Consider the following 57,022-nt stretch of genomic DNA (forward strand, 5'->3'; position numbering starts at 1 on the left):
GCATCAGCGAGGCCAGCTCGTAGGAAAACGTGATGAAGCCGGCCGGCTCGGTTGCGCCTTCGGGAATGACGGGGGCCGCTACGATGACGCCGATCGGCCCGTTCCCACGCAACAGCGGTATCGGGTCGGAGGCAACCGACCGCTTCTCGACCCTGGCCCGGGTCAGCATCGCACTGCGAACCGGCTCGTCATCGTAGCTGCGGCCTGGCAGCGTCTTGGTCTCGTCGCTGCGCGGCTCCAGATCCATCAGCACGTCGATGGGCTGCGTCAGGCTTGCCGAATCGATCGGCTTGTCGTTGTAATCTCGGATCTGTGGCTTCGGGAAGCCGGCGGCCGCGATGGCGTTCTGCGCCGCGGCGAGCTCGCCTGGCCGAAGCCGGGCCACCCAGCCAGCCACCACGAAGTCGGTCTTGAAGGCGTAGATCGCCGAGCGCAGCGGCTCCAGCATGTTGGGCTTCAGCACCGATGGCGCGCGGAACAGGCCTGAGGCGACACGCGCCAGCAGCTCACGTTCTGTTGACCGATCCTGGACGAGGCTCGCATGAACGTCGATCGCGCGCGCCAGCGCGATCCGGTCCAGCGCCAGCTCCTGATCGTGCACACGATAGGCCGCAAGCCCCGAGAGCAAGGCCCCGAGCAGTGCGATGAAGCCGATGATGAAACCCAGCCGGACCACGCGAATACTCAGGCTAAAGCGGGAGGTCGGCAATAAAAACGGAGCATATCAACGCCGCTCGAACGGCCATGTGCCGAAACAGGGTGAGCCCAGTGGCAGGGGATAATGACGGAGGAGGCATCTGTACGCAACTTGGGTCGCCCAAAAAGCTTAATCCGCCCGGCCGATCGTCTGGCCATCTGTGGCTTTGCCCCGGGCACCGGAGGTAGGTAATCGCCGTGTCCGAAATTTGTTCCGTTGGCCCCGCTTTGCCTTAGGCGTTAACGGCGGAAAAGGCTGCGCCACGTCGCCGCGGCCCGTCCGCTTCAATCCGCTTGTTTCAGTCCACCTTTGGTCTCGATGAAACTGACGATGCGGTCGAGCCCGTCGCTCTTTTTCAGATTGGTCATGACAAAGGGGCGCTCGCCGCGCATGCGTTTGGCATCCGTGTTCATCTTCTCCAGGGACGCACCGACATGGGGCGCGAGGTCGATCTTGTTGATGACCAGAAGGTCAGAACGGGTGATGCCCGGGCCGCCCTTGGACGGGATCTTGTCGCCGGCGGCAACGTCGATCACGTAGATGGTGAGGTCGGCAAGCTCCGGGGAAAAGGTGGCAGCGAGATTGTCGCCGCCGGATTCGATCAGCACGAGATCGAGCCCGGGGAATTTCGCGCGCATGTCGGCGACCGCCGCGAGGTTCATCGAGGCGTCCTCCCGGATCGCGGTGTGCGGGCAGCCGCCGGTCTCGACGCCGGCGATGCGGTCCGGCGTCAGCGAGCCCGAGCGCACAAGGAATTCCGCATCCCATTTGGTGTAGATGTCGTTGGTGATCGCTGCGATGTCGTAACGCTCGCGCATGGTCTTGCAGAGCAGGTCCATCAGCGCGGTCTTGCCCGACCCGACGGGACCGCCGACGCCGACACGCAAAGGGCCGTGAGATTTCGACATACTTTCTCCTAGTGTCGTCCCGGCGAAGGCCGGGACCCATAGCCAACGAACTCAGTTGATGGGATGGGCTGTGGGCGCATCCTTCTATAACCACGCACATTTGTGGTTATGGGTCCCGGCCTTCGCCGGGACGACGATCGGTTGGATCTCGTCCTCATGACCGAAACAGCCGCGTATATTGCGTCTCGTGCCGCAGGCTGGCGAGATCGGCGCGAAAGGTCGCGCTGCCGAGGTCATCCAGGGTCGCGTTCAGCGCCCGACTCGCGGTCGCGGCGACGGCGGTTTCCAGCCTCACCAGCACGCGCTGGCTGTCGGTCTGGCCGAGCGGAATCAGCCGGCTTGCCGCGGAAATCCAGTTCGAGACCAGCGCATGCAGGAAGGCGTGCAGCGTCGGCGCAAGCGGCACGCCGTGCGTTGCGGCGACGACGCCGACGGCGACGGGATAGACCATTGGCGTACAGCATGCCGCGACCATGGCATCGAGGCCCTTGGCATTCCACGCCGCGCGCGAGATATCGATGAAGGCGCGGCCTTGCGAGGTGGTTTCGAGTTGCCGCTCGCGCGACGGTACGAAGGCGGCAGCGAGCTCGGCGATGTCGCTCAAAGAAGCATCTTCGCCAGCCTCAGCGGCACGATAGGCCTGCACCAGGAAAGTCGCATCGCAAAAGCCGGAACCTTCACCGAGCATCGCGTCGAGCCAATCGGCCAGCGTCACAATGTCGGTGATATCTCCTACTTCGACCGCCCATTCGATACCGCTGGAATAGGAGAAGCCGCCAACGGGAAACGCCGGCGATAGCCAGGTCATCAGCCGGTACAGCGCCGCTGCCTCGCGTTCGGCGAGGTCGTCGGCACCGTCAGGCTCATTTGTGGTCATGAGCATGCTTGTGGCCGTGATGATGGTCGGGATGGTCGCAATGCTCGTCGTGGTGATGGTGGTCATCATGCCCGTGCTCATGAGCGGCATGATCATGATGATGATCGTGGCCGTGATGATCATGACCATGATCGTGATGAGCATGGTCGTGGTGACCGTGATCGTGGTGCGCGTGATCATCATGCCCGTGCGCATGACCGGCATCGGCGTAAGCGCCGCCTTCGGGATCGAACGGCGCCTCGATCTCGACCACTTTCGCGCCCAGCCCCTTCACCATCGCCTCGATCACGTGATCGCGGCGAATGCGTAAGGCTTTGGTCATCAGCTGCGTCGGCAGATGCCGGTTGCCGAGATGCCAGGCGACGCGGACGAGGTGGTGCGGATCGCGGCCGCGAATCTCGAGCAGCGGCTCGGGCGCCGCCACCACTTCGACAAGCCTTCCGTCCTCCAGCACCAGCGCATCGCCGCCACGCAGCGCGACCGCATTCTCCAGGTCGAGCAGGAATTCGAGTCCTCGCGTCCCGGTCATCGCCATGCGGCGCCGGTGCCGATCGTCGAAATCGAGCACGACCGTATCGGCCGGCGTTTCCGTGAAGCGGTGTTGTCCCTTAACCTGCGTCGCCCGGATCATGCGCTGTTACCTCGTCTCGACCTTCTCGGGCGTGATCACTTCGATCTTCGGTGGCGCGGTAAAGCACTTCACCGCGACACGGCCGAACGTCTTCATATGCTCCTGGCCCCGATGCGGCACCAGCGCCTCGGCATTCTCCCACTGCTCGACGAACACCATCTTGCTGGGATCAGTCACGCTCTCGTGCAGATCGTAGGCGATATTGCCCGGCTCCTTCCGCGTCTCCTTGATGCAGGCGGTGGCGGCCGCGATGAATTCGGCGCGCGTTTCGGGCTTGATGGTCAAGGTGGCAACGACGTAGATCACGAGAAATCCTCCCGGCTTTTCTTTTGAGGGGTTTGATACCGGGCGGGACATTAGACCAGCCGGGATCGAACGCAAAACCGGAAAAGCCGTCCCGGGACATGCAATCGGCATGCGCCGGGGACATGCGTTGAGGCGCTATTTCAGTACATGAAATATCGCTGTGCCATCGGCAGCACCTCTGCAGGCGGACAGGTCAGCAGCTCGCCATCTGCGCGCACCTCGTAGGTCTCCGGATCGACCTCGATATTGGGCGTGGCGTCGTTGTGGATCATGCTCTTCTTCGAGATCTTGCTGCGGGTGTTCTGGACCGCATAGAGCTTCTTCTCGATGCCGAGTTTTCGCGCGAGGCCACCGGTGACGGCTGCTTTCGAGGTGAACACCACTGAAGACGCCGTGCGCGCCTTGCCGAAGGCGCCGAACATCGGCTGGTAGTGCACCGGCTGCGGCGTCGGGATCGAGGCGTTGGGATCGCCCATGGGCGCTGCGACGATGGTGCCGCCCTTGACGATGCAATCAGGCTTGACGCCGAAGAAGGCCGGCGACCACAGCACGAGATCGGCGAGCTTGCCCTTCTCGACCGACCCAATCAGCTTCGACACGCCATGCGCGATCGCAGGGTTGATCGTGTACTTGGCGATGTAGCGCTTGACGCGGAAATTATCGTTGTCCTTGCCCTTGTCCTGCGGCAGCGATCCGCGCTGCTTCTTCATCTTGTCCGCGGTCTGCCAGGTGCGGATGATCACTTCGCCGAGACGGCCCATGGCCTGCGAATCCGAGGACATCATCGAGAGCGCGCCGAGATCGTGCAGAATGTCCTCGGCCGCGATGGTCTCCTTGCGGATGCGGCTTTCCGCGAACGCGAGGTCCTCCGCGATCGAGGGATCGAGGTGGTGACACACCATCAGCATGTCCAGATGCTCGTCGATGGTGTTGCGGGTGAGGGGACGCGTCGGATTGGTCGAGGACGGCAACACGTTCTTCAGGCCCGCGACCTTGATGATGTCGGGGGCATGACCGCCGCCGGCGCCTTCAGTATGGAACGCATGGATGGTGCGGCCCTTGAAGGCCTTGATGGTGTCCTCGACGAAGCCGGATTCGTTCAGCGTGTCGGAATGCAGCATGACCTGGATATCGTGGTCATCGGCCACCGACAGGCAATTGTCGATCGCGGCCGGCGTCGTGCCCCAATCCTCGTGCAGTTTCAGCGCGCAGGCACCGGCCTTGATCATCTCGATCAGTGCGGCGGGGCGCGATGCGTTGCCTTTGCCTGATATGCCGAGATTGACCGGGAAAGCATCGAAGGACTGGATCATCCGTGCGATGTGCCAGGGGCCCGGCGTGCAGGTGGTGGCGAAGGTGCCGTGCGAGGGACCGGTGCCGCCGCCGAGCATCGAGGTGACGCCCGACATCAGCGCATGCTCGATCTGCTGCGGACAGATGAAATGGATGTGGCTGTCGAAGCCGCCCGCGGTGAGGATTTTGCCCTCACCCGCGATTACGTCGGTGCCGGGGCCGATGATGATGGTGACGCCCGGTTGGATGTCGGGATTGCCGGCCTTGCCTATGCCTGCGATCATGCCGTCCTTGATGGCGACGTCGGCCTTGACGATGCCCCAGTGGTCGACGATCAGCGCATTGGTGATGACCGTATCGGCCGCGCCCTGCTTGTTGGTGACCTGTGACTGCCCCATGCCGTCGCGGATCACCTTGCCGCCACCGAACTTCACCTCTTCGCCGTAGGTGGTGAAATCCTTCTCCACCTCGATGATGAGATCGGTGTCGGCCAGCCGCACCTTGTCGCCGGTGGTCGGGCCGAACATGTCGGCGTAGACGGAACGTTTCATCTTGACGGACATCACAAGCCCCGTTTGCGTTTGAATTCCTGGTCAGTGCTCACAGCGAAGCCTTCGCTTTTCGCACCATGTCGTCGAACGTCATATCGAGCCAGACGCTGCCGCCGCGGCAGCCGGCGACGACCCGCTCGGCCCAGCCGGTGTAATCGACGAGGTCGTCACGCTCTTCCCCGGTCGGATCGGAATGAATGCGCGCGCCGATATTGCTGACCTTGTCGGCAATCTTGATCAGTTTTGCGCTTGGCGACTTCTTCGGCGCATCGATCACCTGCCGTCGTCGCCGCTCGGCCTTCGGCAGGCTCATGTCGTCGGTGCATTCGACGACGAGCGCAGCGACACGCTCGGAGAATTTTTGCGCGAGCTCTTCGCGCGTGGTCTCGGTGTCCTCGATCGTATCGTGCAGCCAACCGGCCGCAACGAGTTCAGCATCGGCGCCATCAGTCGCCGTTGCCAGCAGGTTCGCGACTTCCGCGAGATGATTGATGTAAGGCTCATTCCCCCGCCCCTTGCGCGCCATGCCGTTGTGCCGGCGCGCGGCCAGCTCAGCAGCTTGGGAGACGAGGCGGACCGGGGGGATCACCACAACACTCCTGGTCAGTGCAACGCCGGCAGCAGGCCGCGGGCCTTGAACACTTCGTCGAGCTTCACCTGGGCAAGCCGATAGCCGGCCTTGCGGCGTCGCTCGATGCCCCCTGCGGAAAAATCGCGAAAGGCTCCGGAGTCCTCGGCTTCCTCCAACAGGCCGGCGGCCTTGACCAGATCGGAATCGGCAAGGTCGATGTTGGTGATCGCGCCCAGCGTCTTGAAGCGCTGCGCCTGCGTCACCCGCCGGTCGAGGTCCGGCGTCCGCGCCGCTTCGGGAACGGCTGCGGAAAGGGCCTCGATGGTCTGAAGCAGTTCGTTGATGACAGCGGCATTGGCGCCATCCTGGCGAAGCCGATTGCCATAGCGCAGCTCGCTCAGGCGGTCGTTCACTTCGATCATGTTCTTCGGCGCGGCGCGCTTGTTTCGAAAGAGGTTCATCACCACGAGAATGCGATCGACATCTGCCGCCCCTGAAAACGCCTCGATCGCATCGCCGAGCGGTGTATTGTCGACGATACCGCCGTCCCAGAACGTCCTATTATCGATCGGGGTCGCCGGAAATCCGGGTGGAAGGCTCCCGCTGGCCAGGACGTGTTGAGGCTTGATCGCGATCTGCTGCTCATCCTTGCGCGGATGGTTGCGGAAGCGCGTCAGCTCGCCGGAGGCCACATCGACCGCGGTCACGACGAAGGCGGTCGGACTGGCATTCAGCGCCGCAAAATCCACGTGGTTCTTCAGCGTCTCGAGCATAGGCGAGGTATCGTAGAAGTTCTTCCAGTTTAGGACATCCCAATAGTCGTAGCGCTGCTTGTAGAAGCCATGCACGCCGAACAGCGCGAGATCATGATCGGCAATGCCCCACCAATGGTTTCCCAGCGAAAGCTCGGACCAAAGGCCATTCAAACGCAGCTTGGCGTCGGCCCGACCAGCGGCGCCAACAACGCAGGCCGCATTGATCGCGCCGATGGACACACCCGTGACCGCCGCCAGCGTGATCGTCCGGCCCGCACGATCGACCGTATCCATCAATTCCAGCAGCGCCTCGATCGCACCGAACTCATAGGCGCCGAGTGCACCGCCGCCCTGGAGCACGAGTCCAACCTCGACCTTGTCCTTCGCGAGCGCATCCATGGCGAACCTTCCTGTAGATTCCCTGCCTATAGTTTCCCCATCACGTCGCCGCGAAAACCGTAGATCGTCTTCTTGCCCGCGAGCGCGACGAGCTGGACCTCGCGGGTCTGGCCGGGTTCGAAGCGGACGGCGGTGCCGGCGGCGATGTCGAGGCGCATGCCGCGGGACTTCTTGCGGTCGAATTTCAGCGCAGGATTGGTCTCGAAGAAATGATAGTGCGAGCCGACCTGGATCGGACGGTCGCCGGTATTGGCCACCGTCAGCGTCACGGTCTTGCGGCCGGCATTGAGCTCGATCTCGCCGCCCTGGATGAAGAGTTCGCCGGGGATCATGTCTATCTTCCTTTGTCATTCCGGGGCGCGCAAAGCGAGAACCCGGAATCTCGATCAACAATCTCTGGATTCCGGGTTCGCCCTGCGGGCGCCCCGGAATGACGAATTGAAAGCTACCTGATCGGTTCGTGCACGGTGACGAGCTTGGTGCCGTCGGGGAACGTCGCCTCGACCTGGATGTCGTGGATCATCTCGGGGATGCCGGGCATCACCTGGTCGCGGGTGAGCACCTGCGCGCCCGACTGCATCAGCTCTGCGACGGTGCGGCCGTCGCGCGCGCCCTCGAGGATGTAATCGGAGATGATCGCGATCGCCTCGGGATGGTTGAGCTTGACGCCGCGATCCAGCCTGCGGCGCGCCACGATGGCGGCCATCGAGATCAGAAGCTTGTCCTTTTCGCGGGGAGACAGGTTCATGCGAAATCTCTTCGGTTCAACACTTCAATTCACCCGGTCGTCAATTCAGCCAGAGTCGCGGCAAGGCCGCACCGGTGCGCGCCAGCACGGCCATCATGTCGGCACGCAAACGCGCCGCATCTTGGGCACAGAACCGTGCCATTGCAAAGCCATTCCAGGCGGATATCCCGACCTCGCCGGCGAAAGAGTCCGACGCCTCGCGGAGGCGCTCGACCAATGCCTCGTCGCCCGGCACGATCAGGGCCGTGCCGATCGCCGCAGCGCCCCTCGCGACTGCCGACCGCGCCAATTTCGCACCGATATCGCCGTCCAGCCTGACGGTCTCCGCAAAGACAAGCTTGCCGCCACGGGAGAGCCGCCAGCGGTCGACAAATTCGCCCTGCTCCATGCGCTCGCCCATGGCCGTGCGGCCAAATACGACAATTTCACACAACAGCAGCGAGGCGGCTTCATCGAGCTCGATGTCGAAGCGGCGATGGACCCGCGCGCGGTTGAACAGGATCGTCTCCTGGGGCAGCCAGCCGAGATGGGCCCCAGCGCCAACCTTCAGGGAAATGCTGAGCTGCGCTGCGGCCCCCGGCGCGCGGTAGACCTTTTCCGCGGCCGCCGTGGTCAGCGTCAGGCGGGCAGAATCGATGGCCGAGATCTCGATGTCGAACCGGTCACCGCCAGCGACGCCGCCGGCCGTGTTCACGAACACGCCGGACAGGCCCTCATCCTCCGGCGAAGGAAAGCGCACACGGAGCGAGCCGGATTCATGCAAGGCGCCGCGTCGCGTCACGCCGTCGCGGGCGTGGACGTCGAAACGCACGGCACCGCGCGCGCGATTGGCTTCGAACACCGAAGATGTCGTCAAAGATGTGACCAAGGCGTCGCTGCGCATCCGTCTCCCCCAGCCGGCCGCGGCAGGATTTCGCTAGCCTACAGTGCCCCGACTTACAGCGCCATCTGGCGGCTAATCTCGCCTGGGTCGAGATTGGAGCGGTCGCAGGTGAACTTCACCGCACCACGATCCATCACCGCAAAGCTGTCGCCGAGCTCGCAGGCAAAGTCGAGATATTGTTCGACCAGCACGATGGCGATGTTGCCGAGGTTGCGCAAGTAAGAGATGGCGCGGCCGATGTCCTTGATGATCGAGGGCTGGATGCCCTCGGTCGGCTCGTCCAGCAGCAGCAGTTTTGGCCGCATCACCAGCGCGCGCCCGATCGCGAGCTGCTGCTGCTGGCCGCCGGAGAGGTCGCCGCCGCGCCGGCCGAGCATGGATTGCAGCACCGGAAACAGCGAGAACACATCGTCCGGAATGTTCTTGTCCTGACGCTTGAGCGGACCGAAGCCGGTCTTGAGATTTTCCTCGACCGTCAGCAGCGGAAAGATCTCGCGGCCCTGCGGCACAAAGCCGATCCCTTTGCGCGCCCGCTCATAGGGCTTCAGCCCGGTGATGTCGCTGCCGTCGAACAGGATCGCGCCCGAGGAGATCGGATACTGCCCGACCATGGCGCGCAGAAGCGACGTCTTGCCGACGCCGTTACGTCCGAGCACGCAGGTGACCTTGCCCGGCTCGGCCGCGATCGAGACGCCGCGCAGCGCCTGCGCCGCGCCGTAGAACAGGTTGATGTCCTTGACCTCAAGCATCGCTCAGCGTCCCAGATAGACTTCAATGACCCGCTCGTTGGACGAGACCTGGTCGATGGTTCCTTCGGCGAGCACGGTGCCTTCATGCAGGCAGGTGACCTTGACCCCGAGCTCGCGCACGAACGTCATGTCGTGCTCGACCACCATGACGGTGTGGGTCTTGTTGATCTCCTTGAGCAGCTCGGCGGTGAGGTGCGTTTCCACGTCGGTCATGCCGGCGACCGGCTCATCGACGAGGAGCAGCTTCGGGTCCTGCGCCAGCAGCATGCCGATCTCGAGCCATTGCTTCTGGCCGTGGCTGAGACTGCCGGCGAGGCGGTTGCGGGCGTCGGTGAGGCGGATCGTCTCCAGCACCTTGTCGATGCGCTCGGATTCGGCCCTGCTGCCGCGCCAGAACAGCGTGCCCTTGACGCTGTGGTCGACATTGAGCGCCAGCAGTAGATTGTCCTGAACCGTCTGGCTCTCGAACACCGTCGGCTTCTGAAATTTGCGGCCAATGCCGAGCTCGGCGATGCGGGTCTCGTCGAGACGCGTCAAATCGGTGACGCCATCGAACAGCACCGTGCCCTCGTCCGGCTTGGTCTTGCCGGTGATGATGTCCATCATCGTGGTCTTGCCGGCGCCGTTCGGACCGATGATGGCGCGCATTTCGCCGGGCGCAAGCGTCAGCGACAGGTTGTTGATGGCGTGGAAGCCGTCGAACGAGACGTGCACGCCGTCGAGATAGAGCATCGCGGAGGTCGCGCGGGTATCCATGACGTTCATGACCGCTACTCCGCCATCTTTGGTTCGGTGATGCCGTCTTCGGCCGCCGCGCTCGCAGTCGTCGCGGCCGGGCGCCTCTCCCTCGCCTGTTCCCGCCAGGCGCTGAAGGTACCGACGATGCCCTTGGGCAACAGCAGCGTCACCAGGATGAACAGCGCGCCCAGCATGAACAGCCAGTACGGCGCCAGCACGCCTGAGGTGAAGAACGTCTTGGCGTAGTTGACGACGATGGCACCGAGCGCAGCACCGACCAGCGTGCCGCGCCCACCGACCGCGACCCAGATCACCGCCTCGATCGAGTTGCCCGGCGCGAACTCGCTCGGATTGATGATGCCGACCTGCGGCACATAGAGCGCGCCGGCGACGCCGGCCATGCAGGCCGACAGCGTGAACACGAACAGCTTGTAGGATTCGACGCGGTAGCCGAGGAAGCGGCTGCGCGATTCCGCGTCGCGGATTGCAATCAACACCTTGCCGAGCTTGGAGGACACGACCGAGCGGCAGATCAGGAAGGCGAGGATCAACGCCAGACAGCTCAGCGCGAACAGTGCCGCGCGGGTGCCTTCGGCCTGGACATTGAAGCCCAGAATGTCCTTGAAGTCGGTCAGGCCGTTATTGCCGCCAAAACCAAAGTCGTTGCGGAAGAAGGCGAGCAGCAGCGCGTAGGTCATCGCCTGGGTGATGATCGACAGATACACGCCGGTGACGCGGGAGCGGAAGGCTAGCCAGCCGAAGCAGAAGGCGAGCAGGCCCGGCACGAACAGCACCATCAGCGCGGCGAACCAGAACATGTCGAAGCCGTACCAGGTCCAGGGCAGCTTCGAGTAGTTCAGGAACACCATGAAGTCGGGCAGGATCGGATTGCCGTAGACGCCGCGGGTACCGATCTGCCGCATCAGATACATGCCCATGGCGTAGCCGCCGAGCGCGAAGAAGGCGCCGTGGCCGAGCGAGAGAATGCCGCAATAGCCCCAGATCAGGTCGATCGAGAGCGCCAGGATGGCGTAGCAGACATATTTGCCCCACAGCGCGACCAGATAGGTCGGCACCTGCAGGAACGAGCCTGCAGGCAGCAGCAGGTTGGACAGCGGGATCAGCACGCCCAGCGCGGCAACAACCAACAGGAATATGGTCGCGCCGCGGTCCAGCGATCGCGTCAGCATGTGAGGGGTCATGCTTCCACCGCACGGCCCTTGAGCGCGAACAGGCCGCGCGGCCGCTTTTGAATGAACAGGATGATCAGGACCAGGATCGCGATCTTGCCGAGCACGGCGCCGGCGACCGGCTCCAGGAACTTGTTGGCGACGCCGAGCGTGAAGGCGCCGACCAGTGTGCCCCAGAGATTGCCGACCCCTCCGAACACCACGACCATGAAACTGTCGATGATGTAGCTCTGGCCGAGATTGGGACTGACATTGTCGATCTGCGACAGCGCAACGCCGGCGATGCCGGCAATGCCCGAGCCGAGCCCGAAGGTCAGCGCATCGACGCGAGACGTGGCGATGCCCATCGAGGCCGCCATGCGCCTGTTTTGCGTCACGGCACGCATCTCGAGGCCCAGCGCCGTGTAGCGCAGCATTGCGAGCAGGATCACGAATACCGCCAGCGTGAAGCACAGGATCCAGAGCCGGTTATAGGTGATGGTGATCTGGCCGAGCTCAAACGCACCGCTCATCCAGGAAGGATTGCCGACCTCGCGGTTGGTCGGACCGAACATGGTGCGCACCGCCTGCTGCAGCACCAGCGACAGGCCCCAGGTCGCGAGCAGCGTCTCCAGCGGCCGGCCATAGAGGAAGCGGATGATGCTGCGCTCGATCAGCACGCCGATGCCACCGGCGACGAGGAAGGCGAGCGGCACGGCGATCAGCAGCGAATAGTCGAACAAAGCGGGATAGCGTGTGCGGATCACCTCCTGCACCACGAAGGTGGTGTAGGCGCCGATCATCACCATCTCGCCATGGGCCATGTTGATGACGCCCATCACGCCGAAGGTGATGGCAAGCCCGATCGCGGCGAGCAGCAGCACCGAGCCGAGCGACAGCCCGTACCAGGCATTCTGCACCGAAGACCAGACCGCCAGCGAGCTCTGGATCGAGCCGATCGCACTCGTCGCAGCCTTTGCGACGGAGGCCGGCTGATCGGTGCCGATGTCGGAGAGCAGCGCCAGCGCGTCCTGATCGCCACGCGCCTTGATGGTCGCGACCGCCTCGAGCTTCTGCACTTCGGTCGCGTCGGACTTGAACAGCAGGATCGCCGCACGCGCTTCGCCGAGTGCGGTCTTGACCGATTTATTGGTTTCCTTGGCAAGCGCGCCTTCGACCGGATCCAGCGCGGTCTCTTCATGCGATTTGAATACGGATTGCGCGGCCTGCAGGCGCGCAACGAGATCGGGCGACTGCAGCGTCAGGCTGCCGAGCGCAGCATCGACGCTGCGGCGCAGACGGTTGTTGAGGCGGACGGCGCTGGCGCTGTCAGGCACGCTAGCGACGGCCTCGCCGGTCGCGGCGTCGATCGACTTGCCGTCGGTGCCGGTGACGTAAACTTTCTTGGTGTCAGGATCGGCCATGAGACGGCCGTCCTGGAGCGCGCTGATGATCGGAAAGGCGAGCTTGTTGCCGCTGCCTGCGACCACGCCGATTGCCTCATCCGTGTCGGAAAAATCGTCGTTTGCGAATTTGGCGACCGCATCCTCGAACGGACCGGCAAAGGCCGGCAGTGCGAACGCGATCAGAAACAGCGAAAGGACAAAGCTGCAGAAACGGGCGGACAATTTGGTTGGCACTGTGGATCACCCCGGCAGAAGTGGGGAGAAGACGGCGGAATAACCGTCTTCTCCCGTCGTGCAGTCGAACGTCAGATCCGGATCAGGAGCCGGAGCCGAGGCACTTGTTGGTCTTGGTGTTGAAGTTGCCGCACTTCTTGCCGACCCAGTCGCCGATCAGGTCCTTGGAGCCATCGAGCTCCTTCGACCAGGCGTCGCCCGCCACGAGACCCGGGGTCTTCCAGACCACGTCGAACTGGCCGTTGCCCTTGATCTCGCCGATGAACACCGGCTTGGTGATGTGGTGGTTCGGCAGCATCTTCGAGGTGCCACCAGTCAGGTTCGCAGCCTCGATGCCGGGAAGCGCGTCGATCACCTTGTCCGGATCGGTCGACTTCACCTTCTCGACGGCCTTGACCCACATGTTGAAGCCGATCACGTGGGCTTCCATCGGATCGTTGGTCGTGCGCTTCGGGTTTTTGGTGTAGGCCTGCCAGTCCTTGATGAACTTCTCGTTCGCCGGGGTCTTGATCGACTCGAAGTAGTTCCAGGCGGCGAGATGGCCGACCAGCGGCTTGGTATCGATGCCGGCGAGCTCTTCTTCACCCACCGAGAACGCGACCACCGGGATGTCCTTCGCCTTGATGCCCTGGTTGCCGAGCTCCTTGTAGAAGGGGACGTTGGCGTCGCCGTTGATGGTCGAGACCACCGCGGTCTTCTTGCCGGCCGAGCCGAACTTCTTGATGTCGGCCACGATCGTCTGCCAGTCGGAGTGACCGAACGGCGTGTAGTTGATCATGATGTCTTCCTGGGCGACACCCTTCGACTTCAGGTAGGCTTCCAGGATCTTGTTGGTGGTGCGCGGATAGACGTAGTCGGTGCCCGCGAGCACCCAGCGCTTCACCTTCTCTTCCTTCATCAGGTAGTCGACGGCAGGGATCGCCTGCTGGTTCGGCGCAGCACCGGTGTAGAACACGTTGCGCTCGGACTCTTCACCCTCGTACTGGACGGGGTAGAACAGGATGTTGTTGAGCTCCTTGAATACCGGGAGCACCGACTTGCGCGACACCGAGGTCCAGCAGCCGAACACGACCGCGACCTTGTCCTTGGTGATCAGCTCGCGCGCCTTTTCGGCGAACAGCGGCCAGTTCGAGGCGGGATCGACGACGACGGCCTCGAGCTTCTTGCCGAGCACGCCGCCCTTCTTGTTCTGCTCGTCGATGAGGAAGAGGATGGTGTCCTTCAGCGTGGTTTCGCTGATGGCCATGGTGCCGGAGAGGGAGTGCAGGACGCCGACCTTGATGGTGTCGTCCGCGGCCTTCGCGCCGGAAATGGACGCCAGACCGAGCAACAGTCCGGTGGTCGCGGCGAGCACGCCGCGGCGGCTAAATGATGCCGCTATATCGTGAATGGATTTGGTAGGCATGGATCTATCATCTCCCTGACGCAGACGTGAAAAACGCTGCGAAACGGCCCCACGGCCGCCTGCGATTAACGGAATCGCAAGAACCGTGCCATGGCTTGGGCACCTGCCAAGTGTTTGCTCAGTCTAGATAATTTTGCCGCAATCAAACTTTAGCCGCAGTCCGGCTGCTCAAAATTTGAGCGAATAAAATGTATGCTTATGCGGCAATCAGTCCATTTTTTGAGCAAGATAGGGCCGCTGGCTAAAATTCCGGCATAACTATTTTTGCACCGCAATCGACGCCAGTAGACGGTCCGCCTTGAAAGCGCCCCGTCAATGTTCCATATAGGTGACGAGATCGCTCGCGAATCGAGCGGTCGTTGCGAGCCGCGTGTTCTTAAGCCCCCTCCGGGCCTCTGGCTTGCCCCATATCATCCAAGCCATCCGACACCCCAAACACGCAGGTGTCTTCTCGACACCCTTATGCGCGCGCCCCGCTGATTGCGTCGGGCCGACCGCATTTGACATGGAAAGAACCCATCTTTTGACTTCGTTTCAGGACTTCGGCCTCGCCGAACCCATCGCACGTGCTCTCGCCGAAGAGAATTACGTCACCCCCACCCCCATCCAGGCCCAGACGATCCCGACGGCGCTGACCGGCCGCGATGTCGTCGGCATCGCCCAGACCGGCACCGGCAAGACCGCGTCCTTCGCGCTGCCAATCCTGCACCGCCTGCTCGAGAACCGCATCAAGCCGCAGCCCAAGACCTGCCGCGTGCTGGTGCTGTCGCCCACCCGCGAGCTTTCGGGGCAGATCCTCGACAGCTTCAACGCCTATGGCCGCCACATCCGCCTGTCCTCGACGCTCGCCATCGGCGGCGTGCCGATGGGCCGCCAGGTCCGCGCCCTGATGCAGGGCGTCGACGTGCTGGTTGCCACCCCAGGCCGCCTGCTCGACCTCGTGCAGAGCAACGGACTGAAGCTTGGCAGCGTCGAGTTCCTCGTGCTCGACGAAGCCGATCGCATGCTGGACATGGGCTTCATCAACGACATCCGCAAAATCGTTGCGAAACTCCCGATCAAGCGGCAGACGCTGTTCTTCTCCGCCACCATGCCGAAGGACATCGCCGAGCTCGCCGATTCCATGCTGCGTGATCCCGCGCGCGTCGCTGTGACCCCGGTCTCCTCGACTGCCGAGCGCATCAACCAGCGCATCATCCAGGTCGATTTCTCGGCCAAGGCCACCTTCCTGACCAAGCTGCTGAAGGACGAGCCGATCAACCGCGCGCTGGTCTTTACCCGCACCAAGCACGGCGCCGACAAGGTGGTGAAGACATTGGAGCGGGCCGGCATCCCCGCCAGCGCCATCCATGGCAACAAGTCGCAGAACCATCGCGAGCGCACGCTCGCGCAGTTCCGCTCCGGCGAAATCCGCACCCTGGTCGCCACCGACATCGCCGCTCGCGGCATCGACGTCGATGGCATCAGCCACGTCATCAACTACGACCTGCCCAACGTCCCGGAGACCTATGTGCACCGGATCGGCCGCACCGCGCGCGCCGGCGCCGACGGCACCGCGATCTCGCTGGTCGCCGGCGGCGAGGAACTCAGCTATCTCCGTGACATCGAACGGCTGATCAAGGTGGCGCTGCCGCGCGAGGATCTCCGCACAGATGCCGGCCGCCGCGACGCGGGCGCTCCTCCACCCCAGCAACAACGTCAGGGCCGGCCGGGCGGCCGCCCGGGCCAGCGTCCGCAAGGCGCACGGCATGGCGACGGACGGCGTAGCGATGAGAGACATGCCGACGGACGCCATCACAGCTCCGGCAAGCCGAGCGACGGGCGGCCCGGCGAAGGCCGTCACGGCGAGGCGCGGCATGTGGACGGAAGGCCCGGAAACGGCTCGAAGGGGTCCCGCCGTCGCCGCTCCGGTGGTAAGGTGCATTCTTCGCCAAACGAACGCCCGGAACAGCGTTCCGCGCATAGCGCGGGAGCGTCCGATGGGATACAAGGCGTGGCCTTTTTGCGCCGTGAGAGTCGGCCGAACGGCCACCCGAACCGCAAACCCCATTCGCACTAGCCGTCCACGACCTGGAGAAATTCATGGCTAAGGAAGAGCTGATCCAGTTCGAAGGACTGGTCACCGAAATCCTCCCCGACGCGCGCTACCGCGTGCAGCTCGACGCCGGGCACGAGATCGTCGCCTACACTGCCGGCAAGATGAAGAAGAACCGCATCAAGACGCTGGCGGGCGACCGCGTGACGGTGGAAATGTCGCCCTACGACCTCGAAAAGGGCCGGCTGATTTTCCGCCACAAGGACGAACGGCCGGCAACCGCCGGTGGACCGCCGCGCGGCGGCCCCCAGCGCGGCGGCCAGTTCCGCCGCCGCTGATCGGCCTCGCCCGCCTGGGCGCGGAATTAAAATGCTGACCTGTATGCTGATCCGCCGTGGACATCACGGCGGATCAAAAAATCGTGCACGTCCGGATTGTTTTGAGGCCTTGATTCCAATAAAATGAATTAATCGATTTTCGGCCGGACGACATTAGCATCCACCGGTACAGCCGGTTCAGACACGCTGACGACCCTTCCAAAAATTCGATCTAACCTGCCTGCGTGAGCGGGCTCGACCATTGTGTATCTGAGAAGGGACTACCCCCGTGAGCATGGGAACCGTGAAGTGGTTTAACGCGACCAAGGGCTATGGCTTCATCCAGCCCGACGACGGCGGCAAGGACGTGTTCGTTCACATCAGCGCCGTCGAGCGTGCCGGCCTCGGCTCGCTGCGCGAAGGCCAGAAGGTCTCCTACGAGATCGTCGCCGATCGCCGGTCCGGCAAGTCGGCTGCCGACAATCTCCGCGATGCAGGCTGACATCCAACGCGTGCCCTGAGGGGCGCGCTACCGGATCAGCTTGAACGCAAGCAAACAACGGAAAAGGCCGTGCGGACTGCACGGCCTTTTTTCATGCCCGAAGAACAGATGAGCTCAATAGGTCGTGCAGGACGTGTCCGGGCTGTAATAGACGCAGGCGGACCGCCGCGGGCGCGTGTAGGCGACGTCGCTCAGGGTGATCAAATTCTTGAGCACGTAGCCGACCGACGGCGTGTAGGTGTAGCTGACCTCGCCGAAGATCAGATAGGTGCCGGCGATCGCGAGTGTCGTGGGAATCGAGACGGTGAATCTCTGCGCCCGCGGAGCCGACCCCTTGCTCCACTGCACATGCGCCGTCTGCGTCGAATCCACGTACAGTTCGGTGATCGTCGCGGACACGGGAGTCGCGTCATAAGGCGTCATGATAGCGGTCGAGGCCGCGAAGAAATTGGTCATGTCGGTGTCGGCGACAGTCGTCGACTGCGAGGTGAGGTCCGACAGCGTCCGCGCCATCAGCGTCACCTTGCGATCGATCGCTATGGCTGACGAGAATTCGACGGTACCGAAGAGCATTACCAGCATCAGCGGAACGATCACCGCGAATTCGGTCGCGGCAAGACCTCTGCCGTCGACCAGGAATTCGTACGCGGAGAAGCGGGCCGTCCGCCAGAATCCTGCAATCGCCCGCATCGCCCTGCCCGATCCGTTGTCCTAGTAAGGCTCGTTCTTGAACGCGGCGGTTGCCACGAGCAGCCGCTTCTTCGTGCCGCCGCAGCCGATGTTGTAGCTGAGCCCGGTCACGAACAGCGGCCACTGATAGAACAGCCGGACCACCACGATATCGCCGGCGTTGCCGGCGCTGTAGCTCATGTTGGTGTCGAAATTGCACGCCGCATCGAGATGCGTCGGCAGCGTTACCGCCGAGAAGGACGAGGAGCTCGTGACGTCGACATACAGGCTGTTGCAGTCGAACAGCGCCGGGATCTGGCTGCAGACGTAGGTCTTGAACGTCGCCTGCGTGCAAGGCGAAGCGACGCCGCTCACCGCGCAGGCGCCACCGAACCCGACTGCGCCTGACCGGTCAGCACCACGCGCGCGGAATTCTGCGTGATGGTCTCGAGCACTTGGCTCGAGAAGAACACCAGCGCCGCCTCGATGATGGCAAACAGCAGCCCGAAGAAGATCGGTGCGATCAGCGCGAACTCGACCGCCGCCGATCCACCGCGGTTGCCGCGAAACCGTCGCAGTGCAGTCCGGAACGCGAATCTCGAAGCTACGGGCGATGGCATCGCGTTGAATTCCCCGGCGGCAGCGATCAACCGCTTCGATCAATATCGGAAGCTGATTGTCTAAATGTTTCTGATATTCGAGCCGAACGGGACCGGGTCGTTAACATCTGGTTAACCACGCCGGGAGCGCGGAGAGGGGGAAAGCAGAAAGTACGTCGCCGACGACGGCGGGCGGGACCGGATGGTCCCGTCCGTGGTGTCAGTCGCCGTATTAGGTCGTCTTGTTAATTTGTCTTGGCAGCCGCAGCCGCGCTGGCGTTTCCGCTGGCATTGCTGCTCAGCGTGCCGGCCTGGTTCATCGTGGTGTTGAAGTATTGGTCGCTGTCGCCGAGCGTGACGCGGCGCTGGCAGAGCGGCATGCAGCTATAGGACTCCCGCTCGATCCCGCGATAGACGGTGACGAGCCGGTCGCTCGGGCCTTCGACCTGGATCTGCCGGTCGACCAAGATCTCGCCGCCGCGATCGAGGGCGATGAAGTTGGTGGCGCCGTAACCCTTACCGGTTACCACGATCATCCCGCCAGCCTGCAGCGTCACGTCGGCGATCAGGGGATTGCCGACCACGATCGTGGCGACCTTGCCGGGCAAGCGCACCAGCTTGGCCTGGTCGACATTGACGGCGATGGTGTCGACGGTGGGCTCGGCGAGGCCGATCGCCGGCGATGCCAGCATCGCAGCCGCAGCCAGGAAACAGACGCGCGCATGGCGGCGCAGAAACTCTTTACGCATACTCTTACCCCGGGACGTCACAAACCGGCAGAATCGATCAGAGAGCGGAGCCGGCGCCCGACCCGGTTAACCTGCCTGTAATTCGTGAACGTTCCGCAAATTCGCCGACTATTGTTCTAACGGACTTGCGTTTTATCGCCAGCCTAGTGGCGGAACGGATAGGCGAGCTGGCCGGCGATCTCCTTCGGCATGGTCGCTTCGTCCTTGCCATAATCCTGCGGGAGCTCGCCCTTCGGCATGCGGAAGGTGCCGAACAGCACGTCCCAGATCGGGAAGGTGCCGGCAAAATTAGTGTCACCGCCCTCTTCGAGCGCCGTATGGTGCCAGCGGTGGAACACCGGCGTCGCCAGCACGTATCGGAACGGACCGAAGGTCCAGTTCAGATTGGCGTGCACGAAGGCCGAGTGGAAGGTCGTGAACGGGCCGACCCAGATCATCACGTTCGGCGATATGCCGGCCATCAGCAGCACAACGTCGACGCCGATCGTTCCGAGCATCAGATTCACCGGATGAAAGCGGGCCGCCGAAATCCAGCTGATTTCTTCCGAGGAGTGGTGGATCGCATGGTATTTCCAGAACCCACCGTCATGAAACAGCCGGTGCAGCCAGTACAGCATGAAGTCGGACGCGACCAGGAACAGCACGCCCTGCAGCCAGAGCGGCAGTTGCGACAGCGGGCCGTGGCCGTTGTCGTAGAAGGCGATCAGTTCGTCCGCATCGTGGATGTTGAAGACGACGCCGGCGGTGACGATCAGGAGACCAATCCGCATAGTGCGGGCGAACACCGGAACGAAGAACCAGTAGCAGATATCGGTCACGATCTCGCGCTTGCGCCACCATGCCGGACCGGGATTGCACGCCCAGAAATGCTCGAGCACCGTGAAGACCACCGCGAGCATGAAGGTGACCGGGATCACCTTCTCTATGGTCTCGCCGAGCATCAAGGCGACTTGCATGGGCAGGCTCGACATCATCGCGTCTCTTCCGGGCTGCTGATCCACTTATGACTACGCCGCGAAATTTAAAGGAGGGTGAAGTTGACGCCGCGTTCGGAACTGGAACGAATTACAGCGAGCGCCTTAAGGTGAAATTCACTCTGGCCAAAAGCATCGCGCACGCGACGGGTTTGAGCGATTGAATTAACCCCGCCGAAAGAGCTCGGCTCACATGGTCGGTGCGTCAAGACAGCGCCGAACGAGGCGACCTCAACCAGATGGAGTTTAGTTCATGAAGAACCTGATTGCGCGTTTCGCCAAGGATGAATCCGGCGCCACCGCCATCGAATACGGTCTGATCGCCGCCGGCATCGCGCTGGCCATCATCACCGTCGTCAACAACCTCGGCAGCACGCTGAACACCAAGTTCGGCTCGATCAGCACCTCGCTGAAGTAAGCCGAGCGACGAACGACGGCAAAAGCCCCGGTCTTCCGGGGCCTTTGTTTTTTAAGGACACGGCGAGTTCCAGTGGCGTTGCGTAAACACAGAACCGATGCCGCAATTGCGGCGACCGAGACGGGCACGGCGCGCGGCGATGCCTCGGCCTATTGGGTCTGCCTTGCACTGCTGCTCGCCACGGTCATGCTGGCGATGCGCGTCGCCAGCATATGGTGAGACCGCCGGCACGCGGTTGTCGTTCCGAGGCTTCCGCGCCTGTTGTCGGTTTGTTTAACACTGCCTTTTAGCATGCGCCGACGCCCGATCCGGCGAAGGACCCAGGCCTCCAGACGCAGCCCATGACACTCGACCTCGCGCGCCTCCTGCTCTTCCCGGCCCTGATGGCGTTCGCGGCCGCCAGCGATCTTTTCACGATGACGATCTCGAACCGGGTGTCGCTGACGCTGGTCGCGGGCTTCTTCATGCTCGCCTTCGCCGGTGGCATGGCACCTTACGAGATGCTGAGCCATGTCGGCGCCGGCGCGCTGCTCCTCGTCGTGGCGTTTACCTGCTTTGCGTTGGGCTGGATGGGCGGGGGCGATGCCAAGGTCGCAGCTGCCGTGGCGCTGTGGTTCGGCTTCGCCCAATTGATGGACTTCCTGCTCTACGCCTCGCTGTTCGGCGGGGCGCTGACACTGCTCCTGCTTCAGTTCCGGCAATGGCCACTCCCTTACGGACTTGCCGGCCAGGCCTGGCTCGCACGGCTCCACGACAAGCAGACCGGCATTCCCTACGGCATCGCGCTCGCGCTTGGCGCGCTGTTGGTCTACCCCGAGACCGAATGGGTGAGAGCGATCGACCTCGCTCACCTCGCACTGCGCTGAACGCCGCGATAACCCGGCGTTAAGGCGATTTAGATACGCCTCATTAACCATGCTTTGACGAATAGCTGGTCAACTGCCGATTACGGCGGCGGCAGCGTCGCAGCGTTTTGTGGAAAGTGAAGCGTATGAATAGGGCACGCATAGTCGTCCTGACGGTCGCCATCTGCGCCGGCGGCATCGCTGCGTACCTGGCGAGCGGCTCGGACTCTGCCCCGCCTCCGGCGGCTCCGGTCGCGCAGCTTCCCACCACCGACGTATTGGTCGCCAAGAACGACATCGGCCTCGGACAGACCCTGAAGCCGGACGACGTGCAGTGGCAGACTTGGCCGACGGCGACCGCCAGCGCCACTTTCATTCGCCGCAACGAGCGCCCCGACGGCGCGACCCAAGTCACTGGTTCGATTGCGCGCGCCCCTTTCATCCAGGGTGAACCGATCCGCGACCAGAAGCTGGTCAAAGCCGATGGTTCCGGCTTCATGGCTGCGATCCTGCCGACCGGCATGCGCGCCATCTCGACCGAAATCTCACCGGAGACCGGCGCCGGCGGCTTCATCCTGCCCAACGATCGCGTTGACGTGCTGCTCACGCGCCGCCTCAAGAACCCGGACCCGGGCGGACAGGACATCGTCACGTCCGAGATCCTCCTGACCAATGTCCGCGTGCTGGCCATTGACCAGGCGCCGAAGGAGAAAGACGGCCAGAACGCGGTGGTCGGCAAGACCGTGACCCTGGAACTCGATTCCGCGCAGACCAAGGTGCTGTCCTCCGGACGCCAGGCCGGGACACTGTCGCTGGCGCTGCGCAGCATTGCCGACGTCAAGACGACCGAGATCACGCTTGATGAATCCGCGCAGCAGCGCGACGGCGTTTCGATCATTCGCTACGGCATTCAAAGTCAGGCTGCGAAGGCACGATGAGGACAGTCGATATGAAATGCAGGGCAAATCTGGCGACGATGCGGACCTCCATGGTCCGCGCCCTGTCGTTCTCGGCCGCTCTCGCGCTGACGCTCAACCCCGCGCTGACGCCCGTGATCGCCGCGGACTACCGTCCGGCGGCACAGGTTGCGGCCGATGACCAGATGAACGCGCGCTTCCTTTCGCTCGGCGTCGGCAAGTCGATCGTGATCGACCTGCCCCGCGACATCAAGGACGTGCTCGTCGCTGATCCCAAGATCGCCAATGCGGTGGTCCGCTCGTCCCAGCGCGCCTACATCATCGGCGCCACGGTCGGCCAGACCAACATCGTGTTCTTCGATTCCGCCGGTCAGCAGATCGCCGCCTATGACATCGCGGTCAAGCGCGACCTTAACGGCGTACGCGCAGCGCTGAAGCAGATCCTGCCCAATTCCGACATCCAGATCGACGGCCTCGGCGACGGCGTGGTCCTGAGCGGCTCCGCGGCCAACCCGGTCGAAGCACAGCAGGCCAACGACCTCGCCGCGCGCCTTGCCGGGGGCGCCGACAAGGTGGTGAACTCAATCATTGTCCGCGGCCGCGACCAAGTCATGCTGAAGGTGACCGTTGCGGAAGTCGCGCGAACCATCGTCAAGCAGCTCGGCATCGATCTCACCGCGAACCTCAACTACGGCACCTCGGTGGTGAGCTTCACCAACTCGAACCCGTTCACCGCGCTTGGCCACAATCTCGTGGACGGCAACAGCCTGAGCGCAAAGTTCGGCGGAGGCCCCTCCGTGCAGGCCACCCTGCGTGCGATGGAAACCGCAGGCGTGATCCGTACGCTGGCCGAGCCGAACCTGACCGCGATCTCCGGCGAGTCCGCGACGTTCATCGCCGGCGGCGAATTCCCGGTGCCGGCAGGCTATGCTTGCGATCCCACCACGCATGTCTGTACCACCCAGATCAGCTTCAAGAAGTTCGGCATCTCGCTCAATTTCACGCCCGTGGTGCTGACCGAAGGCAAGATCAGCCTGCGGGTGATGACCGAGGTGTCGGAACTCTCCAACGACAACGCGATCACGCTGTCGCAGGCCGTCACCTCGACCTCGGTGAACTCGGTGACCGTCCCCTCGATCAGGACCCGCCGCGCCGAGACCTCGCTCGAAATTCCCTCCGGCGGCGCCATGGCGATGGCCGGCCTGATTCAGCAGCAGACCAAGCAGGCGGTCAGCGGATTGCCCGGTTTGATGCAGCTGCCAATTCTCGGCACGCTGTTCCGCAGCCGCGACTTCGTCAACAACTCGACCGAGCTGGTCGTGATCGTGACGCCCTACATCGTGCGCGCGACGTCGCCAAAAGACCTCTCGCGGCCGGATGACGGTTTCTCGGCGCCAGCCGATCCGCAGGCCGAGTTGATCGGCAATATCAACCGCATCTATGGCGTGCCGGGCCGGACCGAGCCGGCCAAGAACTACCGCGGCACTTACGGCTTCATCACCGACTGAGGCGGAACGGGGACTTAAGTCATGATCACAACACGACCCCAGAACCGCCGCCGCACCGCCGGCCTCGGCGGCGTGCTCGTCGGTATCGCGCTTGCGCTCGGCGGCTGCCAGCATGACGAGGTGGCAACGGCGTCCATTCCCGACGACTACAAGCAACGTCACCCTATCGCGATCGAGGAGCAGAACCGCTCGATCGTCGTTTTCGTCGGTCACGCCCGCGGCGGCTTGACCGCGGCCCAGCGCGCCGACGTGATGGGCCTGGCGTCGACCTGGATGCACGAGGGTACCGGCGCCATTCATATCGACGTGCCCACGGGAACGCCCAATGCGCGCCCGGTCGCAGAATCCATGCGTGAGATTCAGGCGATGCTGGCGGCCGGGGGCGTCCCCCCGCGCGGCATCATCGCCCGCCCCTACCAGCCCGAAGACAAGCGCTTCCTGCCGCCGATCCGACTGACTTATTCGAAGGTTGCGGCGGTCGCAGGCCCGTGTGGCCTTTGGCCAGAGGACATCGGCCCCTCGATGAAGAACAAGAGCTGGTTCGAGAACAAGGACTATTACAATTTCGGCTGCGCCTATCAGCGCAACATGGCGGCCATGGTCGACAATCCGTCGGACCTCGAGCAGCCGCGGCCTGAAACTCCTGTTTACACCGCGCGACGCACTGCCGCCTTCGAGAAATACCGCAAGGGCACGCCGACGGCGATCTCCTATCCCGAGGCCGAAAAGGCCAAACTCAGCGACACCGGCAAATGATCAACTACGCGCGCCAGACTCAGGAAGAGCAGCCGGAGATCCCACCGCCGGTCGAGGAGCATATTGCGCCTGCGCCGCGCGTCTCGGTCCAGGCCTTTTGCGAAACCGTCGAGACCGCCGCAGCCGTGCAATCGGCCGGCGAGGATCGCCGCCTCGGCAAGGCCCATCTGAAGATCCAGATGGGCGGTATGGCGGCTGCAATCGAAGCTTACCGCTCGGCACCCACGCCGAATGTAATTGTGCTCGAGAGCGACGCCCGCAACGATCTGTTGGCCGGGCTGGACCAGCTCGCCACCGTCTGCGACGCCGGTACCCGCGTCGTCGTCATCGGCCGCATCAACGACGTCATGCTCTATCGCGAGCTGGTGCGCCGCGGCGTCAGCGACTACGTGCTCGCGCCGGTCGGCGCGATCGACGTCGTGCGCTCGATCTGCAATCTGTTCTCGGCGCCGGAAGCCAAGGCGGTCGGCCGCATCATCGCCGTGGTCGGCGCCAAGGGCGGCGTCGGCGCCTCCACCATTTCCCACAACGTCGCCTGGGCCATCGCTCGCGACCTCGCGATGGACGCCGTGGTCGCCGATCTCGACCTTGCTTTCGGCACAGCCGGGCTCGACTATAACCAGGATCCGCCGCAGGGCATCGCGGATGCCGTGTTCTCGCCGGATCGCGTCGATACCGCCTTCATCGACCGCCTGCTGTCGAAATGCACGGACCATCTCAGCCTGCTGGCGGCGCCGGCGACGCTCGACCGGGTCTATGATTTCGGCACCGACGCTTTCGACGCCGTGTTCGACACGCTGCGCTCGACCATGCCCTGCATCGTGCTGGACATCCCGCATCAATGGTCGGGCTGGACCAAGCGCGCCCTCATCGGCGCCGATGACATCCTGATCGTGGCGGCGCCCGATCTCGCCAATCTGCGCAATACCAAGAACCTGTTCGATCTCTTGAAGGCCGCCCGTCCCAACGACCGCCCGCCGCTGTACTGCCTCAACCAGGTCGGCGTTCCCAAGCGGCCGGAGATCGCCGCCACCGAATTCGCCAAGGCGATCGAGAGCCAGCCGGTCGTCTCGATCCCGTTCGAGCCGCAAATCTTCGGCGCAGCCGCCAACAACGGCCAGATGATCGCGGAAATCTCCGCGAACCATAAGTCTATCGAGATGTTCCTCCAGATCGCCCAGCGCCTGACCGGCCGGAGCGAGACGAAGAAACAAAAGTCGTCCTTGCTTTCACCGCTGATTGAGAAGTTGCGGGGAAGATAAGCCGCCGCATGGAGTTGTTAAGTGTTCGGTAAGCGTAGCGGAACAGACACCGACTTTCGGGCTCCCAAGCCCGGCGCCGTGTCGCCAGAGCCTGCCTCGGCTCCGGCGCCGACGGTGTCGCGCGCGCCGCCCCCGCCGGTGGTCGCGTCCCCGCCGCTCGCCCCCTCCCGGCCTCCGCCGGTGATGGAAACCCGCCGCTCGGACAATTATTACGAAGTCAAGGCGACCATCTTTGGCGCGCTGATCGAGGCCATCGACCTCGCCCAGCTCGCCAAGCTCGATTCCGAATCGGCGCGTGAGGAAATCCGCGACATCGTCAACGAGATCATCGCGATCAAGAACATCGTGATGTCGATCGCCGAACAGGAAGAGCTGCTCGACGACATCTGCAACGACGTGCTCGGCTACGGCCCGCTCGAGCCGCTGCTCGCCCGCGACGACATCGCCGACATCATGGTGAACGGCGCCGGTACGGTCTTCATCGAAGTCAGCGGCAAGATCCAGCGGACCGGTATCCGCTTCCGCGACAACCAGCAGCTCCTCAACATCTGCCAACGCATCGTCAGCCAGGTCGGCCGGCGCGTCGACGAATCCTCGCCGATCTGCGACGCGCGCCTTGCCGACGGCTCCCGCGTCAACGCCATCGTGCCGCCGCTCGCAATCGACGGCCCCGCGCTCACCATCCGCAAGTTCAAGAAGGACAAGCTGACGCTGGATCAGCTGGTCAAATTCGGCGCGATCTCGCCTGAGGGCGCGGAGATCCTCCAGATCATCGGGCGCGTCCGCTGCAACGTGCTGATCTCGGGCGGTACCGGCTCGGGCAAGACCACCCTGCTCAACTGTCTCACCAACTACATCGAGCATGACGAGCGCGTCATCACCTGCGAGGACGCGGCCGAACTGCAACTGCAGCAGCCCCATGTGGTGCGGCTCGAAACCCGCCCGCCCAACATCGAGGGCGAAGGCCAGGTCACGATGCGTGAGCTGGTGCGAAACTGCCTGCGTATGCGGCCCGAACGCATCATCGTCGGCGAAGTCCGCGGCCCGGAGGCCTTCGACCTCCTCCAGGCCATGAACACCGGCCACGACGGCTCGATGGGAACGCTGCACGCCAACAATCCCCGCGAAGCGCTGTCACGCTGCGAATCCATGATCACGATGGGCGGCTTTTCGCTGCCGTCGCGGACGATCCGCGAGATGATCTGCGCCTCGATCGACGTCATCGTCCAGGCCGCGCGTCTGCGCGACGGCTCGCGCCGCATCACCCACATCACCGAGGTGATGGGCATGGAAGGCGACACCATCATCACCCAGGACATCTTCCTCTACGACCTGATCGGCGAGGACGCCAACGGCAAGATCATTGGCCAGCATCGCTCGACCGGCATTGGTCGCCCGAAATTCTGGGAACGCGCCCGCTACTACGGCGAAGAGAAACGCCTTGCCGCTGCGCTCGACGCCGCGGAAAAGAAACCGAACACGTGAGCAGGCCGGCGCAGCCATGAACATTCAGGTCCTCGCCCTCGCCTTCCTCGCCACCGCCGCTGTCGGCGGCATCGCCTGGGTCTTCCTCTATCCGCTGCTGTCTGGCGAGCGAAAGGCCGAAGGTCGGCGCGCCTCGATCGCGCGCGCCGATGCGCCCGCTGCCAAGCAGGCGGAGAAGAGCCAGCGCTCACGCCGCGAGCAGGTCGAGAGCTCGCTCAAGGACCTCGAGGCGAGGCGGGCGCAGGAGAAGAGCGTCCCGCTCAACATTCGCCTGTCGCAGGCGGGGCTCGACTGGACCACACAGAAATTCTGGATCGTATCCGGCGTCGTGGCGGGTGTGTTTTTCTTCGGCGCGCTGTTTGGTGGCGGCGGCCTGCTCGGCGCGGCCGGACTTGCCTTTGCCGGCGGCTTGGGCCTGCCGCGCTGGGCGCTGGGCTTCCTGAAGAAGCGTCGCGAGAACAAGTTCCTGGCGGCGCTTCCCGACGCCGTCGACGTCATCGTCCGCGGCATCAAGGCCGGACTGCCGCTGTTCGAGTCCATCAAGGTCGTCGCGGCTGACGCGCCGGAGCCGCTACGCAGCGAGTTCCTGGCCATCATCGAGACACAGGCGATCGGCATGCCGCTCGGCGAGGCCTGCTCGCGGCTCTACGATCGCATGCCGCTGCCGGAGGCCAACTTCTTCGGCATCGTGGTGTCGATCCAGCAGAAGTCGGGCGGCAACCTCTCCGAAGCGCTGGGCAACCTCTCCAAGGTGCTGCGCGACCGCAAGAAGATGAAGGAAAAGATCCAGGCGATGTCGATGGAGGCCAAGGCCTCGGCCGGCATCATCGGCTCGCTGCCGCCGATCGTGATGTTCCTCGTCTACCTCACGACCCCCGGTTACATCTCCCTGCTGTGGACCCATCCCACCGGCCAGCTCATGCTGGTCGGCTGCGTCGTCTGGATGTCTGTCGGCATCATGGTGATGAAGAAGATGATCAACTTCGATTTCTAACGGTGCCGCATGGTCGAGTTCCTCGTTACGAAACTGCATGACGCCCACTTCATGACCATGCTCCTGGCAGCCATCGCTGCCAGCGCCACCGTTTACACGCTGGTGATGCCGATGTTCGCCGGCGAGGGCCTTGCCAAGCGCATGAAGGCGGTGGCGAGCGAACGCGAGCGCATCCGGCAGCGCGAGCGCGAACGCCTCAACAAGAGCGAGAAGGTCTCGCTACGCCAGACCCCCAAGCAGCTCGTCTCGAAGGTGGTCGAGGATTTCAATCTCACCAAATGGCTGGCGCAGGAGGCCGCGCGCGACAAGCTGATCATGGCCGGCTATCGCGGCCATGCGCCCTATGTCACGTTCCTGTTCGCCCGCCTGGTCGCCCCTATCGTGCTGTTCGTCGGCTCGATCGTCTATGTCTTCCTGATCGCCCATATGGACCGCCCGATGCCGATCAAGATCGGCATCTGCGTCGGCGCGGCCTATCTCGGCCTCCAGGCGCCAATGCTGTTCCTGAAGAATGCGATCTCCAAGCGCCAGCTCTCGATCAAGCGCGCCTTTCCCGATGCGCTCGACCTGCTGCTGATCTGTATCGAATCCGGCATGTCGGTGGAAATGGCGTTTCGCAAGGTCGCCACCGAAATCGTGGGCCAGTCGATCGCGCTGTCCGAGGAGTTCACCCTGACCACGGCCGAGCTGTCCTATTTGCAGGACCGCAAGGTCGCCTACGAAAACCTGGCCAAGCGCACCGGGCTGGAAGGCGTCAAGTCGGTCTGTCTGGCGCTTCAGCAGGCGGAACGCTACGGCACCCCGCTCGGGCAATCCCTGCGCGTCATGGCGCAGGAAAACCGCGACATGCGCATGAACGAAGCCGAGAAGAAGGCCGCCGCGCTGCCGCCGAAACTGACGGTGCCGATGATCCTGTTCTTCCTGCCGGTGCTGTTCGTCGTCATTCTCGGACCGACCGGCATCAAGATCTCCGAATTGCACTGACGCGGAAACAAAACTGCGAAAACAACCCCATGCACAGTAGCCGGCCAATCGCCGGCTCGGTGGCATGCGGGTTGCGGCAAACGTCTGAATTATCGGATGAAATTCACATCATCGCGCCAAAGGCGGCGAATCAGCCGGGCTGGCTGAGGGAAGCGACCGGCGTCCGCTTCGGCGCGCCGCGCGGATTGTCGTTGCGCCTCAGCATCTCCTTCAGATAGGCGACATTGGCCGCGGCCTGGTCCGGCGGCAGGTCCGCCTTCACGATGGTCTCGGCTTCCGCGAAGCGGCCCTGGAGGCCGACCACCAGGCCGAGATTCTGCCGCACCCGCGAACTCGCCCGCGGCGAGGCATAAGCCTGCCGCAGCGCCTCCTCCGCCTTGGGCAGATCGCGCGACAGCATGTAGGACAGGCCGAGATTGGAGAGCACGCCGGGATCGTCAGGCGCGATTTTGAGCGCGCTCGCATAATAGGCGCGCGCCTCGTCGTGACGGCCCAGCTGGTCGAGGCAGGTGCCCTGCACCGAGAGCAGGCGCCAGTCCGGATTGTCGGGCGAATGTGCCTTCGACAGCACGTCGAAGGCCTGCTGGAAATTGCCGACGTCGGAGAGCGCGCGACCGTATTGCGCCAGCAGCGCCTTGTTGCCGGGATTGGCGAGAGTCGCCTGTTCCAGCACGGCCGCGGCCTGGGCGTGCTGGCCGTTGGCGCGCAGCGCCTGGCCATAGGCCAGCGCCGTGTCGGCATCCTTCGGATTGGCACGATAGCGCTCGCCATAGACCTCGACGGCGCGCGCAGGATCGGCCGGCGCAGCAGCCTCCGCCTTCGGCCCGATCGAGCCGGTGACGTCGGAAAGCTTGGACATTGCCGTGCAGCCGCCGAGGCTGGCGGCCACCAGCGCGATCAGCGAGGCTGACGCAAGAAGCCGGACAGGACGGAACCGTTGACGCATGACGCCTTGACTCTCGAGCGGATTGATCGAGCCGAACGCGCCAGCAATAGACTGTTAACCCTAATGGCCGGTTAACGCGGTATGCTGGCCTGCGGCGGCGCCTCACCGCCGAGGTCCAGATCGAGACCGAGCAGCTTCACCTGGTCGTTCAAGCTCCGCAGCACTTGCAGCCGCTGCCGCGCCCTCTCCTCGACGTCGCCATCCTCGCGCGGCAGCGCCGGCCATCGGCGCTTGAGGTCATCACGATTGATCAGCCTGACGGCCCGGAGCTCGTCGAGCGTGGCGGGGTCGATGTCGAGCATGTCGGCGGATAATCCGATCAGTTCGCGAAGCAAAGCTCTGGCTTCTGCCAGCGCCGCGACATGGCGCCTCTGGACAGACCTGTCGAGCTTGCGATCGAGGTCGGCCAAGGCATGGGACGTCACGAGGTAGGTATAGAGACAATCCGTCCAGCCCTGCCCTCCGTCATCATAGAAGGCAGAGCGCGACAGCAATCGGCGTGCGAGCAGCAGAACCTGATCCCAATCCAGCGACGCCCACGAGGCAATCTCGATCGCCGACTGAATGGCGGGGTCTCGGGACAGATCTCGCCCGACCGGAAGGCTGATGAGCCCATCCGGCATGTTCGAATCGAGCGGGCTGAAGGCGCTATCGTTGCGCGGCCGCGAATAGCGGGCGATCGAGATCAGGTAGTCGGGCCGGTCCGCCGCGGGCGCCGCGCCGAAATGGATGATGTTGAAGCCGGCATCGTCGCCACCCTGCCCGGTCGAGGACGGACAGGACAGCACGTAGATCGTGCGCCAGAAATCCTCGCTGCCCCTTCGCGTCGCACGCGGATCGGGAATCGAATAGCGGGTAAGCCCCTCGACATGCCGGTGCCCGTGCAGCACCATGGTGACATTGAGCGAGGTCGCCGCTTCGAGAAAGGTGGCGGGCGCTGCGAGATACATCAGCGGCTCGTCGGCGGCACCGAGGAACCGTTTGCCTTCGCCGGTCGCCTGCGGCAGCGGATGATGATGCAGCGCCAGCACACGGACCAGGTTCTCCGTCGGCTCTGAATAATCCGCCCGCCCGGCTGAACCGACGGTCCCCGCGAGCTCGACGCTGAGCCTAGCAGACCGTGCGACCATCGCATGATAGGCCTGCTCGTCGACATGGCCGCTCGCGAGCGCCGTCAGGCTGGCGCTGTTGGAATCGAGCAGCATCAGGTCGAGACCAGCCTGACGGTAATAGACGCTCTTCGAGGTTCGCGGCAGATGCAGATAGTCGTAGGCATCGTGCCGGCCGCCCGGCTTACTCGGACGCTTGGCGTCGTGATTGCCGGCAACGGCCTGGATGTCGGTGAACAGGCCGCTCTGCCGGAACGACGCGATGACAGCGACCGCCTCCTCGAGCGAACGCGGCGTCGGATCATTCACGATGTCCCCCGTGATCAGCAGGACCCGATCAGGCACATCCATAAAGCGCGCCATCCGCTCGCGCATGGCGGCGGTGAGCGCCTCGATTGTCGGAAGCAGCCGGCCTGACCCGTCCAGGTGCAGGTCGGAGATCTGCGCAATGACAAACGATCTATTCATACTGCGCCGCTCAATGCGAATGCTGCGTCGCCCAAACGATTGAGAGAAATGCCTACGACGAAGAGCTCAGTCAGGTCACAACCCGGATCGGTATCATCAGGAATTCAACGGCGCTGTTGCGCTCGGTACGTGCAGAAACGCATCACACAACCTAAAAAGTATTTGTCAATAATGCCACAACCGAAACGCTAGTAAAGCCCTGCGGCAACGCACGCATGAACCGCGGTTCTCGACCAAGATACGAGCGCCGGCCGCGGATTGTTTCGGGAAGCTCGATCAATATTCGATGGCGAGACGCTTGCGGATCTCGTCAATGCGTTTGTCGAGCGCGTCGAATCGCGCGTGGACCGAGCGATCGTGGAGATAGAAGACGTAGCCGCCGGCGAGGAATGCGAAGACCCAATGGTGATGCTCGACATAGCCGAAGACGGCCTCGATGGCCTGGCCAATGAATGTGATCCCGCTCCACACAAATTCCATCGCAATTCCTCCCGGCACGCATTGTCGTCGGTCATGGGCGTTCTCTGCGCCCCTGATGACCTGCTTGGCGACCACTGCCGGAACCTAGCATGGGTCTTTCTCTGCGAGTAGCGGCTCGCTGAACGGTGACCGCAAAGCCGATTGCAGCCACCGCAAAACTCTGCGAAGTCTCCTCCAACCGAATGACCTGCGGACCCGCCAATGCCTTCCGTCTTCGAGACGTCCTCGACCGCCACCCCAATCACCTTCGTCACCAAATCGAGCTGGGAAGCCGTGCGCGAGACGCTACCGCCGGCGCAGCGCCAGTTCGCCGTTGCGAGCGCCTTTGCCGCCAAGCCGGGCGGCTATCTCGCGCTGCCCGCGCCCGACGGCGCGATTGCGCAGGTGCTGTTCGGCCTCGATGACGACGGCGCGAAATCGCGCGATCTGTTCCGGCCCGGCGCCCTGCCAGGCCTGCTGCCGGCAGGCACCTATCGCTTTGCCAATGCACCGCACGATGCACGACTGGCGGCGCTCGCCTTCGCGCTGGGGTGCTATCGCTTCGCCCGCTACCGCAAGGCCGAGAGACCCGACGCCCGCCTGGTGCCGCCCGATGGCATCGACGTCGCCGAGATCGATCGTATGGCGGAAGCTGCGATGCTGGCGCGCGACCTCATCAACACGCCGTCCAACGACATGGGGCCGGAGCAGTTGGCCGCCGCCGCGCAAGCGCTCGCGGCCGAGTACGGCGCCAGCTACGCCTGCACCATCGGCGAGGAGCTGGAAAAGAGCTTCCCGTTGATCCACGCGGTCGGTATGGCCTCGGATCGCGCGCCGCGGCTGATCGATATCGGGTGGGGCGACCTCACCCATCCCAAGGTGACGCTGGTCGGCAAGGGCGTCTGCTTCGACACTGGCGGGCTGGATTTGAAGCCGTCGAGCGGCATGCTGATCATGAAGAAGGACATGGGCGGCGCCGCCAATGTGCTGGCGCTGGCGCGCATGGTGATGGATGCGAAGCTGAAGGTGCGGCTGCGCGTGTTGATCCCGGCGGTGGAGAATGCCGTCGCCGGCAATGCCTTCCGTCCGCTCGACATCTTCACCTCCCGCAAGGGCATCACCGTCGAGATCGGCAATACCGACGCGGAAGGCCGGCTGGTGCTCGCCGACGCACTGGCGCTGGCCGACGAGGAGAAGCCCGAGCTGCTGATTGATTTGGGCACGCTGACGGGCGCTGCGCGCGTTGCGCTGGGGCCGGATTTACCGCCCTTTTACACCAATGATGAGACGCTGGCCGCCGACGTCGCGCGCTGCGCGGCGCAGGAGAACGATCCCTTGTGGCGCATGCCGCTGTGGCCGCCTTACGATGCGTGGCTGGACTCCAAGACCGCCACCATCACCAACGCGCCGTCGGGCGGCTTTGCCGGCTCGATCACCTGCGCTCTGTTCCTGCAACGCTTCGTCGAGCAGGCCAGGAGCTGGCTTCACGTGGATATCTATGGCTGGACACCGTCGGCGAAGCCGGCGCGGCCCGAGGGCGGCGAGTGCCAGGCCGCCCGCGCCATCTACAAGGTGCTGAGCGAGCGCTATGCATGATCTCAGGCTGACACCGGCGCGGAGCGACCTCGCCGCGAAATATCTCGAAGGCAAGGTGCAGGCCGATCGCTTCGTCACCGGCGAGGAGTTCGAGGTGATCGCGCCGATCGCGCCGGTCCGCGAGCAGCCGTCGTCGAACGCGATGCTGATGACCGAAGCACTGCGCGGCGAGCGCGTCACTGTCTACGATCGCAACGGCGAGGGCTGGGCCTGGGGCCAGCTCGGCAGCGACGGCTATGTCGGCTGGTTGCCGGATGCGGCGCTGATGAAGCCCGCAGCCGCGCCAACGCACAAGGTGACCGCACTGCGGACGCTCGCCTTTCCCGGTGCGTCGATCAAGCTGCCGCCTGATGATACGCTGGTGCTGGGATCGCAGCTCACGATCGCGCGCGAGGATGGCATGTTCGCCGTCACGCGCGAGGGTACATTCGTGCCGAAGACCCATCTTTCGCCGCTCGACCATCGCGAGCCTGATTTCGTCGCGGTCGCCGAGCGCTTCCTCGGCACGCCCTATCTCTGGGGCGGCAAGAGCAGCCTGGGCATCGATTGCTCCGGTCTGGTCCAGGCCTCGCTGACGGCTGCCGGGATTGGCTGCCCGCGCGACAGCGACATGCAGCAGGCGGGCCTCGGTCGCGCGCTGGAGCGGCACGAGCAGAGCAAGTTGCAACGCGGCGACCTGATCTTCTGGAAGGGCCATGTCGCCATCGTGCGTGATGGCAGCACGATGGTTCACGCCAACGCGTATCACATGGCGACGGTGATCGAGCCGATCGAGCCGGCGGTCGCGCGGATCAAGACGGCCGGCAGCGAGGTCGTTGCGATCAAGCGGCTGTAGCACGCGTCGTCGAGAATACCTCGCGTCTGCTTTGATCCACAAGCTGACCTCTTCAGATGAAAGAGGCCGCCAACTGAGAGCCCTTAGTGCTTTCGCTCATGCTCCCGCTCGTAGTTATCGAGCATTTCTAACTGGCTCGCTAAGCCGCCGAGCGTATGCACGATATTGGTGAGTATGGTGACCTTCTTGGTGGCGGTCCCAGCGACGCTAGCTTCGGCCTTGTAGGCTTCGGCGGCCACCCGACACTCAATGGCGCTCATCATTGGCATGCTCCAGGTTGGCGCTCCGTTGGCGAACACGCCCCCACGCCAGTACGGAAGGAGTTCCACTTGAGGAGGTCGCCTATTGCCACCGGGTGACCTCGAAATTAACCCGGACCTGCATGACCGGCCCCTCTTCATCCCTCACTTCTATCGCCATGTATCGCGTCGAAAAATGGCGGGCGCCATGCACAGCGTCGCGAGCCATGTCGGCCAAGGACTTGGCGGCTTCTTCTTGCACGTCCCGTAGATTTGAGAATTCCAGGCCTTCTTCGTCTAGAAGAAGAGCGTCTTCGTCGCGGAGGTCAAAATAATACACGGCCATGGCGCGCTCCCAATGCAGGCGGGAGCGCTCGTCTCTCTCAGCCACCGACGCCTACTGGCAGGGCCTAGGCCGATGATGTGAGAACAATACGCTTCGGCAGTATTCGTTGCTATCGAATTCGGACACCGCCCTCCAGCTGATGGTCGATGCAGCGAGATTCGACGAAGGCGGCCTTAGCCCTGCCAGATCAGGTTATGGCACTCTTTGCAGCGATAGACGTTTGCTACGCGACCTTCAGCCGTATCCGGAACCGTTAGATAATGGCACGGAATGGCATAGCAGACGGGACACTGGCTTGGCGGCTCTTGCGGTGACAACGGATTTTGCGACGCACTCAAAGCTCACTCCTATAAAGGCGGGAGCGCGCGTCTCTCTCTCTGCCACCGACGCCTACGGGCAGGACCCAGGTCGGTGATGCCAGAACAATGTTCCTATTCTCGACTGGTTACTAGCAGATTCGGTGCGCTACTCTGGCAGCTCAAGCCTCGGCGATCTGAGCCACTCGCTCATGTGCACGCCGGTTTCTGCATGTCTGGCTTTGCGGAGGGCGTACTCACGTTGAGGACCTGGGGGAAGGGATTTGGCTTCTTCACGGAGGCGTTCGGCTTCTTGGGTGAGGCGTTCTTCAAGGGATCGGGTTTGCTTGAATCGGCGGCGCCGCTGCATGACACAACCTCGTCGTTACGGGTCCTAACCGCAGGGTTTGAGTTCTCGCAAATCTTAATACGCAGGCGGGGTGGCTTCAGTTCCAAAGTGCTATGGGTCATAAGCGGTCTTCCCTGAGAAGCGCTTGGCGGGTCCGCCACGGCCATGAGCGACCTGGCGCACGGCCGGTGAATGATCTGGGCGCCGAGGAGACATTCCCGCCCAGTCTAATTGTGTTAAGGCTGACCAACATACAAACGGCGGGGTGACAATGAGGCTATCGATCTGGCGAGCGAAGTACAGATACGAACGCCGCACGCGACCTCTCTTGTTGACCGCAGCTATCGTCCTGGTAGCGACCTCGGCTCTGGGCGAGGAGGCCCGCTTTTCTGCGTCGGGCACGCATAAGTGCAGCACCGGAAGGGTTTGTCTCGTGACTGGCGTTTATCCCAGCTGCATGAAAGCGGACGAAGATCTCCGGTTTCACGATTGCTGCCCCGGCATCAGGGATTCTAAATCAGCGGATTTTATCCTGAACTATTGCATTGCCGTCCCCTCCCGATAACCCACCTACGCAAAAACCGAGTTTGCACGACAGTCGCGCAAACAAGATGTCGACGGCCACCGGCGATATTGGCAATGGTCCACCAGAGGGCGACGGTCAGGGAACAGCCAAGACGAACCTGGCGTTGTACCGGTGATTGCTGTCTTTCGCGCGAAGGAAAGAGCGTTTATGAAAATCGTTCTCCTCACGGTTGGGGTATCGGCCGTCCTCGCCTGGGCCGCCACGACCTCAAGCCAGGCCACGCCGCCATACGCCCTGCAGACCGGCCTACCCTGTAACGCCTGCCATACAAGGCCTCCTGCGCTCAATCAGAATGGCAAGGGGTTCAAGGCAAACGGCTACCGCTGTCCCGACGAACGGTGCGAGGCATACCGCTCGCACAATGATCCATTTGATCCCCACGCCGCCCGACCCTGAGGCGAGGAGGTCCTACGCACGGCCTCTCCTATCGCTTTCAAGAGGCAACGCGATCTCGAACGTCGAACCCTGAGGGCTCGATTTGGCAAGAACCAAACGGCCGCCGTACCTTTCGATGATCGTTCGGCATATCGCCAGTCCCAATCCCATGCCCGCTGGCTTGGTTGTAAAGAACGCATCAAAGATGCGGTCATGATCCTGCGGCGGCACTCCGCGGCCAGTGTCCTGCACAGACAGCAGGACAAACGAGTTTCGTTCGTCGAGCCGCGTGGCAATACTCAATCTGCGGCCGTTGGGGCCGGCGGAAGCCATCGCCTCGATGGCGTTCTTGAACAAGTTCAGAATTACCTGCTGCAACTGCATCGGATCGGCACGCACCAGAGACACTTCGACCCGAAAATCGGTCGCAACGAGAATTTCGTTGAACTGCATTTCGTGCTGCAACAACCGTAACACCTGGCGCGCGACGCCCTCGAGGCTGATCGTGGCCGGTTCATCAACCGCCCCCTTGAACAGTCCACGAACGCTGGTGATTGTCTCGCTTACCCTGAGGCTGTCTTCTTCGATATTCCTTAGAATGGCATTGATCTCGTCGAGCCGACGAGGCTGCGCGACAAGTATCTGCTGAGCGGTGTTTGCGTTCAGGGTGATTGCCCCCAGCGGAGATCCGATTTCGTGAGCGATTGCCGCAGTCGCCGCATCGATGCTCACGAAGCGATTGGAGCGTTCGCGCCGTTGCATGACCAGGGCGCTGGCCAGCCGCGAGTAGAGCACGATCATCTCTGTCACCAGCACGGACAACAGCATGCAACTTGCGATCAGGGCAAATCCGCGCGCGGTGTACCAGCCGACGGAAAATCGCGAAGAGCCCGCGTAAGCCGCCACCAGAAAGTTGGGAAGCGCCGCAAACAACGTGACCATCAGCCACAGATCCAGCACCGTGCGCCGACGGACGAACAGCACCAGCAGCACGAGACAACCCAACAGCGACAGGCCGATATTGAATTGATTGCTGAGCGGGGTCTGCAGCATCAGACCTGTCGTGAAAAAGCTCGGCAAGTGCCTGGTTTCGCCGATGGCCAACCACGACAAAAAGGCTATTGCCGCAAACACCGAGATCAGCGTGGTTGCGATGCTTGCCCTCGTCGAGAGCCTCGAGCCTCCTCCTTTGTCCTTGAGCAGCGCATAGGCAAGGATGCTCAGCGGAAAAGTGGTGTACCAAAGTACGAAGAACCACGCTGGCGTGTTGTAGACGTCACCGATGAGCCCGTTCGGGGCGTAACTGCCCGGAAAGCTCAAAGTTTGCAGAAAGGCAAACGAGCCGGCGAAGATGTATCCGCCCGCGACGACGAGCAACGCCCGGTGAGGCTGCACCGAATATTGAGCGAACAGGAGGGTCGCCGTCAGCAGGTCAGCTGCGCTGGTGACCGTCTGAACTACCGGAAGAAAGCTGTCGATTCTACCGATTTGTCGATTCTCGAAAGGAGCGACGAGAGCTGAAACGGCAAGCATGACGACCACGACACCAGCAGCCACGGTTCGGTGTCGCTGTGTGGACGGCATCAAGGCAACCACCATCGGAGGATCGTGGTCCGCACTGAACCCAAACTGGCCGGTGTTTGCCTTCAGCATTGTGGGCTCCCTGTTACCAATACTGGCATGTCGCAAACGGGCCACTTGCAGACCCGGCGACGCCGCTTGTTCAAGGTCAATCGGATATCTGCAATTCCGAGCCGTCCAACTGCGCATGGCCTGCGTCGGTGCGTCGAGAGGCCCGGTAGCGGCCTGGCGACGCTCCGTGATGCCGGTGAAACAGTCTAGAGAACGCCGCCGCCGTCTCATAGCCGACCCGGCTCGCAATGCGTGCGATGGACTCATCGCTGGTTTCGAGCAGGAACGCCGCTTCCGACATCCGGCGTTCGATCACATAACGTTGCATGGACTGGCCGACGAGCCTGGTGAAGCGCGCCGAAAATGCCGAGCGGCCGAGCCCGACGCGACGGCCAAGGTCGTTCAGGGTCCAGGGCCGCTCCGGATTTTCGTGAATCAGCTTGAGCGCCGGTCCGATATGCGGGTCAGAGATGGCCCCGAGCCAGCCGCCTTGTCCGGGACTGAGAGACGAGATCCAGCTTCGCAGCACCTCGACAAAGAGCACTTCCGTCAGTCGCGACAGCGCGACAACTTGCCCAGGACGTTCGAGGGCAGACTCGCTGATCATGCGGCGCAGGATGGCTTCGAGCCAACCACCGTCCGCTGCCGGCTTCAGCAGGAGGACGGGCGGAAGCAACTCGAGCACGCTGCCAAACATCGGCCGCGACACGGTGAAATTGCCGCAAATCATGGTCGAGAGCGGCTTTGCGCGGCCCCCGTGACTGATGACACCAAACCGCGACGACGCTCGATCGATGTCCATGATCCGCAAAGGCTTGGCGCGGCGATCCGAATAGAACACATGGGGATCGCCGCGCGTGATCACGACGAAATCGCCCTCGGTCATCTGGATTTCCTGTCCGTCCGCAAGCGCGAGCGTCGCCGAGCCCCGGCTGAGATAGTGAAACAGCGCGTAGGGACGCGCCGGCAGCTCCAGATTCCAGGGATGGCCAAGCTCGAAGTGAAACAGCAGCGTGCCACCGAGGCGAACGCGATCGAGCACTTGGGCGAGGATGTCCATGCCGTCGAGGTTAGTCTCGTGGACGATCGGACACAACATCCGGACGATTGATCCCTATCGTCCGAAAGGCCTGCGGACTAGGTGATGCTGCGGCGGGCCGCCGTCACGTGCGGCAACCATTTCGCCAACGGCAGATGGAAGAACCGCGACCTCCATGGAAACGCCTGCCCATTCCCCCGGACCGTGCTCGTCCGACATGCCCACAGGAACCATCAATGCGAAACATTCTATTCTCAGCCGCCGCTATACTTCTGGCCGGATCGGCGCTGGCCGGCTCCGCCTATTCCGCCGAGCCGCCCAAGGGCGCAGCCCACAACATCGTGCTCGTGCACGGCGCATTCGTGGACCAGACGAGCTGGCAGCCCGTTGCCGATATTCTCTCGAAGAAAGGCTACAACGTCACGCTCGTGGAAAATCCGCTGACGTCGCTCGCGGCCGACGTCGACGCCACCAAACAGGCCCTCGCAAAGCAGGACGGCAAGACCGTTCTGGTCGGCCACTCCTGGGGCGGCGTGGTGATCACGCAAGCCGGCAACGATCCCAAGGTCTCGGCGCTGGTCTATGTTTCCGCCTTCGCGCCCGACGTCGGCGAATCCCTGGCATCGCTGGCCAAGGCCGGTCCGCCGACCGAAGGCGGCAATGCGATTCATCCCGACGCGAAGGGCAATCTGTACATCGACCCCAAGGTGTTTCCGTCAGCCGTCGCCGCTGACCTTCCTCCTGAGATCGCGGCGCACCTGGCCAACACTCAGCTTCCGTTGAATCATGTTGCGTTCGAGGCCCCCGTCGACATTGCGGCCTGGCACGACAAGCCGAATTTCTACGTCATCAGCACGAAGGACAAGGTCCTCGCGCCCGAGGCCCAGAAGTCGTTCGCTGCCAGGATCAAGGCTCAGACGACGGAAGTCGCCGGCAGCCATGCCTCGCTCGTCGTTCATGCGAAGCAAGTCGCCGAGGTCATCGAAAAGGCCGCGCTCGCGAAGTGACGGTGCCGCTCCCGGCGTGTTCGCGCCGGGAGCGCGCAGGCTCTGGAAGGGACATTCCTGCATGTATAAGACATTGGTTGTCACCCTCGCTGCCTCGGCTTTTTTCACCGGAGCTGTCGCAGCTGCTCCGGCCGTCGGGAACGCGCCGCTGGATGCGGCGACCCTCGGCGCGATCAAATTGAAGTTCGGCAGGCTGATGGAGCTGGCGAACAAACACGATTTCACGGCTTTGCATGGGATGTTCTGGCAATCGCCTTCGACCCTGTTGGTGGCCAAGAGCGCGATTCCTTCTGAAGGAAACTGGGCCGGCTATTGGGGCAACGAAGCGATCGATCAAAAACTGCATGATATCGGCAGCTCGGGTCCGGTCGTGATCGAGCCGGATTATTCAAAGCTCAGGGTTGTCGGTCTGACGCGCGACGTCGCCGAGTCCTATGTGCCGATGAACATCACCGTCTCCTATGCGGGACAGGACGGAACGGCGAGGCCCTTTCTCATGATCATCAATTGGCTTCGCGCCGGGAAAGACTGGAAGATCGCGTCCGAAATCATCTTGCCGGTACCAGCGGTACCCGCGGCGAAATGACCAGGAAAAGCTACGTCGCGACCGAGCCGTTGCCCGCCGTCTCCAGCCGGAACGCTGCCGCGAACAGCGCGCGCGTGTAATCCGTCTTCGGGTTCTTGAACAGCTCCGCGGCCTGGCCTTCCTCCACCACCTTGCCGCCACGCATCACGATGAGATGGCTCGCAAGCGAGGCGACGACGCGCAAATCGTGCGAGATGAACATGTAGGTGAGATCGCGCTTGCGCTGGAGCTCGCGCAAGAGATCGACCATCTGCGCCTGGAACAGCATGTCGAGCGCGCTGGTCGGCTCGTCCAGCACGACGAAGTCGGGCTCCAGCACGACCGCGCGCGCGATCGAGATGCGCTGGCGCTGGCCGCCGGAGAATTCATGCGGATAGCGGTCACGGATCTCCGGCTTCAGCCCGACATCCTCGAGCGCCTTGACGACGCGCGCCTCGCGCTCCTCGCGCGACAGGTTCGGCTGATGCACGGAAAGGCCTTCCGCGATGATGTCGGCAACCGACATGCGCGGTGAGAGGGAGCCGAACGGATCCTGGAACACGATCTGCATATCGCGCCTGATGGGGCGCATCTCCTTGAAGCGCAGGCCCTGGATGTCCTTTCCTAAGAAGACGATGCGACCGTTCGACGAGATCAACCGCAGCAGCGCGAGGCCCAGCGTGGTCTTGCCCGAGCCGGACTCGCCGACGACGCCGAGCGTCTCGCCTTTGCGCACGGCGACGCTGACGCCGTCGACCGCCTTGATGTGGCCGACCGTCTTGCGCATCAGACCGCGCTTGATCGGAAACCAGACCTTCAGATCGTCGGCCGCCATCACGACAGGCGCATTCGGCTGCGGCGGCGCCGGATCCGGTTTCGGCTCGGCCGCGAGCAGATCGCGCGTATAGGGATGTTTCGGGGTCTTGAAGACCTGCTCGACCGGCCCCTGCTCGACGATCACGCCACCCTTCATGACGCAGACGGTGTCGGCGATGCGGCGCACGATGCCGAGGTCGTGGGTGATGAAGAGCAGGCTCATGCCGAGCCTTGACCTGATCTCGGCGAGCAGCGCCAGGATCTGTGCCTGCACGGTGACGTCGAGCGCCGTGGTCGGTTCGTCCGCGATCAAGAGATCCGGCTCGTTGGCGAGCGCCATCGCAATCATCACGCGCTGGCGCTGTCCGCCGGAGAGCTGGTGCGGATAGCTCTTCAGCCGCGTCTCCGGTTCGGGAATGCCGACTTGCGTCAGCAGCTCCAGCGTCCGCTTGCGCGCCTGGGCATTGCTGGTCGGATTGTGCAGCTGGATGATCTCGCCGATCTGCGCCTCGATCGTGTGCAGCGGATTGAGCGAGGTCATTGGCTCCTGGAAGATGATGGAGATGTCGCTGCCGCGGATTTCCCGCATCTGCTGCTCGCTCCGGTCGATCAGCTCCTGCCCCTTGAAGCGGATGCTGCCCGAGGGATGCGAGGCACTCGGATAGGGCAGCAGCTTCAGGATCGACAGCGCGCTGACCGACTTGCCGGAGCCGGATTCGCCGACCAGCGCGACGCATTCGCCGCGCTTGATCTGGAACGAGACCTTGTCGACCGCAAGCGTCGTGTTGCCGCCCTGGTGGAAAGCCACCGAGAGGTCACGGACGGCAAGCAGGGGCTGGTTGATCGCGTCCATCACGCCCTCACTTGAACGTCTTGCGCGGATCGAAGGCGTCGCGCACGGCTTCGCCCGTGAAAAGCAGGAGCGAGAGCATGATCGCGACCGAGAAGAAGCCGGCAAAGCCGAGCCACGGCGCCTGCACATTGGCCTTGGCCTGCGACAGCAATTCACCCAGCGAAGGCGAGCCGGGCGGCAAGCCGAAGCCGAGAAAATCGAGCGCGGTCAGCGTCATCACCGAGGACGAGACGATGAACGGCAGGAAGGTCATGGTCGCCACCATCGCATTCGGCAACAGGTGACGGAACATGATCATGACATTGGAGACCCCGAGCGCCCGCGCCGCCTGGATGTACTCGAAATTGCGGCCGCGCAGGAATTCCGCGCGCACGAGGCCCACCAGCGACACCCAGTGAAACAGCACCATGATGCCGAGCAGGATGAAGAAGCCTGGCGGAAGCACGGCCGATATGATCAGCAGCAGATAGAGATAGGGGATCGAGTTCCAGATCTCGATGAAACGCTGGAACAGGAGATCGGTCCACCCGCCAAAATAGCCCTGCACGCCACCGGCGATGATGCCGATGACCGACGAGCAGATCGTGAGTGCGAGGCCGAACAGCACGGAGATGCGGAAGCCGTAAATCAGCCGGGCGACGACGTCGCGGCCCTGATCGTCGGTACCGAGCCAGTTGTATTCGAGGTCGCGGCAGCTCTTCAGCCCCTTCTTCTCCACCACCGGCTTGCATTGCGCTTCCGTCAGCAACCATGTCGGCGGCGACGGCGCCGGCGTCGGCAAATCAAGATTGTGGGTGTCGTAGGAATAGCGGACCAGCGGCCAGAGGATGGTGCCGCCCTTGTCCTTGATGAGCTTCTGCAGATACGGGTCGCGATAATCGGCGGCGGTCTCGAAATCGCCGCCGAATGTCGTTTCCGAATAGGTCACGAAGGCCGGCCAGTAGAGATGGCCGTCGAACTTGATCAGGAACGGCCGGTCGTTGGCGATAAGCTCGGCGAACAGCGAGACGACGAACAGGGCTATGAAGATCCAGAACGACCAGTAACCGCGGCGATTAGCCTTGAAGTTCTGCCAGCGCCGCTTGTTGAGCGGCGACGGCACGAACGGCTTGCGCGTGATCGGCACGGCGTCGCCGAGCGGCGACTTTGCGGTGGTTTCGATCGGAGTGGGGGCTGTCAGCGTCATCAGACCTCCCGCGCCTCGAAATCGATCCGTGGATCGATCCACATGTAGGTCAAGTCGGAGATCAGACCGATCACGAGCCCCATGAGCGAAAATATGTAGAGCGTCCCGAACACGACCGGATAGTCGCGGTTGAGCACGCTCTCGAACGAGAGCAGACCGAGCCCATCGAGCGAGAAGATGGTCTCGATCAACAGCGCTCCCGAGAAGAATGCGCTGATGAACGCGCCGGGGAAGCCCGCGATGACGATCAGCATGGCATTGCGGAAGATGTGACCATAGAGCACCTGGCGCTCGCTGCAGCCCTTGGCCCGCGCCGTCATGACATATTGCTTGCGAATCTCGTCCAGGAAGGAGTTCTTGGTGAGAAGCGTCATGGTCGCGAAGGCACCGAGCGCCATCGCGATCAGCGGCAGCGTCAGGTGCCAGAAATAATCGATGATCTTCCAGTACCACGGAAAGCTCGACCAGCCGTCGGAGGTCAATCCGCGCAGGGGGAACCAGTTGAAGAACGAGCCGCCGGCAAACAGGATGATCAGGAGAATCGCAAACAGGAATCCCGGGATCGCATAGCCGAGCACGATCACGCCCGATGTCCAGACATCGAAGCGCGAGCCGTCCTTGACGGCCTTGCGGATGCCGAGAGGAATCGAGATCATGTAGGTCAGCAGCGTGAGCCAAAGACCGAGCGAGATCGAGACCGGCAGCTTCTCCTTGATGAGTTGGATCACGCTGACATCGCGGAAATAGCTCCTGCCGAAGTCGAAGCGGGCGAAATTCCAGACCATCAGCGCGAAGCGTTCCGGCGCCGGCTTGTCGAAGCCGAACTGCTTCTCGAGATTCTTGATGAAATCGGGGTCCAGCCCCTGCGCGCCGCGATATTTCGAATTGATGGCGTCGCCGCCCGCACCCACCTGACCGGGCGCACGTTGCGCGAAATCGCCGCCGCCGGAGATGCGCGAGGTCCCGCCGGTGTCGGCACCCGAGAGCTGCGCGATCACGCGCTCGACCGGACCGCCCGGCGCAAATTGCACGACCACGAAGGAGATGAAGAGGATGCCGAGCAGCGTCGGAATCATCAGCAGAATGCGGCGGGCGATATAGGTGGTCATGATTATTTCGCCTGCTCGAGCTTGGCGGCCTTGGCGGCATCGTACCACCAGTTCTCAGGCGCGCCGACGCCTTGCGCATATTTCGGCGGCTTGTCGGGATGGCTGAACTGATCCCAATAGGCGACGCGATGGAAATTCGCATACCATTGCGGCACCCAATAGCGCCCGGCGCGGAACACACGGTCGAACGCCCGGCACGCCGTGGTCAGTTCCGCTCTGGTCTGGGCCGCGATAATCTTGTCGATGAGGGCGTCGATGACAGGATCGGAGATCCCGGCGAGATTGTACGACCCTTTGGTCTTGGCAGCCTGCGAGGAGAAGAACGCCCGCATGGCATCGCCTGGCGTCGCCGACATCGAGAAGCGCTCGATCGTCATGTCGAAATCGAAATCCTCGAGCCGCGCGCGGTACTGCACGGCATCCACCAGGCGGAACGTAGCGTCGATGCCGAGCGTGGCGAGGTTCTTCAAATACGGCCCGTGATGCGGCTGGATCGACTGCTCGTCGTTCAGGAACTCGATCGTGAAGGGCTCGCCATTGGGCAGCACCCGCTTGCGGTCCTTGATGATGTAGCCCGCCGCGTTCAGCAACTCGCCTGCCCTGCGCAGCAGGGCCCGGTCCTGTCCCGACCCATCCGACACCGGCGGCACGAAAGGCTGGCCGAACACTTCGTCGGGCACTTTGCCACGGAAGGGCTCCAGCAGCGCGAGCTCTTCCGGCGAAGGCGGGCCCGATACCATCATGTCGGAGTTCTGAAACGGCGATTGCGTGCGCGCATAGGCGCCGTACATGATCGACTTGTTGGTCCACTCGAAGTCGAAGGCGCAGATCAGCGCCTCGCGCACGCGCGGATCCCTGAACTTGTCGCGGCGCAGATTGATGAACCAGCCCTGCGCGCCCGACGGGGTCTCGTCCGGCAGTTGCTCCTGCTTGACGCGACCGTCCTTCACCGCGGGGAAATCGTAGCGCGTGGCCCAGATGCGCGAGGTGAGCTCCTCGCGGAACAGGTAGTTCTTGCCGGTGAAGCCCTCGAAGGCGACGTCGCGGTCGCGGTAGAATTCGTAGCGCACCGTGTCGAAATTGTAGCTGCCGCGGCAGACCGGCAGGTCGGCGCCCCACCAGTCCTTGACGCGGTCGTATTCGATGTAGCGGTTCACCTCGAACCTGCCGACCTTGTAGGGGCCGGAGCCCAGCGGCGTGTCGAGCGTCGATTCATCGAAGGCGCGCGTGGCATAGTACGCCTTCGAGAAGATCGGCAGGCTCGCGACATAGAGTGGCACGTCGCGGGCGCGGTTCGGCGCAAAGGTGACGACCACCGTAGCGTCATCGAGCGCCTCGGCCTTCACGAAATCGCGGAGCTGTACGACGATCAGCGGATGCCCCTTGTCCTTCAGCGCATTGAACGAGAAGGCAACGTCATGCGCCGTGAGCTTCGAGCCGTCGTGGAAACGCGCCTCGGGCCTGATCGTGAAGGTGTAGGCCAGCTTGTCCGGCGAGATACGCACCGATTTCGCCGCCAGCCCATACATCGCGTCGGGCTCGTCATTGGCGCGCGCCATCAGCGCCGCGAAAGTCATGTCCATGCCCTGCGCGCCCTCGCCCTTCATGATGTAGGCGTTGAGCGAAGAAAACGTGAAATAGGACTGGTTGTAGGCCCGGACCGACGGGATCAGCGAAAACGCACCGCCCTTCGGCGCGTCAGGATTGACGTAGCCGAAATGGTGAAAGTCGGCGGGATATTTGAGATCGCCGAAGGCCGAAATGCCGTGGGCTTCGGCCGGCCCCTCGGACGCCGCTGCGCCACGGAGTGCGGCAGCGCTGAGCGCGCCGCCGACACCGAGGACCAGCACATGCCGGCGTGAAAGCTGCGCCATGCGCAATTGTTTCCTCAAGAGCGTTTTCCGATACGCGCCGCCTTGTCAGCGTCATACCACCACAGCGTCGGCAGGCCGGACCGGCCGTATTTCGGCAGCGGCTCGGCATGGCTGAAGCGGTCCCAGCGGGCGTAGCGCGTGAAGCCGTAGGTGAATTGCGGCACCAGGTAGAAATTCCACAGCAGCACGCGATCGAGTGCGTGGGTCGCTGCGACAAGCTGGGCACGGTCCTTGGCGTAGATCACCTTCTCGATCAACGCATCGATCGCGGGATTCTTGATGCCGATGGTGTTGCGCGCACCCGGCATGTCGGCGGCCTGTGAGCCCCAGAACTCGCGCTGCTCGTTGCCGGGCGAAAGCGACTCGCCCCATTGATCGATGATCATATCGAAGTCGAAGCTACGCAGCCGGTTCTGGTATTGCGCATCGTCGACGACGCGGATCGAGGTGCTGACGCCGATCCGCTCCAACGAGGGCTTGTAGAACAGCGCGATGCGCTCCGACGACGGATCCTGCACCAGGATCTCGACCGAAAGCGGCTTTCCAGCGCTGTCGACCAGCTTGTGGTCCTTCACCTCGAAGCCGGCTTCCTTGAGCAGCCTTGCTGCCTCGCGCAGATTGGCGCGCACGGCTTCCGGGTTGCCGCCGACCGGATTCTGGTAGGCCGTGGTGAAGACCTCCGGCGGCACCTTGTCCTTCACGGCTTGAAGGATCTCCAGTTCCTGCCCCTGCGGCAGGCCGGAGGACGCAAGGTCGGTCCCCTCGAAATAGCTGTTGATGCGCTTGTACTGGCCGTAGAACAGCTGCTTGTTCATCTCCTCGAAGTCGAAGGCGTAGTTGAAGGCACGGCGCAGCCGCGCGTCCTTGAACTGGTCGCGGCGGATGTTGAAGGCGAAGGCCTGCATGCGGCCGGAATCGTTGATCGGGAATTCTTCCTTGAGCACGCGCTTCTCGGCCACGGCGGGGAAATCGTAGGCCTTGGCCCACTGCTTGGCCGAGTTTTCGGCAATCCAGTCGGCCTGATCGGCCTTGAAGGCTTCCAGCGCGACGAGGTTATCGCGGAAGAACTCGAAACGCAGCTCGTCGAAATTGTTGGTACCGATCTGGCTCGGGACGTTGGCGCCCCAATAATCCTTCACGCGTTCGAGCTTGACCGAGCGTCCGGCCACGAATTCCTTGATCTTGTACGGGCCGGAGCCGAGCGGCGGCTCCAGCGTGGTCGCGCTGACATCGCGCTTGCGCCCCTGCGCATCGGTGCCTTCCCACCAATGCTTCGGCAGCACCGTCAGCTCGCCCACGATGGTCGGCAATTCGCGGTTGCCCGGCGCGTCGAAGGTGAACTTGACGTCACCTTCACCGACTTTCTCGGCCTTCACCACATGACGGTAGTAGGACGCGTACATCGGCGACTGCTTCTTGAACGTCTCGAGCGAGAAGATCACGTCCTCCGGCGTCACCGGCTTGCCATCGTGCCAGCGCGCCTCTTTCCGCAAGCGATAGGTCACCCAGGAGAAATCGTCCGGATGCTGCGCGGATTCGGCGAGCTCGCCATATTCGGTGGCGACCTCGTCCTGGGCGCGCGTCATCAGGGTTTCGTAGATCAGCGCCGCGGCCGGCGCGAGCGAGCCCTTGATGCCGGCAACCGCGAGGTTGAAATTGTCGAAAGTCCCGAGCGAGATCAGCCGCGCGACTCCGCCCTTGGGCGCGTCCGGATTGACATAGTCGAAGCGCTTGAAGCCGGCGGGATATTTGATGTCGCCGAACAGCGACAACGCATGGCGCCAAGGGAGTTCACCGGCCGATTGCGCCTCTGCCGTGCCGACGACGGGAACACCCGCCGCAGAGCCGAGGACGGGAAGCGCGGCAACGGCCGCGCCGGTGAGCAGGAGATCGCGTCGGGTAATGGCCAAATCAACATCCCAGTCTTGAAGGAGGTTACCCCTTTAAGTGCTCAATATAGGCGAGGTTTCGACGGAATATGTTGCTTTTTCCTCATCTTGGAAGGCCGGACGGCCCGTCAGATGCGGCCAAACGCCCCGATAACAACGCCGCGAGCCCCGGATATGGAAACGGCCAGGCTTTGGGGCCTGGCCGCACATTCCAAATTGAAACCGAAGAGCCTTATTTCGCCGCGGTCGGGAGCGGCTTCGGGCTGTCGGAGAGGCTGTTCAGATAGGCGATGACGTCGGCGCGCTCCGAGTCCTTCGGGATACCGGCAAAACCCATCGCGGTGCCGGGGATGTCACCCTTCGGGTTGGCGATGAACTTGTTCAGCTCGTCGATGGTCCAGGTGCCGCCCTTGGCCTTCATCGCGGCCGAGAAGTTGAAGCCGTTGCGGCCTTCGCCACGGTGATCGTCAACGATGCCAAAGAGGTTCGGACCGACGCGGTTCGGCCCCCCCTTCTCGAAGGTGTGGCAGGCGCCGCATTTCTTGGCGGCAGCAGCACCCTTCTCGACGGAGGCGGTCTGGAGCAGCTTTTCGATCGGCTCGGACGGGGCTGCGGCCGCGGCGGCGCCACCCTTGTCACCAGCTTCTTCCTTCACGGCGATCTCGAAGCCCGGCTTTTCCGGCATCTTGGGCGAGAACAGCGCCTGGGCGGTGAAGCTCGTCACCAGCAGAATGAGACAGGTGCCGAGCACAGCACCGAGAATCTTATTGAGTTCGAAAGAGTCCATTTCCGGCTAGGCCCCGCACCGCAAGAAGGAATTAGCGGCCGGGCGGCCGCCAGGACGAGCCTCGGGAGAATCAAACGTTCCTTATTGTTTCCCCGAGTTTTGCCATTCAGATATCGGTTTGCCCGTGGTCTGGCAACCCGTATAAGCGACCCGGCTTCCCGCCCGTCCCCACCCCATTTCTCGGTGCGGAAAACGTCCCGTTTCCAAGCTCTTGAACCCAAGCCTTTGAACCGATGATCGATCCCCGCATCCTGGTGCTGATCCCGGCCCGCATGGCCGCCACCCGCCTGCCCGGCAAGCCGCTCGCCGATATCGCCGGCCTGCCAATGATCGTGCATGTGATGCGGCGCGCCGTGGCCGCCGGTATCGGCCGGGTTGCAGTGGCAACCGACACGGACGAGATCGCGTCCGTCGTGACCGCCCATGGCGGCGAGGCGGTGATGACCAGCCCCGCGCACCCCTCCGGCTCCGACCGCATCCACGAGGCCATGCAGAAGCTCGATCCTGGCGGCCAAGCCGAGATCGTGGTCAATCTGCAGGGGGATTTCCCGACGATTACGGTCGACAACATTCGTGAAGTGCTGCCGCCGCTGGAAGACCCTGCCGTGGACATCGCCACGCTGGCCTCGCAGATCCACACCGAGGAAGAGGACCTCGCCCCAAGCGTCGTGAAGGCGATTGGAACCTCGCTCGGCGGCAGGCGCATGCGCGCACTTTATTTCACCCGCGCGACCGCGCCGACCGGCGACGGACCGCGCTACCATCATATCGGCCTCTACGCCTATCGCCGCGCGGCGCTGGAGCGCTACGTTTCGCTGCCGCCCTCCCCGCTGGAATTGCAGGAAAAGCTCGAGCAGCTCCGAGCCCTGGAGGCCGGAATGCGGATTGACTTCACTATCGTCGATACCGTCCCCCGGGGTGTCGACACGCCTGCGGATCTCGAGACCGCCCGCGGCATCCTTTCCAAATCCTGAGCCGCTGCTACAAGGCCCGTCATGAGCAAGATGAAGATCGCATTCCAGGGCGAACCTGGCGCCAATTCCCACATCGCCATCGTCGAGGCCTATCCCGACGCCGAGCCGATGCCCTGTGCCACCTTCGAGGACGCGCTGTCGGCGATCTCCTCGGGAGAGGCCGACCTCGGCATGATCCCGATCGAGAATTCGGTGGCGGGGCGCGTCGCCGACATCCATCATCTCTTGCCGGCCTCCGGCCTCTTCATCATCGGCGAATGGTTTTTGCCGGTTCGCCATCAGCTGATGGCGATCAAGGGCACCAAGATTTCCGACATCAAGTCGGTCGAGAGCCATGTGCATGCGCTCGGCCAGTGCCGCCGCATCATCCGCAAGCTCGGTATCAAGGGGATCGTGCACGCCGATACCGCCGGCAGCGCCCGCGACATCTCCGAGCGCAAGGACAAGACCGTCGCTGCGATCGCCTCGCGCCTCGCGGCGCAGATCTACGGCCTCGACATCCTCGCCGAGGACATCGAGGACGAGGCTCACAACACCACGCGCTTCGTGGTGCTGGCGCGCGAGCCGAAATGGGCGGCGCAAGGCTCGGGAGCGCTGGTCACGACTTTTGTTTTCCGGGTGCGTAACTTGCCGGCCGCTCTTTACAAGGCACTCGGCGGTTTTGCCACCAACGGCGTCAACATGACCAAGCTCGAGAGCTACATGGTCGACGGCAATTTCTTCGCCACGCAGTTTTACGCTGACGTCGACGGCCACCCCGAAGACAAGGGCCTGGCGTTTGCGCTCGAGGAGTTGAAATTCTTCTCGCGCGAATTCCGCATCGTCGGCGTGTATCCGGGACATCCGTTCCGGGCGACGTTCAGCGAGACGCAGGATTAGTTGGTCGCCCCGGCCTGGTGCGCAATTGCGCACGGGAGCCGCGGCCCATAGCCACAGGGAGTGGTTGTCGGGCGGGCTGGCAACTCCGACTCTTCGTAAAACGATTGCTGCGGCGTATGGGTCCGGATCTGCGCGCGCTTGTCCGGGACGACGACCTAAGCTCCCTGCTTCTTCAGCCCAAACGCCTCCGCCAGCAGCGAATACGATTTCTTGCGCGCTTCGTGGTCGTAGACGGCGGTGATCACCATCAGTTCGTCCGGCCTGCTCGCCTCCATCAGCGGCTGCAGCTTCTTTTGCACGGTCGCCGGATTGCCGACGAACAGGCGCGAGCGGTTGCGCGCAATCGAGACGCGCTCGGAATCCGTATAGGGATAGGCCAGCGCCTCCTCGACGCTCGGCAGCGGCAGATATTGACCGCGGTCGCGGCGCAGACGGTTGAGATCGAATGACGCGGCGAGCTTTTCGGCCTCCTCGTCCGTATCCGCCGTGATGACCGCGACCGCGAGGATCGCATGCGGGGTCGCGCGCCAGGCCGACGGCTGGAATCGGTTGCGATAATGCACCATCGCATCGATCGCATCGTGGGACGCAAAGTGATGTGCAAAGGCGAAGCCCATGCCGACTTGCGCTGCTAGCTCCGAGGAATAGTCGCTGGAGCCCAGCAGCCAGATCGGCGGCAGCGGGCTGTCATCGGGCATCGCGACGACGTTGTGATAGGGATGGCCTGCGGGGAATTCGCGGGTCTCCCACAAAATCAATTCGTGCAGCCGCTCCAGAAAATCGTCGCCCTCGCGACGGTCGAGCCGGCTGCGCAGCGCATAGGCCGTGGCGCCGTCGGTGCCGGGTGCACGGCCAAGGCCAAGGTCAATGCGGCCCGGAAACAACGCCTCAAGCATCTTGAAGCGCTCGGCTACCACCAGCGGCGCGTGGTTGGGCAGCATGACACCGCCGGAGCCGACGCGGATATGCTTCGTCACCGCCGCGATCTGCCCGATCATCACGTCGGGCGCCGGGCTCGCCACCGAGGCGAGGTTGTGGTGCTCGGCGAGCCAGTAGCGGACATAGCCAAGCCCGTCGACATGGCGCGCCAAATCGATGCTGTTGCACAACGCCGCGGCGGGTTTGGTGCCTGTGGTGACGACGGAGAGGTCGAGGACGGAGAGCGGGATCATGGCCGGTTAACGTAGTGGAGGGCGGCGCGGCGGCAATGGGTCGACAGCGCAGGTCTGGCGTGTGCGGGCGGAGAGGCCGGGTGCCCTGCAACACGTAGGGTGGGACGATCCAGTCACTCGCGATGCAGGATTCACCTTGCCCACAGCGCAAAGACGCATCTCGTTGGCAGAAAAATCGTTTTATATTATTGATATTATTTCAGAATGTTTCGCTATAAACCTTTTCCCACCCGAGACCTCCGCACCGCAATATTGATGGATTTTTAACGCAAAGTGGGCCACTTCCCATCTCCGATGGGCTGTCAGGTAATTCACCTTTGCCCTATCTTAGGCCCTCCCAAGATAGACCGCCGGCCGCCGGACCTTTGGTGAGCCCCTGGAGCGAGTGGTGCCATGACCGAGACGACGACGCCTACCCAGACCGACGGCCGCGACGGGCACCTGAGGCGGCCTGCGATCTCGTTCGAGTTCTTTCCGCCCAAGACGGAAGATATGGAGCGGAATCTCTGGGAGACCATCAATCGCCTCGCCCCGCTCGACCCGAAATTCGTCTCGGTGACCTATGGCGCCGGCGGCTCGACCCGCGAGCGCACCCATTCGACCATTTCCCGGATTCTCAAGGAGACCGCACTGCTGCCGGCCGCGCACCTGACCTGCGTGGGCGCCTCGCGCGGCGAGATCGACGAGATCGTCGATCGCTACCATGAGGTCGGTGTCCGCCACATCGTGGCCTTGCGCGGCGATCCCGCCGGCGGCATCGGCACGCCCTACTCCAGCCATCCGGACGGCTACCAGAGTTCTGCCGACCTCGTCGCCGGAATCAAGAAGCGGCACGCGGATATCGAGGTGTCCGTCTCGGCCTATCCCGAGAAGCACCCTGAGGCGCGCGACTTCGACGCCGATATCGATACGCTGAAGGCCAAGGTCGACGCCGGCGCGACGCGCGCGATCACCCAGGTGTTCTTCGATAACGACCTCTACTTCCGTTATCTCGACCGCGTCCGCGCGCGCGGCATCAACATCCCGATCGTGCCGGGCATCATGCCCATGCACAATTTCAAGCAGGCGCGCAATTTCGTCACCCGGGCCGGCACCACCGTGCCGGATTGGTTCGCCGCGAAATTCGAAGGCCTCGATAACGACGCCGAAACCCGCAAGCTGGTCGCCGCGACCGTTGCGGCCGGCCAGGTGCAGAAACTGGCAAAGCACGGCGTCGATACCTTCCATTTCTACACCATGAACCGCGCCGATCTCGTGTTCGCGATCAGCCATTTGCTCGGCATCCGCGCCAAGAGCGCGCAGAAGGCGGCTTAAGACACCATGACCGTATCCCCCTCGCCCAAGCGAACCGCCCTGATCCACGCTGCGCGCGAGCGCATCCTCGTGCTCGACGGCGCCATGGGCACGATGATCCAGAACCTGCAGTTCGACGAGGCGGCCTTCCGCGGCGAGCGCTTCAAGAACTTTCATCGCGATTTGCGCGGCAACAATGACCTGTTGATCCTGACCCAGCCGCAGGCAATCGAGGACATCCACGCGGCCTATTTGCGTGCCGGCGCCGACATCGTCGCGACCAATACCTTCTCGACCACCTCGATCGCGCAGGCCGACTACGATCTCACCGACATCGTCTACGAGATGGCGCGCGACGGCGCCCGCCTCGCCGGCAATGCCGCCCGGCGCGTCGCCGCCGAAGACGGCAAGCCGCGCTTCGTTGCGGGTGCGATTGGTCCGACCAACCGCACCGCCTCGATCTCGCCTGATGTGGCCAATCCCGGCTACCGCGCCGTCACCTTCGATGATCTGCGCAAATCCTATGGCGAGCAGATCCGCGGCCTGATCGATGGCGGCGTCGACCTGCTGCTGGTCGAGACCATCTTCGATACGCTGAACGCCAAGGCAGCGCTCTATGCGATCGCCGAGATCACCGAAGAGCTCGGCATCGACATGCCGGTGATGGTGTCTGGCACCATCACCGACAAGTCCGGCCGCCTGCTCTCGGGCCAGATGCCGGAGGCGTTCTGGAATTCGGTGCAGCACGCCAAGCCCGTCACCATCGGTTTCAACTGCGCGCTCGGCGCGGAGGATTTGCGCGCGCATATCGCCGATATCGGTCGCGTCGCGGACACGCTGGTCTGCGCCTATCCGAACGCCGGCCTGCCCAACGAATTCGGCCAGTATGACGAGACGCCGGAGTACATGGCCCGTCTCGTCGGCGAGTTCGCCCGCGACGGCCTCGTCAACATCGTCGGCGGCTGCTGCGGCACCACGCCTGATCATATCGCGGCGATCGCCGCCGCTGTCGCCCCGCACAAGCCGCGCATCGTGCCTGAGATCGCACCGAAGCTGCGACTCTCCGGCCTCGAGCCCTTTGTGCTGACGGATGCGATTCCGTTCGTGAACGTCGGCGAGCGTACCAACGTCACGGGTTCCGCCCGCTTCCGCAAGCTGATCACGAACGGCGACTACACCGCCGCTCTTCAAGTCGCACGCGACCAGGTCGAGAACGGCGCGCAGATCATCGACGTCAACATGGATGAGGGGCTTCTGGATTCGGAAGCCGCGATGGTGACCTTCCTCAACCTCGTCGCCGCCGAGCCGGACATCGCCCGTGTTCCTGTCATGGTCGACTCGTCAAAGTTCTCGGTGATCGAAGCCGGCCTGAAATGCGTGCAGGGCAAGCCGGTCGTCAATTCGATCTCGATGAAGGAAGGCGAGGACAAGTTCATCCACGAGGCCAAGATCGCGCGGCGCCACGGCGCAGCCGTGGTCGTGATGGCGTTCGACGAGGTCGGCCAGGCCGACACGTTCGCGCGCAAGACCGAGATCTGCAAGCGCGCCTACGACATCCTGGTCAACCGCGTCGGCTTCCCGCCCGAGGACATCATCTTCGATCCGAATATCTTCGCGATTGCGACCGGTATCGAGGAGCACAACAATTACGGCGTCGACTTCATCGAGGCGACGCGCTGGATCCGCCAGAACCTGCCGGGCGCGCACATCTCCGGCGGCGTGTCGAACCTGTCGTTCTCGTTCCGCGGCAACGAACCGGTGCGCGAGGCCATGCACTCGGTGTTCCTGTATCACGCCATCAAGGCCGGCATGGACATGGGCATCGTCAATGCCGGGCAGATGATCGTCTATGACGACATCGATCCCGAGCTGCGCCAGACCTGCGAGGACGTCGTCCTCAACCGCGACCCCGGAGCCTCCGAGCGCCTGCTGGCACTCGCTGAGAAATTCCGCGGCAAGAAGACCGAAGCCAAGGAAGCTGATCTCGCCTGGCGCGAATGGCCGGTGGAGAAGCGGCTGTCGCATTCGCTGGTGCACGGGATCACCGAGTTCATCGAGCAGGACACCGAGGAAGCCCGCAAGAAGTCCTCGCGCCCGCTCGACGTGATCGAGGGGCCGCTGATGGCCGGCATGAACGTGGTCGGCGACCTCTTCGGCGACGGCAAGATGTTCCTGCCGCAGGTGGTGAAGTCGGCGCGCGTCATGAAGCAGGCGGTGGCCTGGCTGATGCCGTTCATGGAGGAGGAGAAGGCGCGCAACCTCGCCAATGGCGTTGGCACCGAAGGCTCGAGCTCCGCCGGCAAGATCGTGCTTGCGACCGTGAAGGGCGACGTCCACGACATCGGCAAGAACATCGTCGGCATCGTGCTCCAGTGCAACAATTACGAGGTCATCGACCTCGGCGTGATGGTGCCGGCCGCCAAGATCGTCGAGACCGTGAAGGCGGAGAAGGCCGACATCGTCGGTCTCTCGGGCCTGATCACGCCCTCGCTCGACGAGATGGCGTTCTTCGCCGGCGAACTGCAGCGCGAAGGCCTCAAGCTGCCGCTCTTGATCGGCGGCGCGACGACCAGCCGCGTCCACACGGCCGTGAAGATCGACCCGAGCTATCGCGCCGGTCCCGTCGTTCACGTCAACGACGCCAGCCGCGCCGTCGGCGTCGCCTCCTCGCTGCTCTCGCCTGAGAAGCGCGAGGCGTATGCTGCCGAGGTGCGCGCCGAATACGCCAAGATCTCGGAGGCGCATCTGCGCGCGCAAGCCGACAAGAAGCGCCTGAAGCTGGCTGACGCCCGCAAGAACCGCGTGCCGGTCGATTTTGCCAAGAGCAAGCCGGTGAAGCCGACCTTCCTCGGCATCAAGAGTTTTGACGACTACGATCTCGCCGAGCTCGTGCCCTATATCGACTGGACGCCGTTCTTCCAGACCTGGGAGCTCGCCGGCCGCTTTCCTGCCATCCTCAAGGACGACAAGGTCGGCGAGGTCGCGCGCTCGCTCTATGACGATGCGCGC

The 57,022-nt window shown here is 63.3% G+C and carries 54 protein-coding genes and 1 pseudogene (2 of these 55 only partly in view); 21 read left to right on the top strand and 34 right to left on the bottom strand.

Features of this window, described 5'->3' with window-relative positions:
* The 16 genes from L6637_RS17885 to urtA form a co-directional block, all read right to left on the bottom strand.
* Window positions 1–676 carry the start of a CHASE domain-containing protein gene (locus L6637_RS17885; protein WP_237863088.1) on the bottom strand. The gene continues 989 nt to the left of window position 1, outside the view, so only the first 676 of its 1,665 coding nucleotides appear in the window; the start codon lies at window positions 674–676; the stop codon falls past the left edge of the window.
* Between the two features lie 305 nt (window positions 677–981).
* The gene (gene ureG / locus L6637_RS17890) at window positions 982–1,605 is read right to left on the bottom strand and encodes an urease accessory protein UreG (RefSeq protein ID WP_237863089.1); all 624 of its coding nucleotides are present in this window, start codon (window positions 1,603–1,605) and stop codon (window positions 982–984) included.
* Window positions 1,606–1,759: 154 nt separating this feature from the next.
* Window positions 1,760–2,488, bottom strand: coding sequence for an urease accessory protein UreF (locus tag L6637_RS17895; protein WP_237863352.1), 729 nt, complete (start codon window positions 2,486–2,488; stop codon window positions 1,760–1,762).
* A complete protein-coding gene (locus L6637_RS17900; protein ID WP_237863090.1) occupies window positions 2,469–3,113 on the bottom strand; it encodes an urease accessory protein UreE in 645 nt (214 codons plus the stop codon). The genes L6637_RS17895 and L6637_RS17900 overlap by 20 nt, the downstream gene beginning before the upstream one ends.
* A gap of 6 nt (window positions 3,114–3,119) precedes the next feature.
* The gene (locus tag L6637_RS17905; protein WP_027530199.1) at window positions 3,120–3,419 is read right to left on the bottom strand and encodes a putative quinol monooxygenase; all 300 of its coding nucleotides are present in this window, start codon (window positions 3,417–3,419) and stop codon (window positions 3,120–3,122) included.
* Window positions 3,420–3,559: 140 nt separating this feature from the next.
* Window positions 3,560–5,275 (bottom strand): urease subunit alpha, encoded by a 1,716-nt coding sequence (gene ureC / locus L6637_RS17910; protein WP_237871644.1) that lies wholly within the window; start codon window positions 5,273–5,275, stop codon window positions 3,560–3,562.
* Between the two features lie 37 nt (window positions 5,276–5,312).
* Window positions 5,313–5,852, bottom strand: a complete 540-nt coding sequence (locus L6637_RS17915) for an HD domain-containing protein (RefSeq protein ID WP_237863092.1) — start codon at window positions 5,850–5,852, stop codon at window positions 5,313–5,315.
* A 14-nt stretch (window positions 5,853–5,866) separates the two neighbouring features.
* On the bottom strand, window positions 5,867–6,988 hold the full coding sequence (locus L6637_RS17920) for a patatin-like phospholipase family protein (RefSeq protein WP_237863093.1): 1,122 nt from the start codon (window positions 6,986–6,988) through the stop codon (window positions 5,867–5,869).
* 26 nt (window positions 6,989–7,014) lie between these two features.
* Entirely contained in the window at window positions 7,015–7,320 is a 306-nt protein-coding gene (locus L6637_RS17925; protein ID WP_237863094.1) for an urease subunit beta, read from the bottom strand.
* Window positions 7,321–7,433: 113 nt separating this feature from the next.
* Window positions 7,434–7,736: an urease subunit gamma gene (locus L6637_RS17930; protein WP_237863095.1), complete on the bottom strand. Its 303-nt coding sequence runs from the start codon at window positions 7,734–7,736 to the stop codon at window positions 7,434–7,436.
* Between the two features lie 40 nt (window positions 7,737–7,776).
* Window positions 7,777–8,619, bottom strand: coding sequence for an urease accessory protein UreD (locus L6637_RS17935; protein WP_237863096.1), 843 nt, complete (start codon window positions 8,617–8,619; stop codon window positions 7,777–7,779).
* 53 nt (window positions 8,620–8,672) lie between these two features.
* Window positions 8,673–9,368, bottom strand: a complete 696-nt coding sequence (urtE, locus tag L6637_RS17940; protein WP_237863097.1) for an urea ABC transporter ATP-binding subunit UrtE — start codon at window positions 9,366–9,368, stop codon at window positions 8,673–8,675.
* A 3-nt stretch (window positions 9,369–9,371) separates the two neighbouring features.
* Window positions 9,372–10,133: an urea ABC transporter ATP-binding protein UrtD gene (gene urtD, locus L6637_RS17945; protein ID WP_014498216.1), complete on the bottom strand. Its 762-nt coding sequence runs from the start codon at window positions 10,131–10,133 to the stop codon at window positions 9,372–9,374.
* Window positions 10,134–10,138: 5 nt separating this feature from the next.
* The gene (urtC, locus tag L6637_RS17950; RefSeq protein ID WP_237863098.1) at window positions 10,139–11,308 is read right to left on the bottom strand and encodes an urea ABC transporter permease subunit UrtC; all 1,170 of its coding nucleotides are present in this window, start codon (window positions 11,306–11,308) and stop codon (window positions 10,139–10,141) included.
* Complete coding sequence (gene urtB, locus L6637_RS17955; protein ID WP_237863099.1) at window positions 11,305–12,915, bottom strand: urea ABC transporter permease subunit UrtB; 1,611 nt, start codon at window positions 12,913–12,915, stop codon at window positions 11,305–11,307. Before urtB ends, urtC begins: the two co-directional genes overlap by 4 nt.
* 82 nt (window positions 12,916–12,997) lie before the next feature.
* Window positions 12,998–14,320 (bottom strand): urea ABC transporter substrate-binding protein, encoded by a 1,323-nt coding sequence (gene urtA, locus L6637_RS17960; protein ID WP_237863100.1) that lies wholly within the window; start codon window positions 14,318–14,320, stop codon window positions 12,998–13,000.
* 505 nt (window positions 14,321–14,825) lie between these two features.
* Between urtA and L6637_RS17965 the strand changes: the two genes are divergently transcribed.
* From L6637_RS17965 to L6637_RS17975, 3 genes are all read left to right on the top strand, one after another.
* Window positions 14,826–16,379 (top strand): DEAD/DEAH box helicase, encoded by a 1,554-nt coding sequence (locus tag L6637_RS17965; protein WP_237863101.1) that lies wholly within the window; start codon window positions 14,826–14,828, stop codon window positions 16,377–16,379.
* 23 nt (window positions 16,380–16,402) lie between these two features.
* Window positions 16,403–16,693 carry a translation initiation factor IF-1 gene (gene infA / locus L6637_RS17970; protein WP_008546913.1) on the top strand — a complete coding sequence of 97 codons (291 nt, stop codon included), beginning with the start codon at window positions 16,403–16,405 and terminating at the stop codon, window positions 16,691–16,693.
* A gap of 268 nt (window positions 16,694–16,961) precedes the next feature.
* Complete coding sequence (locus L6637_RS17975; RefSeq protein ID WP_057759442.1) at window positions 16,962–17,174, top strand: cold-shock protein; 213 nt, start codon at window positions 16,962–16,964, stop codon at window positions 17,172–17,174.
* 114 nt (window positions 17,175–17,288) lie between these two features.
* Here L6637_RS17975 and L6637_RS17980 read toward each other — a convergent pair whose 3' ends face one another.
* The 4 genes and pseudogenes from L6637_RS17980 to L6637_RS17995 form a co-directional block, all read right to left on the bottom strand.
* Window positions 17,289–17,864: a TadE/TadG family type IV pilus assembly protein gene (locus L6637_RS17980; RefSeq protein WP_237863102.1), complete on the bottom strand. Its 576-nt coding sequence runs from the start codon at window positions 17,862–17,864 to the stop codon at window positions 17,289–17,291.
* Between the two features lie 21 nt (window positions 17,865–17,885).
* Window positions 17,886–18,463, bottom strand: a pseudogene (locus L6637_RS17985) (TadE/TadG family type IV pilus assembly protein).
* Between the two features lie 224 nt (window positions 18,464–18,687).
* Window positions 18,688–19,191: a pilus assembly protein N-terminal domain-containing protein gene (locus tag L6637_RS17990; RefSeq protein ID WP_237863103.1), complete on the bottom strand. Its 504-nt coding sequence runs from the start codon at window positions 19,189–19,191 to the stop codon at window positions 18,688–18,690.
* Between the two features lie 143 nt (window positions 19,192–19,334).
* Window positions 19,335–20,162, bottom strand: coding sequence for a sterol desaturase family protein (locus tag L6637_RS17995; protein WP_237863104.1), 828 nt, complete (start codon window positions 20,160–20,162; stop codon window positions 19,335–19,337).
* A 256-nt stretch (window positions 20,163–20,418) separates the two neighbouring features.
* On the opposite strand from L6637_RS17995, the gene L6637_RS18000 reads away from it, so the two are divergent.
* The 10 genes from L6637_RS18000 (at window position 20,419) to L6637_RS18045 (ending at window position 29,334) form a co-directional block, all read left to right on the top strand.
* Window positions 20,419–20,583 (top strand): Flp family type IVb pilin, encoded by a 165-nt coding sequence (locus L6637_RS18000; protein ID WP_129274995.1) that lies wholly within the window; start codon window positions 20,419–20,421, stop codon window positions 20,581–20,583.
* Between the two features lie 78 nt (window positions 20,584–20,661).
* Complete coding sequence (locus L6637_RS18005; protein ID WP_237863370.1) at window positions 20,662–20,802, top strand: hypothetical protein; 141 nt, start codon at window positions 20,662–20,664, stop codon at window positions 20,800–20,802.
* 122 nt (window positions 20,803–20,924) lie between these two features.
* Window positions 20,925–21,449 (top strand): A24 family peptidase, encoded by a 525-nt coding sequence (locus L6637_RS18010; protein WP_237863105.1) that lies wholly within the window; start codon window positions 20,925–20,927, stop codon window positions 21,447–21,449.
* Between the two features lie 125 nt (window positions 21,450–21,574).
* Window positions 21,575–22,366 carry a Flp pilus assembly protein CpaB gene (cpaB, locus tag L6637_RS18015; RefSeq protein WP_237863106.1) on the top strand — a complete coding sequence of 264 codons (792 nt, stop codon included), beginning with the start codon at window positions 21,575–21,577 and terminating at the stop codon, window positions 22,364–22,366.
* Between the two features lie 11 nt (window positions 22,367–22,377).
* Entirely contained in the window at window positions 22,378–23,853 is a 1,476-nt protein-coding gene (locus L6637_RS18020) for a type II and III secretion system protein family protein (RefSeq protein ID WP_237863107.1), read from the top strand.
* 21 nt (window positions 23,854–23,874) lie between these two features.
* Entirely contained in the window at window positions 23,875–24,609 is a 735-nt protein-coding gene (locus L6637_RS18025; RefSeq protein ID WP_237863108.1) for a CpaD family pilus assembly protein, read from the top strand.
* A complete protein-coding gene (locus L6637_RS18030) occupies window positions 24,606–25,871 on the top strand; it encodes a CpaE/TadZ family protein (RefSeq protein WP_237863109.1) in 1,266 nt (421 codons plus the stop codon). Before L6637_RS18025 ends, L6637_RS18030 begins: the two co-directional genes overlap by 4 nt.
* Window positions 25,872–25,892: 21 nt before the next feature.
* A complete protein-coding gene (locus tag L6637_RS18035; RefSeq protein ID WP_237863110.1) occupies window positions 25,893–27,356 on the top strand; it encodes a TadA family conjugal transfer-associated ATPase in 1,464 nt (487 codons plus the stop codon).
* A 16-nt stretch (window positions 27,357–27,372) separates the two neighbouring features.
* Window positions 27,373–28,350: a type II secretion system F family protein gene (locus L6637_RS18040; RefSeq protein ID WP_237863111.1), complete on the top strand. Its 978-nt coding sequence runs from the start codon at window positions 27,373–27,375 to the stop codon at window positions 28,348–28,350.
* A 9-nt stretch (window positions 28,351–28,359) separates the two neighbouring features.
* The gene (locus L6637_RS18045) at window positions 28,360–29,334 is read left to right on the top strand and encodes a type II secretion system F family protein (protein WP_237863112.1); all 975 of its coding nucleotides are present in this window, start codon (window positions 28,360–28,362) and stop codon (window positions 29,332–29,334) included.
* A gap of 130 nt (window positions 29,335–29,464) precedes the next feature.
* Here the strand turns inward: L6637_RS18045 and L6637_RS18050 are convergent, their stop codons facing one another.
* From L6637_RS18050 to L6637_RS18060, 3 genes are all read right to left on the bottom strand, one after another.
* The gene (locus L6637_RS18050; RefSeq protein ID WP_237863113.1) at window positions 29,465–30,280 is read right to left on the bottom strand and encodes a tetratricopeptide repeat protein; all 816 of its coding nucleotides are present in this window, start codon (window positions 30,278–30,280) and stop codon (window positions 29,465–29,467) included.
* A 71-nt stretch (window positions 30,281–30,351) separates the two neighbouring features.
* On the bottom strand, window positions 30,352–31,857 hold the full coding sequence (locus L6637_RS18055; RefSeq protein WP_237863114.1) for a metallophosphoesterase family protein: 1,506 nt from the start codon (window positions 31,855–31,857) through the stop codon (window positions 30,352–30,354).
* Window positions 31,858–32,133: 276 nt separating this feature from the next.
* Entirely contained in the window at window positions 32,134–32,337 is a 204-nt protein-coding gene (locus L6637_RS18060) for a hypothetical protein (protein ID WP_237863115.1), read from the bottom strand.
* Between the two features lie 201 nt (window positions 32,338–32,538).
* On the opposite strand from L6637_RS18060, the gene L6637_RS18065 reads away from it, so the two are divergent.
* Together L6637_RS18065 and L6637_RS18070 are read left to right on the top strand one after the other, a co-directional pair.
* Window positions 32,539–33,912, top strand: coding sequence for a leucyl aminopeptidase family protein (locus L6637_RS18065; protein ID WP_237863116.1), 1,374 nt, complete (start codon window positions 32,539–32,541; stop codon window positions 33,910–33,912).
* Window positions 33,905–34,747, top strand: a complete 843-nt coding sequence (locus L6637_RS18070; protein ID WP_237863117.1) for a C40 family peptidase — start codon at window positions 33,905–33,907, stop codon at window positions 34,745–34,747. The genes L6637_RS18065 and L6637_RS18070 overlap by 8 nt, the downstream gene beginning before the upstream one ends.
* An 83-nt stretch (window positions 34,748–34,830) precedes the next feature.
* On the opposite strand, the gene L6637_RS18075 is transcribed toward L6637_RS18070, so the two are convergent.
* The 4 genes from L6637_RS18075 to L6637_RS18095 form a co-directional block, all read right to left on the bottom strand.
* Window positions 34,831–35,010 carry a hypothetical protein gene (locus tag L6637_RS18075; protein ID WP_237863118.1) on the bottom strand — a complete coding sequence of 60 codons (180 nt, stop codon included), beginning with the start codon at window positions 35,008–35,010 and terminating at the stop codon, window positions 34,831–34,833.
* Between the two features lie 79 nt (window positions 35,011–35,089).
* Entirely contained in the window at window positions 35,090–35,332 is a 243-nt protein-coding gene (locus L6637_RS18080; RefSeq protein ID WP_237863119.1) for a DUF6894 family protein, read from the bottom strand.
* Between the two features lie 1,639 nt (window positions 35,333–36,971).
* Window positions 36,972–38,591, bottom strand: coding sequence for an MASE4 domain-containing protein (locus tag L6637_RS18090; RefSeq protein WP_237863121.1), 1,620 nt, complete (start codon window positions 38,589–38,591; stop codon window positions 36,972–36,974).
* Between the two features lie 76 nt (window positions 38,592–38,667).
* Window positions 38,668–39,630 (bottom strand): AraC family transcriptional regulator, encoded by a 963-nt coding sequence (locus tag L6637_RS18095; protein ID WP_237863353.1) that lies wholly within the window; start codon window positions 39,628–39,630, stop codon window positions 38,668–38,670.
* Between the two features lie 215 nt (window positions 39,631–39,845).
* On the opposite strand from L6637_RS18095, the gene L6637_RS18100 reads away from it, so the two are divergent.
* The gene (locus L6637_RS18100; protein WP_237863122.1) at window positions 39,846–40,616 is read left to right on the top strand and encodes an alpha/beta fold hydrolase; all 771 of its coding nucleotides are present in this window, start codon (window positions 39,846–39,848) and stop codon (window positions 40,614–40,616) included.
* Window positions 40,617–40,677: 61 nt separating this feature from the next.
* On the top strand, window positions 40,678–41,202 hold the full coding sequence (locus L6637_RS18105; RefSeq protein ID WP_237863123.1) for a hypothetical protein: 525 nt from the start codon (window positions 40,678–40,680) through the stop codon (window positions 41,200–41,202).
* A gap of 10 nt (window positions 41,203–41,212) precedes the next feature.
* Here the strand turns inward: L6637_RS18105 and L6637_RS18110 are convergent, their stop codons facing one another.
* The 6 genes from L6637_RS18110 to L6637_RS18135 all read right to left on the bottom strand — a co-directional run bounded on the left by L6637_RS18110 (window position 41,213) and on the right by L6637_RS18135 (window position 49,695).
* The gene (locus tag L6637_RS18110) at window positions 41,213–42,850 is read right to left on the bottom strand and encodes an ABC transporter ATP-binding protein (RefSeq protein WP_237863124.1); all 1,638 of its coding nucleotides are present in this window, start codon (window positions 42,848–42,850) and stop codon (window positions 41,213–41,215) included.
* A gap of 7 nt (window positions 42,851–42,857) precedes the next feature.
* Complete coding sequence (locus L6637_RS18115) at window positions 42,858–44,036, bottom strand: ABC transporter permease (RefSeq protein WP_237863125.1); 1,179 nt, start codon at window positions 44,034–44,036, stop codon at window positions 42,858–42,860.
* On the bottom strand, window positions 44,036–45,145 hold the full coding sequence (locus tag L6637_RS18120) for a microcin C ABC transporter permease YejB (protein ID WP_237863126.1): 1,110 nt from the start codon (window positions 45,143–45,145) through the stop codon (window positions 44,036–44,038). The genes L6637_RS18115 and L6637_RS18120 overlap by 1 nt, the downstream gene beginning before the upstream one ends.
* A gap of 2 nt (window positions 45,146–45,147) precedes the next feature.
* Window positions 45,148–47,019 (bottom strand): extracellular solute-binding protein, encoded by a 1,872-nt coding sequence (locus L6637_RS18125; protein ID WP_237863127.1) that lies wholly within the window; start codon window positions 47,017–47,019, stop codon window positions 45,148–45,150.
* A 14-nt stretch (window positions 47,020–47,033) separates the two neighbouring features.
* Window positions 47,034–48,929 carry an extracellular solute-binding protein gene (locus L6637_RS18130; RefSeq protein ID WP_237863128.1) on the bottom strand — a complete coding sequence of 632 codons (1,896 nt, stop codon included), beginning with the start codon at window positions 48,927–48,929 and terminating at the stop codon, window positions 47,034–47,036.
* 211 nt (window positions 48,930–49,140) lie between these two features.
* Window positions 49,141–49,695: a c-type cytochrome gene (locus L6637_RS18135; protein ID WP_237863129.1), complete on the bottom strand. Its 555-nt coding sequence runs from the start codon at window positions 49,693–49,695 to the stop codon at window positions 49,141–49,143.
* Between the two features lie 233 nt (window positions 49,696–49,928).
* Here L6637_RS18135 and L6637_RS18140 point away from each other — a divergent pair, with 233 nt between their 5' ends.
* Together L6637_RS18140 and L6637_RS18145 are read left to right on the top strand one after the other, a co-directional pair.
* Window positions 49,929–50,669, top strand: a complete 741-nt coding sequence (locus L6637_RS18140) for a 3-deoxy-manno-octulosonate cytidylyltransferase (protein WP_237863130.1) — start codon at window positions 49,929–49,931, stop codon at window positions 50,667–50,669.
* A 21-nt stretch (window positions 50,670–50,690) separates the two neighbouring features.
* Complete coding sequence (locus L6637_RS18145) at window positions 50,691–51,548, top strand: prephenate dehydratase (protein ID WP_237863131.1); 858 nt, start codon at window positions 50,691–50,693, stop codon at window positions 51,546–51,548.
* Window positions 51,549–51,703: 155 nt separating this feature from the next.
* On the opposite strand, the gene L6637_RS18150 is transcribed toward L6637_RS18145, so the two are convergent.
* Complete coding sequence (locus L6637_RS18150; RefSeq protein ID WP_237863132.1) at window positions 51,704–52,720, bottom strand: LLM class flavin-dependent oxidoreductase; 1,017 nt, start codon at window positions 52,718–52,720, stop codon at window positions 51,704–51,706.
* A gap of 393 nt (window positions 52,721–53,113) precedes the next feature.
* Here L6637_RS18150 and metF point away from each other — a divergent pair, with 393 nt between their 5' ends.
* Together metF and metH are read left to right on the top strand one after the other, a co-directional pair.
* On the top strand, window positions 53,114–54,034 hold the full coding sequence (metF, locus tag L6637_RS18155) for a methylenetetrahydrofolate reductase [NAD(P)H] (protein WP_237863133.1): 921 nt from the start codon (window positions 53,114–53,116) through the stop codon (window positions 54,032–54,034).
* A gap of 6 nt (window positions 54,035–54,040) precedes the next feature.
* A protein-coding gene (gene metH / locus L6637_RS18160) for a methionine synthase (RefSeq protein WP_237863134.1) crosses the window boundary here: on the top strand, window positions 54,041–57,022 show its 5' portion. It continues 870 nt past the right edge of the window; the window shows 2,982 of its 3,852 coding nt (coding positions 1–2,982); the start codon lies at window positions 54,041–54,043; its stop codon lies off the right edge, out of view.

Source organism: Bradyrhizobium zhengyangense (assembly GCF_022012435.1).
GTDB classification, from domain to species: Bacteria; Pseudomonadota; Alphaproteobacteria; order Rhizobiales; family Xanthobacteraceae; genus Bradyrhizobium; species Bradyrhizobium zhengyangense.

What these genes read in the sequence shown, in the direction of transcription:
- urtC (WP_237863098.1), bottom strand. Translation starts at nt 11,308, where the DNA reads ATGACCCCTCACATGCTGACGCGATCGCTGGACCGCGGCGCGACCATA.
- L6637_RS18060 (WP_237863115.1), bottom strand. Translation starts at nt 32,337, where the DNA reads ATGGAATTTGTGTGGAGCGGGATCACATTCATTGGCCAGGCCATCGAG.
- ureG (WP_237863089.1), bottom strand. Translation starts at nt 1,605, where the DNA reads ATGTCGAAATCTCACGGCCCTTTGCGTGTCGGCGTCGGCGGTCCCGTC.
- metF (WP_237863133.1), top strand. Translation starts at nt 53,114, where the DNA reads ATGACCGAGACGACGACGCCTACCCAGACCGACGGCCGCGACGGGCAC.
- L6637_RS18145 (WP_237863131.1), top strand. Translation starts at nt 50,691, where the DNA reads ATGAGCAAGATGAAGATCGCATTCCAGGGCGAACCTGGCGCCAATTCC.
- L6637_RS18135 (WP_237863129.1), bottom strand. Translation starts at nt 49,695, where the DNA reads ATGGACTCTTTCGAACTCAATAAGATTCTCGGTGCTGTGCTCGGCACC.
- L6637_RS17935 (WP_237863096.1), bottom strand. Translation starts at nt 8,619, where the DNA reads ATGCGCAGCGACGCCTTGGTCACATCTTTGACGACATCTTCGGTGTTC.
- L6637_RS17925 (WP_237863094.1), bottom strand. Translation starts at nt 7,320, where the DNA reads ATGATCCCCGGCGAACTCTTCATCCAGGGCGGCGAGATCGAGCTCAAT.
- L6637_RS18115 (WP_237863125.1), bottom strand. Translation starts at nt 44,036, where the DNA reads ATGACGCTGACAGCCCCCACTCCGATCGAAACCACCGCAAAGTCGCCG.
- L6637_RS18120 (WP_237863126.1), bottom strand. Translation starts at nt 45,145, where the DNA reads ATGACCACCTATATCGCCCGCCGCATTCTGCTGATGATTCCGACGCTG.
- L6637_RS18150 (WP_237863132.1), bottom strand. Translation starts at nt 52,720, where the DNA reads ATGATCCCGCTCTCCGTCCTCGACCTCTCCGTCGTCACCACAGGCACC.
- ureC (WP_237871644.1), bottom strand. Translation starts at nt 5,275, where the DNA reads ATGTCCGTCAAGATGAAACGTTCCGTCTACGCCGACATGTTCGGCCCG.
- cpaB (WP_237863106.1), top strand. Translation starts at nt 21,575, where the DNA reads ATGAATAGGGCACGCATAGTCGTCCTGACGGTCGCCATCTGCGCCGGC.
- L6637_RS17995 (WP_237863104.1), bottom strand. Translation starts at nt 20,162, where the DNA reads ATGTCGAGCCTGCCCATGCAAGTCGCCTTGATGCTCGGCGAGACCATA.
- L6637_RS18110 (WP_237863124.1), bottom strand. Translation starts at nt 42,850, where the DNA reads ATGGACGCGATCAACCAGCCCCTGCTTGCCGTCCGTGACCTCTCGGTG.
- L6637_RS18030 (WP_237863109.1), top strand. Translation starts at nt 24,606, where the DNA reads ATGATCAACTACGCGCGCCAGACTCAGGAAGAGCAGCCGGAGATCCCA.
- L6637_RS18040 (WP_237863111.1), top strand. Translation starts at nt 27,373, where the DNA reads ATGAACATTCAGGTCCTCGCCCTCGCCTTCCTCGCCACCGCCGCTGTC.
- L6637_RS18140 (WP_237863130.1), top strand. Translation starts at nt 49,929, where the DNA reads ATGATCGATCCCCGCATCCTGGTGCTGATCCCGGCCCGCATGGCCGCC.
- L6637_RS18055 (WP_237863114.1), bottom strand. Translation starts at nt 31,857, where the DNA reads ATGAATAGATCGTTTGTCATTGCGCAGATCTCCGACCTGCACCTGGAC.
- L6637_RS18025 (WP_237863108.1), top strand. Translation starts at nt 23,875, where the DNA reads ATGATCACAACACGACCCCAGAACCGCCGCCGCACCGCCGGCCTCGGC.
- urtE (WP_237863097.1), bottom strand. Translation starts at nt 9,368, where the DNA reads ATGCTTGAGGTCAAGGACATCAACCTGTTCTACGGCGCGGCGCAGGCG.
- L6637_RS18070 (WP_237863117.1), top strand. Translation starts at nt 33,905, where the DNA reads ATGCATGATCTCAGGCTGACACCGGCGCGGAGCGACCTCGCCGCGAAA.
- L6637_RS17980 (WP_237863102.1), bottom strand. Translation starts at nt 17,864, where the DNA reads ATGCGGGCGATTGCAGGATTCTGGCGGACGGCCCGCTTCTCCGCGTAC.
- infA (WP_008546913.1), top strand. Translation starts at nt 16,403, where the DNA reads ATGGCTAAGGAAGAGCTGATCCAGTTCGAAGGACTGGTCACCGAAATC.
- L6637_RS18100 (WP_237863122.1), top strand. Translation starts at nt 39,846, where the DNA reads ATGCGAAACATTCTATTCTCAGCCGCCGCTATACTTCTGGCCGGATCG.
- L6637_RS17900 (WP_237863090.1), bottom strand. Translation starts at nt 3,113, where the DNA reads ATGATCCGGGCGACGCAGGTTAAGGGACAACACCGCTTCACGGAAACG.
- urtA (WP_237863100.1), bottom strand. Translation starts at nt 14,320, where the DNA reads ATGCCTACCAAATCCATTCACGATATAGCGGCATCATTTAGCCGCCGC.
- urtD (WP_014498216.1), bottom strand. Translation starts at nt 10,133, where the DNA reads ATGAACGTCATGGATACCCGCGCGACCTCCGCGATGCTCTATCTCGAC.
- L6637_RS18010 (WP_237863105.1), top strand. Translation starts at nt 20,925, where the DNA reads ATGACACTCGACCTCGCGCGCCTCCTGCTCTTCCCGGCCCTGATGGCG.
- L6637_RS18090 (WP_237863121.1), bottom strand. Translation starts at nt 38,591, where the DNA reads ATGCTGAAGGCAAACACCGGCCAGTTTGGGTTCAGTGCGGACCACGAT.
- L6637_RS18125 (WP_237863127.1), bottom strand. Translation starts at nt 47,019, where the DNA reads ATGGCGCAGCTTTCACGCCGGCATGTGCTGGTCCTCGGTGTCGGCGGC.
- L6637_RS18065 (WP_237863116.1), top strand. Translation starts at nt 32,539, where the DNA reads ATGCCTTCCGTCTTCGAGACGTCCTCGACCGCCACCCCAATCACCTTC.
- L6637_RS18105 (WP_237863123.1), top strand. Translation starts at nt 40,678, where the DNA reads ATGTATAAGACATTGGTTGTCACCCTCGCTGCCTCGGCTTTTTTCACC.
- L6637_RS18000 (WP_129274995.1), top strand. Translation starts at nt 20,419, where the DNA reads ATGAAGAACCTGATTGCGCGTTTCGCCAAGGATGAATCCGGCGCCACC.
- L6637_RS17930 (WP_237863095.1), bottom strand. Translation starts at nt 7,736, where the DNA reads ATGAACCTGTCTCCCCGCGAAAAGGACAAGCTTCTGATCTCGATGGCC.
- L6637_RS18095 (WP_237863353.1), bottom strand. Translation starts at nt 39,630, where the DNA reads ATGGACATCCTCGCCCAAGTGCTCGATCGCGTTCGCCTCGGTGGCACG.
- L6637_RS17895 (WP_237863352.1), bottom strand. Translation starts at nt 2,488, where the DNA reads ATGCTCATGACCACAAATGAGCCTGACGGTGCCGACGACCTCGCCGAA.
- L6637_RS18050 (WP_237863113.1), bottom strand. Translation starts at nt 30,280, where the DNA reads ATGCGTCAACGGTTCCGTCCTGTCCGGCTTCTTGCGTCAGCCTCGCTG.
- L6637_RS17965 (WP_237863101.1), top strand. Translation starts at nt 14,826, where the DNA reads ATGGAAAGAACCCATCTTTTGACTTCGTTTCAGGACTTCGGCCTCGCC.
- L6637_RS18045 (WP_237863112.1), top strand. Translation starts at nt 28,360, where the DNA reads ATGGTCGAGTTCCTCGTTACGAAACTGCATGACGCCCACTTCATGACC.
- L6637_RS17990 (WP_237863103.1), bottom strand. Translation starts at nt 19,191, where the DNA reads ATGCGTAAAGAGTTTCTGCGCCGCCATGCGCGCGTCTGTTTCCTGGCT.
- L6637_RS17920 (WP_237863093.1), bottom strand. Translation starts at nt 6,988, where the DNA reads ATGGATGCGCTCGCGAAGGACAAGGTCGAGGTTGGACTCGTGCTCCAG.
- L6637_RS18080 (WP_237863119.1), bottom strand. Translation starts at nt 35,332, where the DNA reads ATGGCCGTGTATTATTTTGACCTCCGCGACGAAGACGCTCTTCTTCTA.
- L6637_RS18075 (WP_237863118.1), bottom strand. Translation starts at nt 35,010, where the DNA reads ATGATGAGCGCCATTGAGTGTCGGGTGGCCGCCGAAGCCTACAAGGCC.
- L6637_RS18020 (WP_237863107.1), top strand. Translation starts at nt 22,378, where the DNA reads ATGAAATGCAGGGCAAATCTGGCGACGATGCGGACCTCCATGGTCCGC.